The organism is Mycobacterium sp. WUMAC-067 (assembly GCF_020217485.1).
GTDB lineage: Bacteria > Actinomycetota > Actinomycetes > Mycobacteriales > Mycobacteriaceae > Mycobacterium.
In genome coordinates this window covers 56716-114386 of the sequence record NZ_JAEKMI010000003.1, presented here as the reverse complement: position 1 = coordinate 114386, position 57671 = coordinate 56716, and the positions used below count along the sequence as shown (strand labels likewise).

The following is a 57671-nucleotide window of genomic DNA, read 5'->3' as shown; positions in this document are numbered from 1 at the left end:
TTCCGGTTCGAGCCGCCCGCCACCACCACCGCGTCGCCGGTCGCCGTGCCCGAGGCGGGAACCCGATGACGGAGCTCGACGGCGCCGATCGACTCGACCCGGCGCTGCGCGCGATCGCGACCGAGCGCACCGACTTCTCGCCTGCCGCAATCCAATTGACCCGTGAACCGTTCAACGAACGCCGCCGCGTCAGCGCCCAGCAGACCGACGCCCGCGACGTCCGCATCGTCGAGGACAACGCGGGCGGTGTCCCGGTGCGCATCTACCGCGGCGGACCCACCCCGGCACCCGTCGTCGTCTATTGCCACGCCGGCGGATTCGCGCTGGGCAACCTGGACACCGATCACCGCCAGTGTGTGGAACTCGCCCGGCGCGGCCGCTGCACGGTGGTGTCGGTGGACTACCGGCTGGCACCGGAGCACCCCTATCCGGCCGCGCTCGAGGACGCGAGCGCCGTGCTGCGCTGGGTGGTCGGCGACGCGGCCGCGCTCGGAGTGGATCCGGCACGGCTGGCCGTCGCGGGCAGCAGCGCCGGCGCCGCCCTGGCCGCCTGCCTGGCGCACGCCGCCGCCGACGGGGCGTTGCCGCCGGTGGTGTTCCAGCTCCTGCACCAGCCGGTACTCGACGACCGGGCCACCCCGTCCAAGGCGGAATTCCGCACCAGCCCGGCGTTCGACGGCGAGGGCGCCGACCTGATGTGGCGCTACTACCTGGGCCCCGAAACCGCGTCGGGGGCCGCGGTGCCCGCGCGGAGGACCGAATTTGCCCGTCTGCCACCGGCTTTGATCAGCTGCGCCGAGATCGACCCGTTCCGGGACGAGGCCATCGACTGCGCGCTGCGGCTCCTGCGCGCCGGAGTCTCGGCCGAGCTGCACGTGTTCGGGCGCGCCTGCCACGGATTCGATTCACTGCTGCCGGAATGGTCGGGCTCGCAACACTTGTTCGCGCTGCAAGGCAGCGCCGTGTCCAGCGCGCTGCACGGCGACTAACCGTCGAATCGGATGAGCTGGCGCACCGCGGTGCCGTCGGCCAAATGGTCCATCGCCTCGTTGATGTCGTCCAGCCCGATCGTCGACGACACCAGCGATTGCACCGGCAGCCGGCCCGAGCGCCACAGCTCGACGAACCGGGGAATGTCCCGGCTGGGCACCGCCGAGCCCAGATAGCTGCCGATCAGCGAGCGGCCCTCGGCCACAAAACCCAACGGGGACACCGTGATCCGGGCGGTCGGTGGCGGCAGGCCGACGGTGATGGTGCGCCCGCCCGGCGCGGTCAAGGCGATCGCGGTCTCCAGCGCGGCGGGATGGCCGACCGCCTCGACGACCACGGCGGCCTTCACCCGCGCGTCGGCGGCCTGCTGCGGCGTGTACGCCTCGTGCGCGCCCAGGCCGCGGGCGGCGGTCAACTTGTCGGGCAACTGGTCGACGGCGACGACGCGCACGTCGTCATAGGTCAGCGCGGTGAGCAGCGCCGCCATCCCGACGCCGCCCAGCCCGACCACGGCGACCGTCTGCCCCGGCCGCGGATGCCCCACGTTGAGCACCGCCCCGCCGCCGGTCAGCACCGCGCACCCCAAAAGAGCGGCGACATCGGCCGGCACGTCGGGCGGCACCGCGACCGCGCTCGCCCGATTGACGACCGCATGCGTCGCGAAACCCGAGACCCCGAGGTGGTGATACACCGGCCGGCCGGCGCGGCTGAGCCGAATGTCACCGCCCAGCAGGGTGCCGGCGCCGTTGGCGGCGCTGCCCGGTTCACACGGCGTCAGCCCCTCGGTCGCGCACGCCGCGCAATGGCCGCAGCGTGGCAGGAACACCAGCACCACCCGCTGGCCGACGGCCACATCGCCGACGCCGTCGCCGACCCGCTCGACGATGCCGGCAGCCTCGTGCCCGAGCAGCATCGGCACCGGGCGCACCCGGTTGCCGTCGACCACCGACAGGTCGGAGTGGCAGATGCCGGCCGCCTCGACGCGGACCAGGACCTCGTCGCGCCCCGGGGGCGCGAGGTCGACGTCGGTGACGCTGATGGGCCGCGACTGGGCGTAGGGCCGGGCCGCCCCGATGTGCTCCAGTACCGCGCCCCGAATTCCGGACATGCTGGAATACAACCATGGCGTCGGCTCCAGTAGTTCCCCCCGCCCCGGACGGGTTGACCAGCAACGACTTCCCGGTGCTGTGGCCCGTCGGGACGCGGTGGGCCGACAACGACATGTTCGGCCACCTCAACAACGCCGTCTACTACCAGTTGTTCGACACCGCGATCAACGCCTGGATCAACACCAGCACCGGGCTGGACCCGATCACCACACCGGCGCTGGGCATCGTCGCCGAGTCGGGCTGCCGCTACTTCGCCGAACTGCATTTCCCCCAGAACCTCGCGGTGGGTCTGGCCGTGACCCGGCTGGGCCGCAGCAGCGTCACCTACCGGCTGGGCGTGTTCGAGACGGGGGAAGGTGAAACGCGGCCGATCACCGCGCTGGGACACTGGGTGCACGTCTACGTCGACCGCGTCACCCGCAAGTCCGTCCCGATTCCCGACCCCATCCGGACCCTGCTGTCGACGGCCAGCCTCGGCGAATCGGCCTAGCCCCCGGCCCAGATACCGCCCTGCGCTGGGGTTTTCGCTCACCCCGATATGCTGCGCGCATGCCAGTGTTGAGCAAGACCGTCGAAATCGGTGCCGACGCCGCGTTGATCATGAAGATCGTCGGCGACTTCGAGGCCTACCCGCAGTGGAACGAGGAGATCAAGGGTCTCTGGGTGCTGGCCCGCTATGACGACGGGCGGCCCAGCCAGCTGCGGCTCGACACCGATTACCAAGGCATGCAGAGCATGTTCATCCAGGCCGTGTACTACCCGGGGGAGAACCAGATCCAGACCGTCCTGCAGCAGGGCGACCTGTTCACCAAGCAGGAGCAGCTGTTCTCCGTGGTGGCGATGGGCGCCTCCAGCCTGCTGACCGTGGACCTCGACGTCGAGACGTCGATGCCGGTCCCGGCGCCGATGGTCAAGCAACTGCTCAACAACGTCCTCGACCACCTCGCCGAGAGCCTCAAGCAGCGCGCCGAGCAGCTGGCCGCGACCTAGCGTCAGAAGATTCCCGTGCGGTCGCGCATCTCGGTCAGCCGGGCCGCCGCGTCGGTGAACTGCCACACGGTGTGCTCGATCACCGCGGCGGTGTCACGGTGGCGCAGCGCGGCGATCAGCTTCCGGTGGTTGTCGACGGCGGCCTTGCCCCAGTGCGGATCGGCGGCGTACACCAGCACCGGCATGTAGCGGGCGGCGTTGAGCAGGAACCACGCCAGCTTGATGCGGCCGCTGGCCTGGTTGAAGACCCGGTGAAACGCGAACTCGATCCCCGCGATGGTCTCGGCGTCGCCGGACCCGACCGCCGCGGCGAGCGAATCGTTGATGCGATCCAGCTCGTCGATCTCGGCGTCGGTGATGTGGTCGGTGGCCGCGGCCGCCAGCTCCTTGGCGATCGAGGCCTGCAGCCAGAAGATGTCCTCGATGTCTTGGCGGGTGAGTGGCAGCACGACGTGACCGCGGTGCGGCTCCAGCTGCACCATGCCCTCACCGCGCAACTTCAGCAGGGCTTCCCGCACCGGGGTGACGCTGACGCCGAGCTGGGCCGCGGTCTCGTCCAGGCGGATGAACGTCCCCGGCCGCAGCGCGCCGGACATGATCGACGCCCGTAGATGGCCCGCGACCTCGTCGGACAGCTGAGCCCGCCGCAGCGGCCGCCGGCTCCTCGGCTGCATGGACATCGGTGCGTTCACGGGGTCTGCCAGGACTTTCAGTGACGTGGCGGGACGGGGTTCGAGTTGTAAATGCGGCTTGTCGAGGACTTGTCAGTGGACCGTCAAAGCCATAGTGTGACCCACACAACACTATGTTTTATCAAATATCAACCTGGCGCAAGCGGTGCGCGAGTGAAGGGAAGTGTGGAGTTTGACCGCGCAATTGGCAGACCATCTGACACAGCAGCCGTACCTGTCCCGGCGGCAGAACTGGGTCAATCAACTGGAGCGGCACGCGCTGATGCAGCCGGAGGCGACGGCGCTGCGGTTCCTGGGCAAGACCCTGACGTGGGGCGAACTGCGCGGCCGGGTGGCCGCGCTGGCCGACGCGCTGAGCCGCCGGGGTGTCGGCTTCGGCGACCGGGTCATGATCCTGATGCTCAACCGCACCGAGTTCGTCGAGTCGGTGCTGGCCATCAACATGCTCGGTGCCATCGCCGTGCCGCTGAACTTCCGCCTGACCGCGGCCGAAATCGCTTTCCTGGTCGAGGATTGCGAAGCGCGCGTGATCATCACCGAATCGGTGCTCGCCCCGGTGGCCACCGGCGTGCGCGACATCGAGTCGCTGCTCGGCACCATCGTGGTTGCGGGCGGCGCGACCGACGACAACGTGCTGGGTTACGAAGACCTCGTCAACGAGACCGGGGAGTCGCACCAACCCGTCGACATCCCGAACGACTCGCCGGCGCTGATCATGTACACCTCGGGCACCACCGGCCGCCCCAAGGGCGCCGTGCTCACCCACACCAACCTGACCGGCCAGACGATGACCGGGTTGTACACCAACGGCGCCGACATCAACAGCGATGTCGGGTTCATCGGGGTGCCCTTCTTCCACATCGCCGGCATCGGCAACATGCTGACCGGGGTGCTGCTCGGCATCCCCACGGTCATCTACCCGCTCGGCGCGTTCGAGCCCGGGCAACTCCTCGACGTGCTTGCCGCAGAAAAGGTCACCGGGATTTTTCTGGTCCCCGCGCAGTGGCAGGCGGTCTGCGCCGAGCAAAAGGCGCGCCCGCGCGACCTGAAACTGCGGGTGATCTCGTGGGGCGCCGCGCCGGCGCCCGACGCCCTGCTGCGCGAGATGTCGGCGACGTTCCCCGGCGCCCAGATCCTGGCCGCGTTCGGCCAGACGGAGATGTCGCCGGTCACCTGCATGCTGCTCGGCGAGGACGCCATCCGTAAGCGCGGCTCGGTGGGCAAGGTGATCCCGACGGTGGCCGCCCGGGTCGTCGACGAGAACATGAACGACGTGCCCATCGGCGAGGTCGGTGAAATCGTTTATCGCGCACCAACTTTGATGAGCGGCTACTGGAACAACCCGGAGGCGACGGCGGAGGCGTTCGCCGGCGGCTGGTTCCACTCCGGCGACCTGGTCCGGATGGATTCCGACGGCTACGTGTGGGTGGTCGACCGCAAGAAGGACATGATCATCTCCGGCGGCGAGAACATCTACTGCGCCGAGGTGGAGAACGTCCTGGCCAGCCACCCCGCCATCGTCGAAGTCGCCGTCATCGGCCGCGCCCACGACAAATGGGGCGAGGTGCCGATCGCGGTCGCCGCGGTGGCGGGGGACAGGCTAGGGCTCGACGAGCTGGACGAGTTCCTGACCGAGCGGCTCGCGCGCTACAAGCACCCGAAGGCCCTCGAGATCGTCGACGCGCTACCGCGCAACCCAGCCGGCAAGGTGCTCAAAACTGAGCTACGGATCCGTTACGGAGCCGCAAAAATCGACTAAATCCATTCTAGGGCAAGAGGTTTTAGGACCAGAGAGGAAATGTGGCAGGAGCTGTAACGTTTGCCAGTCGTTGGCGAAGGGTTAATTGTGCAGATGCGGTTCACACGTGCTTGGCCATCGGGTACATTCCTGTGGTCTCCGTTACTACTTGCCAGTAGGGAGCCGATGGTCACAGACGTTGAGTCGGGGCGAGGAGGGGGCGTGCTATATGTTCCGCCGCGGCGTCGGACGGCGCGCGGTGACGGCCAGAGGGGGCAGCGGTGACTTCGACGTCGACTAGTCGACGGGGCCCCTACTTGGTCGGCTATGTGCGCGATCAACTGCAAACCCCGCTGGAGCTTGTCGGCGGGTTCTTCCGGATGTGCGTGCTCACCGGGAAAGCCCTGTTCCGCTGGCCCTTCCAGTGGCGCGAATTCATCCTGCAGTGCTGGTTCATCATGCGGGTGGCGTTCTTGCCGACCATCATGGTCTCGATCCCGCTGACCGTGCTGCTGATCTTCACCCTCAACGTCTTGCTGGCGCAGTTCGGCGCCGCCGACCTGTCCGGTGCCGGCGCGGCCATCGGCGCGGTCACCCAGCTCGGCCCGCTGACCACGGTGCTGGTGGTCGCCGGCGCCGGCTCGACCGCGATCTGCGCCGACCTGGGCGCGCGCACCATCCGCGAAGAGATCGACGCCATGGAGGTGCTCGGCATCGACCCGATCCACCGGCTGGTGGTGCCCCGGGTGATCGCCGCGACCCTGGTCGCCACCCTGCTCAACGGCCTGGTGATCACCGTCGGCCTGGTCGGCGGCTATCTGTTCGGCGTCTATTTGCAGAACGTGTCGGGCGGCGCGTACCTGGCCACCCTGACCACCATCACCGGCCTGCCGGAGGTCGTCATCGCGACGGTCAAGGCCGCGGTCTTCGGCCTGATCGCCGGACTGGTCGGCTGCTTCCGCGGGCTGACGGTGCGCGGCGGATCCAAGGGCCTGGGCACCGCCGTCAACGAGACCGTCGTGCTCTGCGTCGTCGCGCTCTACGCGGTCAACGTCGTGCTGACCACGATCGGCGTGCGATTCGGGACGGGGCACTGACATGTCAACGACCACCGTCTTTCGCTCCCGCTTCCCGCGGGCGGCAGAGAATCTCAACCGCTACGGCCTCGCCGCGGCGCGCGGGCTCGACGACATCGGCCAGATGGCGTGGTTCGGTGGGGTCGCCCTGGCGCACATCCCGCACGCGCTGCGCAACTACCGCAAGGAAACCCTGCGGCTGATCGCCCAGATCGGCATGGGCACCGGCGCGATGGCCGTCATCGGCGGCACCGTCGCCATCGTCGGCTTCGTGACCTTGTCCGGTAGCTCCCTGGTCGCGATCCAGGGGTTCGCCTCGTTGGGCAACATCGGCGTCGAGGCGTTCACCGGGTTCTTCGCCGCGCTGATCAACGTGCGCATCGCCGCGCCCGTCGTCACCGGCATCGCCATGGCGGCCACGGTCGGCGCCGGCGCGACGGCCGAGCTGGGCGCGATGCGCATCAGCGAGGAGATCGACGCGCTGGAAGTGATGGGCATCAAGTCGATTTCGTTCCTGGCGACCACCCGGATCATGGCCGGGCTGGTGGTGATCATCCCGCTCTACGCGCTGGCGATGATCATGTCGTTCCTGTCGCCGCAGATCACCACGACCGTGCTCTACGGACAATCCAACGGCACCTACGAGCACTACTTCCGGACGTTCCTGCGCCCCGACGACGTCTTCTGGTCGTTCTTGGAAGCCATCATCATCACCGCGGTCGTCATGATCACCCACTGCTTCTACGGCTACAACGCCGGCGGCGGGCCGGTCGGCGTGGGTGAGGCCGTCGGCCGATCGATGCGCTTCTCGCTGGTGTCGGTGCAGGTTGTCGTGTTGGCCGCCGCGTTGGCGCTCTATGGCGTCAACCCCAACTTCGCGCTCACGGTGTAACCGCCATGTCAGCGCCGATCCAGACCAACGCCCAGCGGACCCCGCCCTACAAGTGGGTCGGGTTGGCGGCGCTGGTGATCGCAGCGCTGGTCCTCGGGTTCGTCTACGGGCAGTTCCGCGGCGACTTCACCCCCAAGACCAACCTGACGATGCTGGCCGCCCGGGCCGGCCTGGTGATGGATCCGGGGTCGAAGGTCACCTACAACGGGGTGGAGATCGGCCGGGTCGGCAGCATCGCGGAGACCGTGCGCGACGGGAAGCCGGCGGCGAAGTTCACCCTGGAGGTCTATCCGCGGTACCTCAAGCTGATCCCGTCGAATGTGAATGCCGATATCAAGGCGACGACGGTCTTCGGGGGCAAGTACGTGTCGCTGACGACCCCGGCCAACCCGTCGCCGCAGAAGATCTCGTCGCACACCGTGCTCGACGCGCGTTCGGTGACCACCGAGATCAACACGCTGTTTCAGACGATCACCTCGATCGCGCAGAAGGTCGATCCGGTCAAGCTGAATTTGACGTTGAGCGCGGCGGCGCAGTCATTGGCCGGGCTGGGGGACAAGTTCGGCCAGTCGGTGGTGAACGCCAACGCGCTGCTCGACGATGTGAACCCGCGGATGCCGCAGGCGCGCAAGGATATTCAGCAGTTGGCGGCGTTGGGGGACACGTATGCGGACGCGTCGCCGGATCTGTTCGACTTCTTGAACAACGCGGTCGTCACCTCGCGCACATTCAACGCGCAGCAAAAGGATTTGGATCAGGCGTTGTTGTCGGCGGCCGGGTTCGGCAACACCGGGGCGGACCTGTTCACCAAGGGCGGACCGTACCTCGCCCGCGGCGCCGCCGATCTGGTGCCGACGGCCCAGCTGCTCGACACCTACAGCCCCGAGCTGTTCTGCACGCTTCGCAACTACCACGACATCGAGCCCAAGGCCGCCTCGTTCCTGGGCGGCAACGGCTACTCGCTCAACAGCCACACCCAGGCGCTGTCCGGGCTGGGGCTGATCGCCAACCCGCTCTCGTTGGTCGCCGTCGCCGCGCTGACGCTGGGACTCGGCGCCACGGCCGGTTTGGTCGGCGGCGCACCCAACCCCTACGTCTGGCCCGAGAACCTGCCGCGCGTGAACGCCCGCGGCGGCCCCGGCGGCGCCCCCGGTTGCTGGCAGCCGCTCACTCACGATCTGTGGCCCGCACCGGAGCTGGTCATGGACTCCGGCAACAGCCTCGCGCCGTACAACCACCTGGACACCGGATCGCCGTACGCGATCGAGTACGTCTGGGGCCGCCAGGTAGGGGATAACACGATCAACCCATGAAAATCTCCGGAACCATTACCAGGCTCAGCATCTTCTCGGTGGTGCTGTTGATCTTCACCGCGATGATCTTCGTGGTGTTCGGTCAGATGCGCTTCGACCGCACCAGCGGGTATTCGGCGGAGTTCGCCAACGTCAGCGGCCTGCGCGCGGGCCAGTTCGTCCGCGCCTCGGGCGTCGAGGTCGGCAAGGTCGACAAGGTGGAGCTGGTCGACGGCGGCAAGCGCGCCCGGGTGAAATTCAACGTCGACCGCTCCATCCCGCTGTACCAGTCGACGACCGCCCAGATCCGCTACCTCGACCTGATCGGGAACCGCTACCTGGAGATCAAGCGCGGTCAGGGCGAGGGCGCGGACAAGGTCCTGCCGCCCGGCGGGTTCATCCCCCTGTCGCGGACCACGCCGGCGCTCGACCTCGACGCCCTGATCGGCGGTTTCAAACCGCTGTTCCGGGCGCTCGACCCGCACAAGGTCAACACCATCGCGACCGCGCTGGTCACCGTGTTCCAGGGCCAGGGCGGCACCATCAACGACATCCTCGACCAAACCGCGCAGCTGACCAGCCAGCTCGGGGAGCGCGACCAGGCGATCGGCGACGTCATCAAGAACCTGAACATCGTCTTGGACACGACGGTCCGGCACCGGCAACAGTTCGACCAGACCGTCGACAAGCTTGAGGTGTTGATCACCGGCCTCAAGAACCACGGCGACCAGCTGGCGGGCGGGACCGCGCACATCAGCAACGCCGCCGGCACCGTCGCCGACCTGCTCGCCGAGGACCGTGGCCTGCTGCACAAGACCCTGAACTACCTCGACGCCGTCCAGCAGCCGCTGATCGACCAGCAAGACCAACTGCAGGACTACCTGAAGAAGGTGCCGGGCGCGTTGAACATGATCGGACGCGCCATCGGCTCCTACGGGGACTTCGTGAACTTCTACGCCTGCGACATCACCCTCAAGATCAACGGTCTGCAGGCCGGCGGCCCGGTCCGCACGGTCCGGTTGTTCCAGCAGCCGACGGGTAGGTGCACGCCGCAATGAGAACACTGGAACCCCCCAACAGGGTCCGCATCGGGCTGATGGGCATCGTCGTGACGGTGCTGGTGATCGGCGTCGGCCAAAGCTTCACCAGCGTCCCGATGCTGTTCGCCCGGCCCAGCTACTACGGCCAGTTCACCGACTCCGGCGGCATCAACACCGGCGACAAAGTCCGCATCGCCGGCCTGGACGTCGGCAAGGTGGAGGGCCTCAAGATCGACGGCGACCACATCCGGCTGAAGTTCTCCGTCGGCACCAACACCATCGGCACCGAGAGCCGGCTGGCGATCAAGACCGACACCATCCTGGGCAAGAAGATCCTCGACGTCGAGACCCGCGGAAACCAGTCGTTGCGCCCCGGCCAGTCCCTGCCGCTGGGCCAAAGCACCACGCCGTATCAGATCTACGACGCCTTCTTCGACGTCACCAAGGCCGCCCAGGGCTGGGACATCGACACCGTCAAGCAGTCGCTGCACGTGCTGTCGGAAACCATCGACCAGACCTACCCGCACCTGAGCCCGGCGCTCGACGGCGTGGCCAAGTTCTCCGAGACGATCGGCAAGCGCGACGAGCAGGTCAAGCATCTGCTCGCCCAGGCCAACCAGGTGGCCGGCGTCCTGGGTGATCGCAGCGACCAGGTCGACCGCGCGTTGGTCAACGCGAAAACCCTGCTGGCCGCCTTCAACGAGCGCGGCCGCGCCATCAACGCCCTGCTGGCCAACGTCGCGGCGTTCTCCGAACAGGTCAAGGGCCTGATCAACGACAACCCGAACCTGAACCACGTGCTCGAGCAGCTGCGCACGGTCAGCGACATCCTCGTGCAGCGCAAGGACGACCTGGCCAACGGGCTCACCGAGGTCGGTAAGTTCCTGCCGTCCCTGAACGAGGCCATCGCGTCGGGACCGTTCTTCAAGGTCGTCCTGCACAACCTGGCCCTCTACCAGATTTCCCAGCCGTGGGTCGATGCGGCGTTCAAGAAGCGCGGCATCGATCCGGAGGACTTCTGGCGCAGCGCCGGTCTGCCGGCCTACCGGTTCCCCGACCCCAACGGCACCCGGTTCCCCAACGGCGCGCCGCCGCCGGCGCCCCCGGTGCTCGAGGGAACGCCCGATCACCCGGGCCCGGCCGTCCCACCGGGATCGCCGTGCTCGTACACGCCGGCGGCCGACGGGCTGCCCCGGCCCGACAACCCGCTGCCCTGTGCGGGTGCGGTGTCCGGGCCGTTCGGTGGGCCGGGCTTCCCGGCTCCGGTCGACGTGATGACGTCGCCGCCGAACCCCGCCGGTCTGCCACCCACGCCGGGCATCAATATCGCGGGACGGCCGGGCGACCCGCCGCCGGACGTGCCGGGAACGCCCGTCCCGTTGCCGACGCAGGCGCCCCCAGGCGCGCGCACCGAGAACCTCGCGCCGGCCGGACCGGTGCCGCCGCCGTCGACGTTCGCGCCGGGACTGCCGCCGGGTCCCCCGGCACCGCCCGGGCCGGGCAACCAGTTGCCGGCACCGTTCATCAACCCCGGCGGAGCCGGAGGCAGTGGCGCAGCGGGGGGAGGTAGCCAGAATTGAGCACCATCTTTGACATCCGCAACATTCGGCTCCCGAAGCTGTCCCGGGCGTCCATCATCATCGGGTCCCTGGTGATCGTGCTCGCCCTCGTCGTCGGCTACGTCGGCTGGCGGCTGTACGAGAAGCTCACCAACAACACCGTGGTCGCCTACTTCCCGGCGGCCAACGCCCTGTACCCCGGGGACAAGGTCCAGATCATGGGCCTGCGGGTCGGCGCGATCGACAAGATCGAGCCCACCGGCGACAAGATGAAGGTCACGTTCCACTACGAGAACAAGTACCGGGTGCCGGCCAACGCGTCCGCGGTGATCCTCAACCCCACCCTGGTGGCCTCGCGCGCCATCCAGCTGGAGCCGCCGTACAAGGGTGGTCCGGTGCTGGCCGACAACGCGGTCATCCCCGAAGAGCGCACCCAGGTCCCGGTCGAATGGGACCAGCTGCGCAACAGCATCACCAACATCATCTCGAAACTGGGACCCACCCCCGAGCAGCCCAAGGGACCGTTCGGTGAGGTCATCGAGTCGTTCGCCAACGGGCTGGCCGGCAAGGGCAAGCAGTTCAACACCACGCTGAGCAACCTGTCGCAGGCGTTGACCGCCCTGAACGAGGGCCGCGGCGACTTCTTCGCGGTGGTGCGCAGCCTGGCGCTGTTCGTCAACGCGCTGCACCAAGACGACGCGCAGTTCGTCGCCCTCAACCAGAACCTGGCCGATTTCACCACCCGGCTCGCGCACAACGACACCGACCTGTCCAACGCGATCCAGCAGTTCGACAGCCTGCTCACCGAAGTGCGCCCGTGGCTCGACAAGAACGCCGGGGTGCTGACCTACGACGTCAACAACCTGGCGACCGTGACGAACACGCTGCTGCAACCGGACCCGCTGAACGGTTTGGAGACCGCGCTGCACGTGCTGCCGACGGCCGCGGCGAACATCAACCAGATCTATCACCCGTCGCACGGATCGGTGGTCGCCATCCCGTCGATCACCAACTTCGCGAACCCGATGCAGTTCATCTGCAGCGCGATCCAGGCCGGCAGCCGGCTGGGTTATCAGGAGTCGGCCGAACTGTGCGCGCAATACCTGGCGCCGATCCTCGACGCGATCAAGTTCAACTACCCGCCCTTCGGCCTGAACCTGTTCAGCACGGCCGAGACGCTGCCCAAACAGGTGGCCTACTCCGAGCCGCGGCTGCAGCCGCCCAACGGATACAAGGACACGACCGTCCCGGGCATCTGGGTGCCGGACACCCCGACCTCGCACCGCAACACCCAGCCCGGCTGGATCGTCGCCCCGGGCATGCAGGGCCAGCAGGTCGGGCCCATCACCGCGGGCCTGATGACCCCGGAGTCGCTGGAAGAGCTGATGGGTGGCCCCAACATCGAACCCGTCCAATCGAACCTGCAGACCCCGCCGGGTCCGCCGAACGCCTACGACGAAAATCCGATCGCGCCAGTGATCGGCCAAAACCCGCCGCAGGTTCCGATACCGCCGCCACCTCCCGGGCCGGGCGTCGCCCCGGGCCCCGTGGCGCCGACACCGGCACCGGTGGCCGCCCCCGCACCGAACGCGGGCGGCCCGGCGTCGCCGGCTGACTTCGGAGGTGGCCAGTGAGGGCTGCGACGAACCGTCTGCCAGTGATTGGGCAGCGGATCCGCCACCGGGGATGGCAGACCCTGGTGCTGCTGGTGGCCGCGATGGTGCTGAGCTCGTGCGGCTGGAAGGGCATCTCCAACGTCTCGATTCCGGGCGGCCCCGGCAGCGGGGCGGGATCCATGACCATCTATGTGCAGGTGCCCGACACCCTGGCGATCAACGGCAACAGCAAGGTGATGGTGGCCGACGTGTTCGTCGGCTCGATCAAGGCCATCAACCTGAAGAACTGGGTGGCCACCCTGACGCTGGGCCTGGACAAGCACACCAAGCTGCCCAAGAACGCCACCGCCAAGATCGGCCAGACCTCGCTGCTGGGTTCGCAGCACGTCGAGCTCGCCTCGCCGCCGAACCCGTCGCCCGAACTGCTCAAGGACGGCGACACCATCCCGCTGAAGAACTCGTCGTCGTATCCCACCACCGAGCAGACGCTGGCCAGCCTGTCGCTGATCCTGCGCGGCGGCGGCATCCCCAACCTGGAGGTGCTGCAGAACGAGATCTACAACATCTTCAACGGCCGCGGCGAGGCGATCCGGGCCCTGCTCGGCAAGCTGGACACCTTCACCACCCAGCTCAACGCGCAGCGCGACGACATCACCCACGCCATCGACTCCACCAACCGGCTGCTGACCTACGTCGGCGGGCGGGCGGACGTCCTGGACCGGGTGCTCACCGACATCCCGCCGCTGATCAAGCACTTCTCCGACACCCAAAACCTGCTGATCAACGCCGTCGATTCGGTGGGACGGCTCAGCCAGGCCGCCGACCAGTACCTGTCGGAGGCGCGGGGGCCGCTGCACACCGACCTGCAGGCGCTGCAATGCCCGCTCAAGGAGCTGGGCAAGGCCTCGCCGTACCTGATCGGCGCGCTGAAGCTGATCCTCACCCAGCCGTTCGACATCGACACGGTGCCGAAGATCTTCCGCGGCGACTACATCAACATCTCGCTGACGCTGGATCTGACCTACAGCGCCGTCGACAACGCGTTCCTGACCGGGACCGGATTGTCGGGAGCCCTGCGGGCACTCGAGCAGTCGTTCGGGCGTGACCCCGAGACGATGATCCCCGACGTGCGTTACACGCCGAACCCGAACGACGCGCCGGGCGGACCTCTGGTGGAAAGGGGGGACAGGAATTGCTGACTCCCTTCATCCGACGCCAGCTGATCGCCTTCGGGATCCTGACCGTCATCTCGCTGCTCGTGCTCGGGGTGTACTACCTGCAGATCCCGAGCCTGATGGGCATCGGCCGCTACACGCTCAAGGCCGACCTGCCCGCGTCGGGCGGGCTGTATCCGACGGCCAATGTCACCTACCGCGGCATCACCATCGGCAAGGTCACCGACGTCGAGCCGACCGAGCACGGCGCCCAGGCGACCATGAGCATAGACAGCCACTACAAGATCCCGATCGACGCGACCGCCAACGTGCACTCGGTCTCGGCCGTCGGTGAGCAATACCTGGACCTCACCTCGACCGGAAACCCCGGCAAGTACCTGTCGTCGGGGCAGACCATCACCAAGGGCACGGTGCCCGCCGAGATCGGGCCGGCGCTGGACACGGCGAACCGCGGCCTGTCGGTGCTGCCCAAGGAGAAGATCGGGCAACTGCTCGACGAGACCGCGCAATCCGTCGGCGGGCTGGGGCCCGCCCTGCAGCGCTTGGTCGACTCCACCCAGGCGATCGTCGGCGACTTCAAAACCCAGATCACCGACGTCAACGACATCATCGAGAACTCCGGCCCGGTGCTGGACAGCCAGGTCAAATCGCGCGACAACATCGAGCGCTGGGCACGCAACCTGAACAGGTTGGGCGCCCAGTCCGCGCAGCAGGACCAGCACCTGAAAAGCCTGCTGCGCCAGGCCGCGCCGACGGCCGATCAGGTCAACGAGGTCTTCAGCGGCGTGCGGGATTCGCTGCCGCAGACGCTGGCCAATCTCGAGGTCGTCATCGACCTGCTCAAGCGCTACCACACCGGCGTCGAGCAGGTCCTGGTGTTCCTTCCGCAGGGCGCGTCGATCGCCCAGACCGTGGCCGCGCCGTTCCCGAACATGGCCGCGCTCGACCTGGCGCTGTCGATCAACCAGCCGCCGCCGTGCCTGACCGGCTTCATCCCGGCCTCGGAGTGGCGGTCCCCGGCGGACACCAGCATCCAGCCGCTGCCGACGGGCACCTACTGCAAGATCCCGATGGAGACCCCGGCCAACAGCGTGCGCGGGTCGCGCAACATCCCCTGCACCGACATCCCGGGCAAACGGGCGGCGACCCCGCGCGAATGCCGCGACCCCAAACCGTACGTCCCGGCGGGCACCAACCCCTGGTACGGCGACCCCAACCAGACCCTGACCTGCCCGGCGCCGTCCGCGCGCTGTGACCAGCCCGTCAAGCCCGGCATGGTGATCCCGGCGCCCTCGATCAACAACGGGCTGAACCCCGCGCCCTCGGACCGGGTGGCGGGAACGCCCCCGCCGACCAGCGATCCATTGTCGCGGCCGGGGTCGGGTACGGTGCAGTGCAACGGCCAGCAACCCAACCCCTGTGTCTACACCCCCGGTGGGCCTCCCACGGCGGTCTACAGTCCCCAAAGCGGTGAACTGGTGGGGCCAGACGGGGTTAAATACTCCGTCGAGAACTCGAGCCGAACAGGAGACGATGGATGGAAGGAGATGCTGGCACCAGCCGGCTGAACCCCATCGACACGGACGACGATTCGTTGAGCCCCGAAGACAAGGACGAGGATTCGACGGCACCCGAGAGCGGAGCCGAGCAAGCCGATCCGCAGGGTGACACCGAGGATCCGGTGGAATCCGGGGAACCCAGTGCGCCCGGTGCGGCCGTGCCGCGCGGCCCGTCGCGGGTGGGGCGTGGGTGGCTGGCCGCCATCGCCGTGGTGCTGGTGCTGTGCGCCGGTGCGATCGGTGCGGGGGGTTACCTTGCGCTGCGTTATCACCACGACAGCCAGGTGATCGCCCGCAACGATGCCACCGCGCTCAAGGCGGCGGTGGAATGCGTCACGGCGACGCAGGCGCCGGACACCAACGCGATGACCGCGGCTGAGCAGAAGATCATCGACTGTGGCACAGACGCTTTCCGCACGCAGGCGCTGCTGTACACCACCATGCTCATCCAGGCGTACCAGGCCGCGAACATCCACGTCCAGGTGTCGGATGTGCGCGCGGCGGTCGAACGCAACAACCCCGACGGTTCGATCGACATCCTCGTCGCGCTTCGCGTCAAGGTGGCCAGCGATCAGAATCAGAACGAGGCCGGCTACCGCCTGCGGGTGAAGATGGCCTTCGCCGAGGGGCAATACAAGATCTCCAAACTCGACCAGGTGACGAAGTGACGGTGGTGGTCGAACAGACTGCACCCACGGACGTCCCCGAGCCACCGCGGGAAGCCTTGGCGCCCTGGCATTCTCGCGTCGGCGCCTTCGCTGTCGACGTGCTGCCCGGCGTGGCGGCGGTGGCGACGCTGGTGTTGGTGTCGTTCACGGTGCCGGCGCGCGGCGTGTGGTGGTGGACATGTGTTTCCGTGCTCGCGGCCGTCGTGTTGCTGGTTCTGGTCAACCGTCTCCTGCTGCCGACCATCACCGGGTGGAGCCTGGGCCGCGCCGTGGCCGGCATCGCCGTGACGCGTCGCGGCGGTGCGGCCCCGGGTCCGTGGACGCTGCTGCTTCGTGACGTCGCCCACCTGCTCGACACCGCATCGGTGGTGGGATGGCTGTGGCCGCTGTGGGATTCGCGCCGCCGCACGTTCGCCGACATGGTGGCCCGCACCGAGGTGCGCCGCCTGCACCCGGACCGGACGCCGCCCGACATCCGGCGCTGGGCCGCGGCCGCGGTGTTGGGCGCGACGGTGGTATGCCTGGGCGGTGCCGCGACGAGCTACGGCGTGGTGTACGCCCAGGAGCGGGCGAGCGATCAAACCCGCGCCCAGATCGCCACGCAGGGGCCAAAAATCGTGGCCCAGATGCTGACCTATGACCCCAAGTCGCTGCAGGACGACTTCACCCGGGCGCAGTCGCTGGCCACCGACAAATACCGCGGCCAGCTGGCGGCCCAGCAGGACCTGGTGCGCAAGGGCACCCCGGTCATCAACGAGTACTGGGTGACCAACAGTTCGATCGAATCGGCCGCCGCGAACCGCGCGACGATGCTGCTGTTCATGCAGGGTCGGCGCGGCGCGGCACCCGAGGTGCGCTACATCAGCGCAACCGTGCGGGTGAGCTTCGCCAAGGATGGCGGAAACGCTTGGCGCGTCGACGATCTCACCGTGCTGTCCAAGCCGAAACCGCCCGGGAACGGCAAATGAGCCCGCGCCGCAAGTTCGCGCCGGGTGAGCGTCCCTTGCTGGTCGAGCGCCCGGTGCCGCCCCAGCGAGGATGGTTGGTGCCGCTGGCCAGCACGGTCGCGGCGGTGCTGATGGTGGCGGCGATCGGTGTCTGCGCGCTGGTGTGGGTTTCGCACGAATCCCGGGTGCGCGCCGCGTCCCGGGACCGCGAGGTGCTCACCTACGTGACCGGCTTCATGACCCAGTTCACCTCCATCGATCCGTTTCACGCCAACGACTACGTGAACCGGGTACTCGCCCAGGCGACCGGCGATTTCGCCAAGCAGTACGAGAAGAACGCCAACGAGATCCTGCTCCAGGTCGCCCGGGCCGAACCGGCCACGGGCAGCGTGCTCGGTGCCGGCCTGGAGCGATGGAATGACGATGGCAGCGCCAATGTCATGGTGGCCACGGCCATCACCACGAAATCACCGGATGAGAAACAGGTATTGGAAAATGCCAATCGTTGGGCGGCAACCGCGACGCAGGAAGGTAACCAGTGGAAGATCAGCAACCTGCAGCAGGTGATCTGACTGCCGCGCAGGCCCCGGAGGCCCCCGACGACGAGGCGACCGAGGCGACCGTTGCGGCACCGGAGGACGCCGACGCCGAGGCCACCGAGGCCACCGAGGCCACCGACGAAGCCGCCGAGGCCACCGACACCCCGCCGGCCACCAAGCGCAAGCGACGGCTGGCGGGCAAGGCGTGGGCGATCGTCGCGCTGGTCACCGCCGTGCTGTTCGTCGGCTCCGCCGGATTCGCCGGCGCGATGGTGCAGCCGTACCTGGCCGACCGGGCCGTCGCCGAAACGAAACTCAACGTCGCGCGGACCGCGGCCAACGCGATCACCACCCTGTGGACCTACACCCCGGAAAACATGGACACCCTCGCCGACCGCGCATCCGCTTATCTCAGTGGTGATTTCGCGGCGCAGTACCGCAAATTCGTCGACGCCATCGTGGCGCCGAACAAGCAGGCCAAGATCACCAACCACACCGACGTCACCGGCGCGGCGGTCGAATCGCTCGATGACAGCAACGCCGTGGTGATCATCTACACCAACACGACGTCCACCAGCCCGCTGACCAAGAACGTGCCGTCGTTGAAATACCTGTCCTACCGGCTGTTCATGAAGCGATCGAAGAGCCACTGGCTGGTGACCAGGATGACGACGATCACCTCGCTGGATCTCACACCGAAAACGTAACGCTGCACCGGGCCGCACCGAAATAGACTGCACCCCATGGCGGTTACCTCACCGGTATCACCACGATCGACAGTGGCGGCGCTGCTGTTGCTGACGTTTGCGACGGGATTGGCCGACTCGATCAGTATCCTGGTGCTCGGCCACGTGTTCGTCGCCAACATGACCGGCAACGTGATCTTCCTCGGTTTCTGGCTGGCGCCGAGGACCAGCATCGACCTGACCGCCGTCGTGGTCGCCCTGCCGACGTTCGTGTGCACCACCGTGCTCAGCGGGCGGCTGGTCCGGCATTTCGGTGAACGGACGCGGACGTGGATCACCACGGTGCTGGCCACCGAAATCGTCCTGCTGGTGGCGTTGTCGATCCTGGCCGGCACGGGAGTGCTGCGCTACCAACGCAATTCGACGCTCATCATGATCGGCATCCTCGCCGTGACGTTCGGGTTGCAACACTCGAGCGCGCGCCAGTTCGGCATCCAGGAACTCTCCACCACCGTGCTGACGTCGACGATCGTCAGCCTCGGCCTGGACAGCCGGCTGGCCGGCGGTACGGGCGAGCGCCAACGGCTGCGCATCGGCGTCGTCGCCACCATGTGCGCCGGAGCGTTCGTCGGCGCGACGATGTCGAGGTTCACGGTTGCTCCGGTGTTCGTGCTGGCAGCGGCGGTGATCGCGGCGAGCCTGCTGATCTTCAGGTTCGGTCCCGCTGCAACGAAAAACGCTGCGGCGGTAGCTAGTTGAAGGCCATCCAGCTCGGCAGCGCCCGCTCGTGGGAGTCGCAGAGCACCTGTCGGGTGTCGCACGATCCCCTCGGTGAGCCGGCGCCGGCCCACATGCCGCCGGTGTCACGGCGCAGCACGATCGCCGAGGAGCCGCCGCCGTCGAGCAGCACCGCGTTGTCGCTGCCCAGCCCGCGGAACAGGTCCTGCATGTTGTCCGGGGTGTAGCTGCCGCCCTCGAAGATGTACATCTCGTCCTTTTGCCTCGCGTAGGCCAGCGCCGTTCGCGCCGCGCTGGGCCCGCCGTCGTTCAGCTGTCCGGTGTTGCCGGGCGCCAACAGCCCGATTCCCGACACCGCCACGAACCTCTCGTTCTTGCTGAGCAGGTCCTGGACGACGGGGGTGGCGGCGTCGTAGTCCTTTTTCGTCCTGGGCCACACCACATACGGCGCGCCGCCGGACGGCAGGATCATCGTCGTCAGCGCGCTCCAGTTCTCGCCGCCGCCGGACAGACCCTGCTTGCCGGGATAGGCGAGTGTGCCGGTGACGGCCTGGTTGGCGCGGCCCCGGCCATTGGTGTTGTCCACGAAGGCGCCCAACGGTGAACTGCAGCCGGTCTGGCGCCACGAGCCGGCCTTTTGCCCGCGCACGTCGAAGAAGTTGGCGTTGATCGCGATCGTCGGCTGGCCCATGCGTTGCCATGCCTGCAGCGGGGTGTAGAGCTCCGAGGCCTGCCACAGGCCCTCGCCGGTGCGGGCGCCCGGATTGTTTTCGCAGCGGGCCTGGTCGCCCTGGTGCGTGTCGACGAGCAGATGCGGTGAGAGCCGCCCGGCCGCGTTCTTGATGATCATCAGATGGCCGCCGTTGTTCATCTCATACCAGCTGCCGCCCGCGTTGAGCATCGGCGCGGGGTGACCGGCGCCGAAGTTGTAGACCAGGTAGGAACCGCGGGTGCTGCCGATCGCGTTGGCGAGCAGATCGCGGCCGTCAGCGGCTCGCGCCAGCGGCTGCCCGGAGGTGACCGCCAGCGTGAAGCAGGCGACGAGGGCGGTGCAGCACGCCGCCAGCCGGCGGAAGCTGGCGCGTCGGGTCAGCACGATAGCCCTTTCGGCCATGATCTGGATGCAACAGAGACATCATCAGCCTCATAAGTCACACTGTCAACAAAGATCACGGGCCGATGACGCTTGGGCCACGCGCGAATTACGTTTGCTCGCTGGAACTTTCGGGTTGGGGCGGGTCGGCTGGGTCGGCCGGCGTGGCTGAGTCGACGGCCGGCTCGGTGACGGCCGGCTCGGCAGCCGCCGGCCCCGCCGGCTTGCCGCGGCGGGCCTTGTGTTGAGCCTGGTGCTCCTGGGCGACCGCGAACGCGGCCGCACCCTGAATCCGGTGAAAGCCCTTGCGGTCGTACAGGTGCGTGACGATGCCGCCGAGCAGCAGCCCGATGACGAGGCCCACCGACGTCATGGTCAGCGCCTGGGACAGGCCCGCGTCCCCGCGGCCACCGAAGTACAGCAGCGACCGAGCGCCCAGGAAAACCTGGTGCATCGGCTCGAATTCGGCCAGCCAGCGGAAGAAGGACGGCGTCGCCTCCAGCGGCACCGTGGCTCCGGCCGACGGCAAGCCGAGGATCACGAAGATGAGCATGCTGACCAGCATCCCCGCCGTGCCGAGCACCGAGAGCAGGGAACTGGACGTGATGCCCACCGCGGCGATCGCGAACACGCCGAACGCCCAGAGTTGCCAACTGAGATCTATGGGCATGCCCAGCGCGTCGGCGATCCACAGGTACACCGCCGAGGTGAGCAGCCCGAGCAACACCATCATCGCCCACTTGAGCAGCAGCGTCTGGAATCTGGAGATCCTGACCTGCTCGGCGAACCGATACACCGGGCCGAATTCGGCCGGCACATAGCCGAGTAGCGCGTCCACCAGCGTGCTGACCACGATGCTGCCGGTGAATCCGGCCAGCAGTAGCAGCAGCGCGTAATAGAAGGCGGACAAACCGTTGCCGGTGCCGTTGGGCAGCGGGTTGTAGACAACCGACTGGATCTCGATGGGGGCGGCCAGCCCCACCTGGGCCGCGCCGGGAAGGGGCGCGCCGCCGGTCTGCGCGGCCACCTCCGCCATAACCCGTTGTCCCGCTATGCCGTTGGCCATGCCCATGGCCGTGCTGAGGGTTTGGCCGGCGATGCTCGCGCCCAGTGTGCCGGCCCGCGGGTTGGTGGAGACGGTGATCGACGGCCGTTCGGCGCGGGCGGGCACCACCGCGCTGGTCGCGAAGTCCCGCAGCCTGGACGAGAAGCTGGGCGGTATCACCACCGAGCCGTACACCAGGCCGGTGTCCAGTTGATCTTTAGCCTCGCCGCGGGAGAGCACCCGGACATCGAACTTGTTCTTGTCCAACCCATTGACCAGCCGGTCGGTAATCTGCGCGCCGCCGGGGCCCGCGTCCTCGTTCGCCACCGCGATGGGGAAATGGTGCAGGTTGGTGCTCGGGTTCAAGATGCCGCCGAGGTAGAGCGCGCACAGCGCCGACATCAGCGCCAACGTGATGACCAGGGGCGCCCCCCAGAATCGCACGGTGCGGATCGCCTTGATGTTTCGGTTGGGGTTGGGTGCCGCGTGCTGCGCGTGCGAGTGAGGCATGCCGACTCCTGTCTGTCGTGCCCACTCTATGGGCTGCGTCGCCGGCCCTCTATGGGCTCAGTCGCCCAGCTTCCCGTGCATCTCCCAGATCAGCAGTTCGGAGGGCTCGCTCGCCGCCGCGCGCCGGCCGTCGGCGTCGGCCAAACGCACGGCGTCGCCCACGCCCAACTCCCCGATCCCTTCGATGCTGACCCGGCCGCGGGCCAGGAAAAAATGCAGGTAAGGCGCCATTGGGAGGTGCACCGCCGCCCCGGCCCGCAGCCGGGCGGCGTGCAGCGCGGCGTTGCGGTTGTGCAGGGTGATCGCCGCGTCGTGGGCGCGCATGCCTGAGGCGATCGTCACAAGGTTGTCGTCCAACATTTTCGGGTCGATCTCGTGCTGTTGGTAGCTCGGGTCGATGCCGGATTCGTCGGGCACCACCCACATCTGCACGAAATGCACCGGCTCGCTGGCGGAGTCGTTGCGCTCGGAGTGCAGGATGCCGCTGCCGGCCGACATGCGTTGCGCCAGACCGGGATAGATGACTCCGCGGTTTCCGGTGGAGTCATGATGGGATAGTTCGCCCCGCAGCACCCAGGTCACGATTTCCATGTCCCGGTGCGGGTGTGTGTCGAATCCCGTTCCCGGGGCGACGATGTCGTCGTTGTTGACGAGCAGCAGCCCGTAATGGGTGTTGTCGGGATCGTAGTGGTCGCCGAAGGAGAACGAGTGCCGGGAGGTCAACCAGGGTGTGGTGGTGACGGCCCGATCGGCCGCACGCCGGATCTCCGCGGTGGCAGACATGACCCCAGCGTAATCCCGGTCGGGTCAGCCGACCGCGGCGGTGAGCAGCCCCTGGGCATGCCGGAGCGCGGCGTCGAGTTCGGGCAAAGTCAACCCGGTGGCGTGGCCGAGGTGAATCTCGATCTGATACTCCGGCTGGCCATCGGGGGCGAAGATCGGCAGTACGACGAATTCTGCAGTGGCCAAGTCTGTTTCGAGGATGTCGGTGACCGACTGCAGGGTCACCATCGTCATCAGCGTGGTGAGCTGACGGGTGACGTGCGCCGTCGGCTCCAGCGAGGCCAACAGCTCGGCCAGCCGACTGTGCAGCGACTGGTGGGTGTCGTCGAAGCGCCAGGCGCCATAGCCGCGGGCGCGGATATCGGCCAGTACCCGTTGGTGCTGCGCGATTTCGGCACGGGTGAGGCGGGGCGTCACGCGATGCAGCCAGGCCCGGATGAAATCGTCGTCGCGCCAGGCCATGGCGACCAGACCGAATGGCGGGTCGATGGGGAAGCGCTGCCCTACAGCGTGTTCGCCGTCGGTGCCGTGGCCGACCGTGTCGACGGTGGTCAGGTGCCGAGCGCCGATCTTCGACATGGAGCAGCCCGCGCCGAGCGTGTCGTGCAGGAAGCGCAGCGCGTCACGTCCGCGGTCCAGCAGGGGAAACTGCTCGCGCAGCCCGTGCACCAGCCCGAACAGCCCGCTGCCCAGGACGTAGCGCCGATCCCCGCGCCGCGCCACCCAGGCGCGCCGTTCCAACTCGGCCAGCACGAGGGCGCACGTCGAGGTGCTGATCGCGCACCTCTTCGCCAGCTCGGCCGATGTCAGTCCGTTCGGTGACTTCGCCAGGGCCGCAAGGACATCCATCACCCGCGCGGTGGGCGGCGATTTGGCGCGCGCTTCGCCGCGCGTCTCCGCCATTGACGTATCCACCGCCGCCTCCCTACGATCCGTCCAAAATGCAAGATTATACATCCTAATATTAGGAGATCGTCGTGCTGAAGGTGGGAGTGTGGGGACCCGGTTCCATGGGCGTGGTCGCCCTGCGGGGGGTGATCGACCATCCGGAGCTCCAACTGGTCGACGTCGTGGTGCACAGCGACGCCAAGGCCGGCCGCGATGCCGGGGAGCTGTGTGGCATCGCGCCCGTGGGCGTGGTGGCCACCCAGGATCCGGCGGACATGCTCGCCGGCGACGCCGACGCGGTGGTGTACGCCGCCGGCGCGAACCTACGGCCGCTGGAGGCGGTCGAGGACATGGTGTCGATCCTGCGGGCGGGAAAGAACGTGGTGTCGTGTTCGGTGGTGCCACTCGTCTTTCCCGACGCGGTCGACTCCGCGTTCACCGAGCCGCTGCGCCAGGCCGCGATCGACGGTGGGGTGTCGTTCTTCACCACCGGCATCGACTCCGGGTTCGCCAATGACGTTCTGCCGCTGGTGCTTACCGGTGTCTCCCGGGTGATCGAATCGGTGCGGGTGACGGAGATGTTCAACTACGCGACCTACCCGGACCGCTCCGCCGTGTACGAGATCCTCGGGTTCGGCCAACCGCCGGAGTATCCGGCGTTCGCGGCGACGCCCGGGGTGTTCACGTTCGGCTGGGGCCCCGTGTTGCACCAGCTCGCCGCCGGGCTGGGGGTCAAGATCGACAACATCGAGGAGGCCAACGAGCGGATCCCCGCCGACGAATCGTTCGACACGCCGACGGGGCACATCGCGGCCGGAACGATCGCGGCCATGCGCTCGACGCTGACCGGTTTCGTCGGCGGGAAACCGACTTTCGTCCTCGACCACGTGACGCGCATGCGCGACGACATCGCCCCGGACTGGCCCCAGCCGCACATCTGCATCCCGCCCAAGGACCTCGGTTACGGCATGGCGTCCGGTCGGGGGTTGTACCGCGTGGAGATCGAGGGTTCCCCGAGCATGCGGTGCGAATTCGAGATGGCCGAAGACCGCGACCACGACCTGGGGGCGCGCATCGCCGGCTCCTCGCGGATGGTCAATGCCATCCCCGCGGTGTGCGCGGCCCCGCCCGGGTTGCTCTGCGCGCTGGACCTGCCGCTGATCACCGGCGCCGGCCTGGTGCGTCCGGTGCCGGGCCCGCCGCCGGACAGCCGGCTGTTCTAGCCCGGCAATCGGGCCTCGCCTAAGACCGGTCGCCGGGATACGTCGCGGCGGCGAGTTCCAGGATCTCGGCGCGGTCTGCCGGCAGGATGAATCCAGAGCGGATCGCCGCGTCGAGCGCGGCGGTGAAGCGTTCCAGGTATTCCGTGCTTCCGCCGGGATAGAGCCGGCGCAGCGTAGTGGCGTCGAAAAGCTCGCCGGAGCCGAAAATCATCGACATGATGCTCTCGTCGCCGCCCAGGCCCGACGTCCGGGCGACCGGCACGTCCACCCAGGGGGTCCGAAGGCCGCCCCGGGTGAGGCCATTGCCGTCCAGAACCGGTTGTGGCCCTTCGGTTTCGCGAACCTCGAGGGGCTCGGCGCTGGGCGGCGGCCCGCCGCCGGCGACCCAGGTGTTGAGCGCGGCGAGCGCGGCCTGCACCACATAGTGGTGTTGCGGACCGAAGTTGATGCAGTGCGCCAACTGCTGGCCCATCAGCATGTTGGTCGGCGCGTAGGCGGCGGCGATGGCCTCGAGCGGCGCCGAGCCGCTGTCGATGAACGCGGCCTGGATGGTGTAGTTGTCGGCATGGGCGGCGCCGGCGATCTCCCAGACCCGCAGGTATTGGTTGTCGGGCTGCCGCGCGAAGTAGTAGCCCTGCCGGGCTCCGCCGAAGACGTCGGTTTCGGTGATGACCGTCAGCAGCGGGACGCGCAGTTCCGGCCGGAACCCAACCCCTTGCGGCTCCTCGGCTTCCGCGAAGATCGAGGTACCGTCGAGCGGGGCGGCCGGGCCGAAACGGGAATGGACAAGGAACCCGTCGTAGCTGCGGGCCAACGGGTCGATCGCATTGATGTAGGTCGTCAGGAACATCGCCGACTGCGATTCGCCCAGCGCAATGACGCGCCGCACGGGCAGATCCCGCACGAGCGCATGGCGTTCGGCGCTTTTGAGCAGGCAACCGATTTGCGAGAAGATGTCGTAGGAGAAGGCGTCGCCCGGGTGGTGCAGGGGCGCATACCGTTGCGGATCCTGGCTTTTCAGCGACATGTCGGCGCCGAGCAGGCTGTCGCCGCCCTCGACCCCCACCCGCTGAGCCGAGACCCCGACATAGGCGTAACCGGCGCGGACGATTTCGCGATGCGCCATCATCCATACCGCGGGAGCGTCGATGCCGCCGCTGACGTTGAGCCATTCGACCAGTACTGTTCCGTTAAACCGAGTCGGATCCGACGGGGTCAACACCACGATGCGCGTCGTGTAATCGGCTGAGCCCGAGGGTGTGACGTCCCAGCGGCCGTCCGGTCCCAGCTCGGTCACCGCGGTATAGGACGAGGCCGTCGCGGAAACGAAGAACTCCTCGACGCGATAGCCCACGTCGGCGAGGTCATAGGCGCTCAGCAGCAGCAGCGGCTTGCCGGGCGCGGCCGTGACCTGGGCGGTGGAACTCGTCATCGCAACCTTCTTACCTGTGACCCGCGGACAGCGAACTGGGTAGCCCGAACTTCGTGAACAACGTGTCATCGAGGAACGCCACCACGTGAGACACCTTCTCGCCGTGCACATCCAGCACGTGCAACTGGAAGCGGACATGTTCGTCGCCGGCGCGCATGTACATCGCCGCGGCGAGCTGACCGTTGGCGACCAGCGGTAGCAGTCGCATGTCTCCGCTCGCCTCGGCCGGGCATTGCTGACGGATGAGCGTGACGATGTCCGCCGCGCCCCGATACCAGCCCGCGTACGGCGGCATTTCCCAGATCGCCTCCGCGGTGAACATCTCCACCAGGCGGTCGATGTCGTAGGTTTCGAATGCGGCGATGTAGCGGGCCAGCAGGTCTTGGGCCTCCGGCGAATCCGGCGGCGCCAGTTGATCATTGGCGCTGGGTCCGACGGCGTCCAGCTGCGACCGGGCCCGCTGCAGCAGGCTGTTGACGGCGGTCGTGGTGGTACCGACCGCCTCGGCGACCTCGGCGGAGCGCCACTGCAGCACGTCGCGCAGGAGCAGCACGGCCCGTTGTCGCGGCGGAAGGTATTGCAGCGCAGCCACAAACGCCAGCCGCACCGACTCCCGCGACCCGACGACCACCGACGGGTCCGCCGGGTCATCGGTCAACGTCGGTAGTGGCTCCAGCCACGGCACTTCACGGCGCTCCACCAGCTCGGCGGTCGGGTCCGAGCTGGGGGCGCCCAGGCCCACCGGCAACGCCCTGCGCCCTTTGCCCTCCAGCGCGCTCAGGCAGGTGTTGGTGGCGATGCGGTGCAGCCACGTCCGCAGCGAGGACTTTCCCTCGAAACGGTCGTAGGACTTCCAGGCCCGCAGCAACGTCTCCTGCACCAGATCCTCGGCGTCGTGCAAGGACCCGGTCATCCGATAGCAGTGGGCGAGCAGCTCGCGGCGATACGGCTCGGCCTGCGCCGAGAAATCGGTCCCCAGCACCGAGTCGCCTTCGGAGTTTTGCGCGAGAAGGCTCACGCGGATGAGCCTACGCAGTGTCCGCAACCCCGGCCCGCATCCCAGCCACTACGCTGCACCTCAATGACTAGGACCACCCGATGAACCGCACCGAACACAGTTTCGACGGATTCGGCGGTGTGCGCATCGTCTACGACGTCTGGACCCCCGACACGGCACCGCGGGCGGTCCTGGTGCTGTCGCACGGCCTCGGCGAGTACGCCCGCCGCTACGACCACGTCGCCCGGCGCTTCGACGAGGCGGGCCTGGTCACCTACGCGCTGGATCATCGCGGACACGGCCGCTCCGGCGGCAAACGGGCGGTGGTGCGCGACATTCACGAGTACACCACCGACTTCGACACCCTGGTCGGGATCGCCACCCGGGAACACCACGGCCTCAAGCGCGTCGTGCTGGGCCACAGCATGGGCGGGGGCATCGTCTTCGCCTACGGCGTCGAACGCCCGGACAACTACGACCTGATGGTGCTGTCGGGACCCGCGGTGGCGGCCCAGGACCAGGTATCGCCGCTGCTGGCCCTGGCCGCCAAGGTGCTCGGCGCCATCGTGCCCGGGCTGCCCGCGCAGGACCTCGACGTCGACGCCATCTCGCGCGATCCCGCGGTGGTGGCCGCCTACAAGAGCGACCCGCTGGTATACCACGGCAAGGTGACGGCTGGCATCGGCCGCGCGTTGCTGCAGGTCGGCGAGACGATGCCGCAGCGGGCGCCGGCCCTGACCGCGCCGTTGCTGGTGGTGCACGGCTCCGAGGACCGGTTGATTCCCGTCGCCGGCAGCCACCGCCTGGTGGAATGCGTGGGGTCCACGGACGTCGAGCTCAAGGTGTATCCCGGCCTGTATCACGAGGTCTTCAACGAGCCCGAGCGCGAGCAGGTGCTCGACGATGTCGTCTCCTGGATCACCGCTCGGCTGTGAGGCAAGAATGTCGGAGCGCTCCCGTAGCTTGGCGGCAATGACCCGCGCCGGTGACGATGCAGAGCGTAGCGATGAGGAGGAGCGGCGGCAATGACTCGCGCCGGTGACGATGCAGAGCGAGGCGATGAGGAGGAGCGGCGCCAATGACTCGCGCCGGTGACGATGCAGAGCGAGGCGATGGGGAGGAGCGGCGCCAATGACTGACGACAAGATGCTGGCGCGCATCGCCGCACTGCTGCGTCAGGCCGAAGGCACCGATAACACCCACGAGGCCGACGCGTTCATGTCGGCCGCGCAGCGGCTCGCGACGGCCGCGTCCATCGACCTTGCGGTGGCGCGCTCCCATTCGGCCCAGCGTTCGGCCGCGCAGGCCCCGACGCAGCGCACCATCACGATCGGCGCGGCGGGCGCCAAGGGGTTACGGACGTATGTTCAGCTCTTCGTGCTGATCGCCGCCGCCAACGACGTTCGATGCGACGTCGCATCGAATTCGACGTTCGTCTACGCCTACGGGTTCGCCGAGGACATCGACGCCAGCCACGCGCTGTATGCCAGCCTGGTCGTGCAAATGGTGCGCGCGTCGGACGCCTACCTGTCCTCGGGTGCGCATCGTCCCACGCCGACGATCACCGCCCGGCTCAACTTTCAGCTGGCCTTCGGGGCGCGCGTCGGGCAGCGGCTGGCCGAGGCCCGCGACGAGGCCCGGCGGGAAGCCACCAGGGACCGGCGGCGTGCGCCGGGAACCGCAATCGCCTTGCGGGACAAGGAGGTTGAGCTCGTGGACTACTACCGCGGCGCGTCGAAGGCGCGCGGCACCTGGCAGGCCAGCCGGGCGTCGGCCGGGTATTCCTCGGCGGCGCGGCGCGCCGGCGATCGGGCCGGGAAGCGAGCGCGGCTCGGCAACAGCCCCGAACTCCCGGGGGCGCGGAGCGCGCTGAGCGGATGACTGCCGGGAATTCCCCGCGACGGGATTCTCAACGGTCCAGGGTGTATGCGGCCGAGGAGTTCGTCCGCACGCTGTTTGACCGTGCGGCCCAGCACGGCTCACCCGCGGTGGACTTCTTCGGCACGCAGTTGACGCTGCCGCCCGAAGGCCGGTTCGGCTCGGTGGCCTCCGCCCAGCGCTACGTGGACGACGTGCTGGCGCTGCCGGCGGTGCGGCAGCGATGGCCGGGGGTGGCGCCGTTGCGGGTCCGGCCGCGGCGGGCCGCCACCGCTGCGCACTACGAAAACCACGACGGCGCAGGCATTATCGCGGTCCCCGACCGTGACACCGCCGACTGGGCGCTGCGTGAGCTGGTGATCCTGCACGAAGTGGCGCATCATTTGTGCCAGGCCGAGCCGCCGCACGGCCTCGAGTTCGTTGCGACGATCTGTGAGTTGACGGAGCTGGTGATGGGACCCGAACTGGGGCATGTGCTGCGCGTCGTCTACGCCAAAGAGGGTGTGCGGTGAGAGATCCCGACGATCGGGCGCGCGAGATCGAAGCCCAGATGACCGACGACGAGCGGTTCTCGCTGCTGGTCTCGGTGATGGGGGCCGGTGACATGTGGCCGGTGCGCGACGAGCGCATCCCGGCGGACACGCCGATGAGCGCGGGGTACGTGCCCGGGGTCCCCCGCCTCGGGGTGCCGCCGCTGCGGATGAGCGATGCCGGCCTGGGCATCACCAACCCCGGCTACCGTCCGGGCGACACGGCCACCGCGCTGCCCGCCGGGCTGGCGCTGGCCGCCAGCTTCGATCCGGCGCTGGCCCGGTCCGCCGGCGACGTGATCGGCCGGGAGGCGCGCAGCCGCGGAATCAACGTGCAGCTCGCCGGGGCGATGAACCTCGCGCGCGATCCGCGCAACGGCCGCAACTTCGAATACCTTTCCGAGGACCCGCTTTTGACCGCCGCGATGATCGCGGAGTCGATCGACGGCATCCAGCGCCACGGCGTCATCTCGACCGTGAAGCACTACTCGCTGAACTGCAACGAGACCAACCGGCACTTCCTGGACGCGGTCATCGATCCCGACGCGCACCGCGAATCCGACCTGCTGGCCTTCGAGATCGCGATCGAGCGGGCGCAACCCGGCGCCGTGATGACCGCATACAACAAGATCAACGGCGTCTACGCCGCGGCAAACGATGTTTTGATCAACGAGGTGCTCAAGGGCGCCTGGGCCTATCGCGGCTGGGTCATGTCCGATTGGGGCGCCACGCCGAGCTGGGAATGCGCGCTAAGCGGCCTCGACCAGGAGTGCGGGGCCCAGATCGACGCGCTGCTGTGGCAGGCCGAGGCCTTCGGTGTGCCGCTGCGCGACGCGTACACCGGCGGCAGGCTGCCCACGGGGCGCCTGTCGGACATGGTCCGACGGATCCTGAGGTCCATGTTCGCCGTCGGCATCGACCGCGCCGAACCGGGTCCGGCCCCGGATATGGCCGCGCACAACGAGATTGCGCTGCGCATAGCGCGGCAGGGGACCGTGCTGCTGGCCAACCGGGGGGCGCTCCCGGTGGCGCCCGAGTCGGGCCTGCGCATCGCCGTCATCGGCGGTTACGCGCACCTGGGTGTGCCGGCCGGTTACGGTTCGAGCACCGTCGTTCCCCAGGGCGGCTACGCGGGCGTGGTCCCGATCGGCGGCTCGGGACTGGAGGCCGGGCTGCGCAACCTGTACCTGCTGCCGTCGTCGCCGTTGCAGGAGTTGCGAAAACAGCTGCCGCAGGCCCAGATTGAGTTCGATCCCGGCATCAGCCCGGCCGAGGCGGCGCGGGCGGCGCAGCAAGCCGACACCGCGATCGTGTTCGCGGTGCGCGCCGAAGGGGAGGGCTACGACCTCGCCGACCTGTCGCTGCCGTGGGGCCAGGACGAGATGATCGCGGCCGTGGCGGCGGCCAATCCCAATACCGTGGTCGTGCTCGAGACCGGCAACCCGGTGAGCATGCCGTGGTGCGACGCGGTGAATGCCGTTGTGCAGGCGTGGTATCCGGGTCAGGCCGGCGCCCGGGCGATCGCCGAGATCCTCACCGGGCGGGTGAACCCGTCGGGCCGGTTACCGATCACCTTCCCGGTCGATCTGGACCAGACGCCTCGCCCGCGGCTGCCCGGTGCCGGCGAACCGTGGGGAACGGCGAGCACGATCGAGTACTTCGAGGGCGCCGATGTCGGCTACCGCTGGTACGCGGGCAACGGCCGCCAGCCGATGTTCGCCTTCGGTCATGGCCTGTCCTACACCAGGTTTGACTACCGCGACCTGGTAGTCACCGGCGGGCAGACCATCACCGCCACGTTCAGCGTCGTCAATGCCGGCGATCGCGCTGGGGCGGACGTGCCGCAGCTGTATGTGACGGCCGTCCCCGGCGGACCGTGCCTGCGGCTGCTGGGATTCGAGCGGGTCGAGCTCGACCCGGGCGACACCTGCCGGGTGCGGATCGAGACCGATCCGCGCCTGCTCGCCCGCTACGACGGCAGCGTCGGAAGCTGGCGGATCGAGCCGGGCGATTACACGGCGGGGGTGGGCATTTCGGCGTCGGCCATGCGTCTGTCGGCCGCGGTGGCGCTGACCGGCCGTACGTTCGGGCGATGACTCACGCGGGCTGACACCCGAACGCACGGCCGTGCCGGCGCGTTACTCGACGGGGGTCAGCGCGTCGCCGCACGTGCAGCGGTACCCCTCGCCCGCACCCGAGCAGTGGCAGGGGACCTCGATGCGGACACGGCAGCCGCAGCCTTCGTGACCGCACGTCAGCAGGGTCCCGGCTTCGTAAGTTGCCATCTGATTCACCCTTTTCTCCTGGTGTGACTTGTGCGGCGCGGTTCGGCCGCACCCTCACCATATACCCCCCATGGGTATATGTAAACGGCGGCGACGGGCCCGGCCGTCGTGCAAGGGCCGGGTGGGCGCCCGCTAGCGTTGACGCCATGAGCGAGAAACCGACCCCCCACGACGTCGACGCATTCCTGGACAGCACGGTGGTTGGCGACGACCCGTCCTTGACCGCGGCGCTCGAGGCCAGCAACGCGGCCGGGTTACCGCCGATCGCGGTATCGGTGCAGCAGGGAAAGTTCTTGAGCCTGCTCGCCGGCGCCATCGGCGCGCGGCGCATCCTCGAGATCGGCACCCTGGGTGGCTTCAGCACCATCTGGCTGGCGCGCGGCGCCGGGCCGCAGGGCCGGGTGGTGACGCTGGAATACGAGCCGAAGCACGCCGAGGTGGCGCGGGGCAACCTGGAGCGCGCCGGCGTCGCCGATCGGGTGGAGGTGCTCGTCGGCGCGGCGCTGGACACGCTGCCGACGGTGACCGGACCCTTCGATCTGATCTTCATCGACGCCGACAAGGAGAACAACCTTGCGTACCTTCAGTGGGCCGTCCGATTGGCCCGTCCCGGCGCAGTCGTGGTGGTGGACAACGTGATTCGCGACGGTCAGATTCTGCGGCCGGATTGCGACGACGCCCGGGTGCGGGCGACCCGCGAGACGCTACAGGCGATGGGAGAGCACCCGCGGCTGGACACCGCGGTGATCCAGACGGTGGGGGCCAAGCACTGGGACGGCTTCGCCTTGGCGCTGGTGCAGTAGCCTCAGCGCGGGCACAGGTCGGCGACCGCTTGCCCGGCGGAGGTGAGTTCGCCTATCCGCAGGGCGGTTTCACCGGCGTACAGGGCCGCGCTGTCCAGCCACGAATCGGGCACACCGGCCACCGGTGCCAGCGGCGTGAAGAACGGAAGGGCCGGCGACTGCAGGCGCATCAGTGCGCCCGCATCGAAATAGCCCAGCGCCGACAGGGGACGGCTGGCCGCGTTGAGGGCCGCCGGCACAGCCTTGGCCCGCCCGTCGGGCCGACACCACCGGTGGGTGGCCGCGTTGGGCACCACGCGGTGCCGTAGCGGCCAGCTCAGCCCGAACAGGTTTGTCTCGATCGTCCTGTCCGCCCGAAGGATTCGCCGCTGATACTCGCGGCTCGCATTGGCCTCGTGCGTCAACAGGAATCGCGTGCCTGCGATCACGCCGTCGGCGCCGCCGTCCAGCGCGGCGCGAGTGTCGGCGGCCGTGGCGATGCCGCCGGCCAAAAACACCGGTCGGCCCCCGGCCGCGCGCAGGGCGTGCGGCAAAAAATCCAGGGCGGGCACGGTCCCGACGAGGTGCCCGCCGGCCTCGCGCCCCTGCGCGATCAAACCGTCGGCGCCCGAGGCGATTGCGGCGCGCGCCTGCGCCTCGGTGCCGACCATCACAAAGACGAAGATCCCGGCGTCCCGCAGGTGCTCGACGAGGCCGCGTTTCTCTCCGAACGCCAACACGACGACGTCCACGCGGGCATCGACGCACACCGCGACGTGGTGGCGATGCACAAAGGGCAGCAACAGGTTTACCGCGACGGCGCGACCCGGCGCCTGCTCGCGCACCCGGTCGATCGAGGCCCGCAGCCGGCGCGGGGTGTCGATGCCCAGGGTGCCGAGCCCGCCCGCGTTGGCGACCGCGGCCGCCAGGCTCGCCCCCGCCAGCCCGCCGCCCATGCCGGCCTGCCCCACCGGGCAATCGAGCCGCAGTCGGTCCGCGATGTCCATGCCTGAAGACGCTACGCGGTTCCTCGAATTGGACAGCGATCGAGCGTAATCTTGACGTCAGATGGATGGGTGCAGCCCAGCTCAAAAGGCTTGCTGCATAACAGAAAGGTCACAAAATGAGTACAGTCCATTCATCAATCGATCACCACCCCGATTTGTTGGCGCTGCGCGCCCGCTATGAGCGCGTCGCCGAGTCGATGAGTGCGCATTTCACCTTCGGCCTGGCTCTGCTGACGGGTCTGTACGTGGCCGCGTCACCGTGGATCGTGGGATTCAGCGCGACGAGGACGCTTGCCACGTCTGACCTGATCGCAGGGATCGCGGTGGCGTTCCTGGCGTACGGGTGCGCGACGGCGCTGGATCGCGCGCACGGCATGACGTGGACGCTGCCGGTGCTCGGCGTGTGGGTCATCGTGTCAACGTGGATCGTGCCGGACGTCGTGCTGACCACCGGCATGACCTGGTCGAATGTCGTCGCGGGTGCGTTGTTGACCTTCTTGGGCCTCAACGCCACCTACTTCGGCATGCGCACGCGCGCCACGGGCACCCACGCCTAGTCCCGAACTCGGTTAGGCCACAAGTCGATTCGCCGCCTGGCCGGACGATCCGGTCAGGCGGAGATCAACCGCAGACTGCGCCGATCGCGGCCGAGCTGACCAGCTTGACGTACTTGGCCAGCACCCCGGTCTTGTAGCGCGGCGGCGGCGGCGTGAAACCCGTTCGCCGAGAATCGAATTCGGCGGGATCGGTGAGCACGTCGAGGACACGGTTGGCGACGTCCAGGCGGATGCGGTCGCCGTCGCGCAGAAACGCGATCGGCCCGGCGTCCACCGCCTCGGGGGCGATGTGGCCGACGCACAGGCCGGTCGTCCCGCCGGAGAACCGGCCGTCGGTCAGCAACAGCACGTCCTTGCCGAGACCGGCGCCCTTGATCGCGCCGGTGATGGCGAGCATTTCCCGCATGCCGGGGCCGCCCTTCGGGCCTTCGTAGCGGATCACCACCGCGTCGCCCTTGGTGATGGTGCCGTCCTCCAGGGCGTCCAGCGCGGCCCGCTCGCCGTCGAAAACCCTTGCGGTGCCTTCGAACACGTCGGAATCGAAGCCGGCCGACTTGACCACCGCGCCCTCGGGCGCCAGTGAGCCGCGCAGGATGGTGATTCCCCCGGTGGGGTGAATGGGATTGCTCAGGGCCCGCAGCACCTTGCCGTCCGGGTCGGGCGGGGCGATCTCGGCCAGATTCTCGGCCAGGGTCGCACCGGTCACCGTCAAGCAATCGCCGTGCAGCAGGCCGGCATCCAGCAACGCCTTCATCATCACCGGCACACCGCCGATGTGGTCGACGTGGGACATGACGTGGCGGCCGAACGGCTTGACGTCGGCCAGGTGTGGAACCTTCGACCCGATCCGGCTGAAATCGTCGAGCGTCAGCGCGACGTCGGCCTCGTGGGCGATGGCCAGCAGGTGCAGCACCGCGTTGGTGGAGCCGCCGAACGCCATCACCACCGCGATCGCGTTCTCGAACGCCTCCTTGGTGAGGATGTCGCGGGCGGTGATCCCGCGCCGCAGCAGTTCGACAACGGCCGCACCGCTGCGCCGGGCGAACCCGTCGCGGCGGCGATCGGTCGCCGGCGGCGCCGCGCTTCCGGGCAACGACATCCCGAGCGCCTCGGCCGCGCTGGCCATCGTGTTGGCGGTGTACATGCCGCCGCAGGCGCCCTCGCCGGGACAGATCGCACGCTCGATGGCGTCGACGTCCTCGCGCGGCATCAGCCCGCGGGCGCAGGCCCCCACCGCCTCGAACGCGTCGATGATGGTGACCTCGCGCTCGCTGCCGTCGGAAAGCTTGGCGACCCCGGGCAGGATCGAACCGGCGTAGAGGAACACCGAGGCCAGATCCAGCCGCGCGGCGGCCATCAGCATCCCGGGCAGCGACTTGTCGCAGCCGGCCAGCAGCACCGAGCCGTCGAGGCGTTCGGCCTGCATCACCGTCTCGACGCTGTCGGCGATCACCTCGCGCGACACCAGCGAGAAGTGCATCCCCTCGTGGCCCATCGAGATGCCGTCGGACACCGAGATGGTGCCGAACTCGAGGGGGTAGCCGCCGGCGGAGAACACCCCCTCCTTGACGGCCTTGGCGAGCCGGTCGAGCGAGAGGTTGCACGGCGTGATCTCGTTCCAGGACGACGCGACGCCGATTTGCGGCTTGGCGAAGTCCTCGTCTCCCATGCCTACGGCCCGCAGCATGCCACGGGCGGCGGCCTTCTCCAGGCCGTCGGTGACGTCACGACTACGCGGCTTGATGTCGGCGGTCCGAGCCGAATCGGTGGTGGGCATTGTTCAAGTATGCGCTGGCCAGTCGCGATGCCCGTCCCCGGGGTAATACCCCGCCGGGGTATAAGGTGGACGTGGCGGCACGGCAGGCGTAGCGGCAGGGGTGAAACGAACATGACCGACGAACACGGGTACTCGCAGCAGAAGGACAATTACGCCAAGCGGCTGCGGCGCATCGAGGGCCAGGTGCGGGGGATCGCCCGCATGATCGAGGAAGACAAGTACTGCATCGACGTCCTGACCCAGATCAGCGCCGTCAACAGCGCGCTGCGTTCGGTCGCGCTGAATTTGCTCGACGAGCACCTGAGCCACTGCGTCACCCGCGCGGTGGCCGAGGGCGGCGACGAGGCCGACACCAAGCTCACCGAGGCCTCCGCCGCGATCGCCCGCCTGGTGCGCTCCTGATCGCAGGGCGTGTTGCCACGCCAAGTTGGAGGAACCGGCAGTCGGTGTGCGTACGGTAGGGGAGCGCGACCTCGGCGACGTTGCTCAGCCGATTGCGCACACCCAACCGATGACTGTGATGACTGCCGAAACCGCCAACACAGCCGCGCGAACGTGGACGCCACGGATCGCGGCTCAGCTCGCCATCCTCGCGGCCGCGGCCTTCACCTATGTCACCGCCGAGATCCTGCCGGTGGGCGCGCTGCCGGCGATCGCCCGCAACCTCAACGTCAGCTTGGTCCTGGTGGGCACCCTGCTGTCCTGGTACGCCCTGGTGGCGGCCCTGACTACGATCCCGCTGGTGCGCTGGACCGCGCACCTGCCCCGCCGCCGCGTGCTGGTCGCGAGCCTGACCTGCCTGACCGCCTCGCAGCTGATCTCGGCGCTGGCGCCCAACTTCGCGGTGCTGGCCGCCGGGCGGGTGCTCTGCGCGGTCACGCACGGCCTGCTGTGGTCGGTCATCGCGCCGATCGCGATCCGGCTGGTGCCGCCCAGCCACGCCGGGCGCGCCACCATGTCGATCTACGTCGGCACCAGCCTGGCGCTGGTCGTGGGCAGCCCGCTGACCGCGGCCCTGAGCCTGATGTGGGGCTGGCGCCTGGCCGTCGTGTGCGTCACCGTCGCGGCCGCGCTCGTCACGATCGCCGCCCGGGTGATGCTGCCGGAGATGGTGCTCACCGACGACCAGCTCGCCCACGTCGGGCCCCGGTCCCGCCACCACCGCAACGGACGGCTGATCACCGTGAGCGTGCTGGCGATGATCGCGGTCACCGGCCATTTCGTGTCCTACACGTTCATCGTCGAGCTCATCCGCAACGTCCTGGGCGTGCGCGGGCCGAACCTGGCGTGGGTGCTGGCCGCCTACGGGCTGGCCGGCCTGCTGTCGGTGCCGCTGGTGGCGCGGCCGCTGGACCACCGGCCCAAGTCCGCCGTCATCCTGTGCATGACGGGCCTGACGGCCGCCTTCGTGGTGCTGACCGCGCTGGCGTTCGGCGGCCGGTCCGGCGCGACGACCGCGCTGATCGGCACCGCCGCCATCGTGCTGTGGGGGGCCATGGCCACCGCCGTATCGCCGATGATGCAATCCGCCGCCATGCGCAACGGGGCCGACGACCCCGACGGCGCGTCGGGGCTCTACGTGACGGCGTTTCAGGTCGGCATCATGGCCGGCTCGCTGGCGGGTGGGCTGCTCTACGAGCACAGCGTCACGATGATGCTGATCGCTTCGGCGATCCTGATGGCGGTCGCGCTGGTCGGCATCGCGGCCAACCGGCGGATGCTGGACGTCCCGCAGCCGCGGCCGACAAGCTCACGCGATTCATAACCGCCCAGGTCAGAGGCGTGTTCCGGGAGCCATCGGGGCCGCCGGCGGCCGCCGGCGACGGTCGACGGCGCGCGCCCTATGCCAGACTGTGTCGAGTACACGAGTGGAGGTATGCATATGTCGGGCTGGACGAGGGCCTGGACTTTCAAGGGTCTCTTCGCCGCTCTGAACGTCACCGGCTGGGGCGCTGTCATGACCCTGGCACTGGTGCTGAGCGCGGCCCCGGCGCTGGCCGACCCGGACCCGGCTCCCGCTGACCCGGGCGCCGTCGCCGCCCCGCCCGGCCCGCCCGCGCCGCCGGATCCCTTCGCGCCGCCACCCCCGCCCGACCCGCTGGCGCCCCCGCCCCCGCCCGACCCGGCGGCGGCGCCGCCCTGGGTTCCCCCGATGGCGGAACCCGCCGCGGCCTCGGCCGCCGGCCAGAACCCCACCCCGTTCACCGGGACGGCGCCGTTCGGGCCGCCGAAGATCCTTCCCGCGGGCGGGTCGACCGTGGGCGTCGCCCAGCCGATCATCATCAACTTTCCGGGACGCGTCGACGACGCCGGGGCCGCGGAAGGCGCGGTCCACGTCTCGTCGGTGCCCGCGGTCCCGGGCAAGTTCTACTGGATGACCCCCACGCAGCTGCGCTGGCGGCCATTGAGCTTCTGGCCCGCCCACACCGCGGTGACCGTCGACGCCGGGGGCACCGTGTCGAGCTTCCGAACCGGGGACACGCTGGTGGCCACGGCCGACGACGCCACCCATCAGTTGACCGTCACCCGCAACGGCACGGTGGAGAAGACGATCCCGATGTCGATGGGCATGACGTCCGGCAACCACCAGACCCCCAATGGCACCTACTACGTGCAGGACAAGAAGCCGTCGGTGGTGATGGATTCGTCCACCTATGGGGTCCCGGTCAACTCGACGTACGGCTACAAGGTGACGGTGGAGGACGCGGTCCGCTTCGACAATGTCGGCGACTACGTGCACAGCGCCCCGTGGTCGGTGGACGACCAGGGCAAGCGCGACGTCAGCCACGGCTGCATCAACATCAGCCCCTCCAACGCGAAGTGGTTTTTCGACAACTTCGGCGCGGGAGACCCGATCATCGTGAAGAACTCCACCGGCGGCAGCTACAAGAAGAACGACGGCTCCGCCGACTGGATGAACTAGCTCTCCGCGAGCAGACGCAGAATCGCCCATTTCCACGCGAAATCGGGCGATTCTGCGTCTTCTCGCCATCACCTCGCCGCGGGGGGTTTCGCGGGCGCGGCGATTATGTATAGCATCATATATAACTCGGCCTGAGGAGCGGCGATGCGCGGACCACGCGAACGGATGGTGACGTCGGCCGCGCTGCTGATCAGGGAGCGCGGCGCGCACGCCACCGCCATCTCCGACGTCCTCGAGCACAGCGGGGCGCCGCGCGGATCGGCCTATCACTACTTCCCGGGCGGCCGCACGCAACTGCTCTGCGAGGCGGTGGACTACGCCGGCGACCACGTCGCCGCGATCATCGCCGAGGCCGAGAGCGGCCCCGAGCTGATCGACACCCTGATCGACAAGTACCGCCGGCAGCTGCTCGACAGCGACTTCCGCGCCGGCTGCCCCATCGTGGCCGTGTCCGTGGAGGCGGGCGAGCCGGAGGACGCCGAGCGCATGGCGCCGGTGGTCGAGCGCGCGGCGGCGGTGTTCGACCGCTGGACCGACCTGATCGCGCAGCGCTTCATCGCCGACGGGATAACCCGCGAGCGCGCAGGCGAATTGGCGGTCCTGGCCACCACCGCGCTCGAGGGCGCGATCGTGCTGGCACGGGTGCGCCGCGACCTGATGCCCCTGGACGTCGTCCGCCGCCAGGTGCGCGAGCTGCTGTCGGCCACGTCGTCGTAATCAGGTGACCGGAGAGGATGTCCCGCAGTGACCACAAACGAGACCGGTGAATGGCAATCCAGCGCGTGCATCCTGTGTGAATGCAACTGCGGCATCGTCGTTCAGGTCGACGATCGCCGGCTGGCCCGCATCCGCGGGGACAAGGCGCACCCGGCGTCGCAGGGCTACACCTGCAACAAGGCGTTGCGGCTGGACCACTATCAGAACAGCCGCACCCGGCTGACCTCTCCGCTGCGCCGCCGCGCCGACGGCAGCTACGAGGAGATCGACTGGGACACCGCGATCGTGGAGATCGCCGAGGGGTTCAAGCACATTCGCGATGCCTACGGCGGGGACAAGATCTTCTACTACGGCGGCGGCGGGCAGGGCAACCATCTGGGCGGGGCGTACAGCGGCGCCTTCCTGAAGGCGCTGGGCTCCCGCTACCGTTCAAATGCGTTGGCGCAGGAGAAGACCGGCGAGGCCTGGGTCGACGGGCAGTTGTACGGCGGCCACACCCGGGGCGAGTTCGAGCACGCCGAGGTGGCGGTGTTCGTCGGCAAGAACCCGTGGATGTCGCAGAGCTTTCCGCGCGCCCGGGTGGTGCTGAACGAGATCGCCAAGGATCCGGCCCGGTCGATGATCGTCATCGACCCCGTCGTCACCGACACCGCCAAGATGTCCGACTTCCATCTGCGGGTGCGCCCCGGCACCGACGCGTGGTGCCTGGCGGCGCTGGCCGCCGTCCTCGTCCAGGAAAACCTGTGCGACGAAACGTTTCTCGCCGGGCACGTGCGCGGGGCCGACACCGTCCGCGACGCGTTGCGCGAGGTTGCGGTGGCCGACTACGCGCAACATTGCGGGGTCGACGAGGAACTGCTGCGCGCGGCGGCCCGACGCATCGGCGCCGCCGCGAGCGTGTCGGTCTTCGAGGACCTCGGCGTGCAGCAGGCGCCCAACAGCACGCTGTGCTCCTACCTGAACAAGCTGCTGTGGGTGCTCACCGGCAACTTCGCGAAAAGGGGCGGCCAGCACCTGCATTCGTCGTTCGCGCCGCTGTTCGGCCAGTTCTCCGGCCGCACACCGGTCACCGGCGCCCCGATCATCTCCGGGTTGGTGCCCAGCAACGTGATTCCCGAGGAAATCCTGACCGACCACCCGGACCGCTTCCGGGCCATGATCGTGGAAAGCAGCAATCCCGCTCACTCGCTGGCCGATTCGACCGCCTGCCGCGAGGCCTTCGAGGCGCTGGAACTGATGGTGGTCATCGACGTCGCGATGACCGAGACCGCCAGGCTCGCCCATTACGTGCTGCCGGCCGCGTCCCAATTCGAGAAACCGGAAGCCACCTTCTTCAACCTGGAGTTTCCGCACAACACGTTCCAATTGCGCCGTCCGCTGCTGGCGCCGTTGCCGGGAACGCTGCCCGAGCCCGAGATCTGGGCCCGGCTGGTGCGGGCGCTCGGCGTGGTCGACGACGCGGACCTGCGGCCCCTGCGCGACGCCGCTCAGCGGGGTCGGCCGGCGTACGCCGAGGCCTTCCTCACCACGGCGGCCACCAATCCGACTGTGGCCCAGCTGCTTCCGTATGTGCTCTACGAGACGCTCGGACCCACGCTGCCGGAGGGTCTGCGCGGCGCGGCCGCGCTCTGGGGCCTGGCCCAGAAGACCGCGATGAACTATCCCGACGCGGTGCGGCGCGCCGGCCATGCCGACGGCAACGCGCTGTTCGACGCGATCCTGGACCACCCCTCGGGGGTGACGTTCACCGCCCACAACTACGAGGACGACTTCGCGTTGATCAGCCACCCCGACCACAAGATCGCGCTGGAAATCCCGCCGCTGCTCGACGAATTGAGGGCGCTGGCCCGCACCCCGGCCGAGCTGACCACCCCGGATTTCCCGATCGTGCTGTCGGTGGGGGAGCGGCGCGCCTACACCGCCAACGACATCTTCCGCGACCCGTCCTGGCGCAAACGCGACGCCGACGGCGCGCTGCGGGTGAGCGTCGAAGACGCCCAGGCCCTGGGGCTGGTCGACGGATGCCGGGCCCGCATCAGCACCGCGGCCGGCACCGCCGAGGCCACCGTCGAGATCACCGAGACCATGCTCGCCGGACATGCCGCCCTGCCCAACGGCTTTGGGCTCGACTACATCGACGACGACGGTCACACCGTCGTTCCCGGCGTGGCCCCGAACGCGCTCACCTCGTCCGGGTGGCGTGATCCCTACGCGGGAACGCCGTGGCACAAGCACGTGCCCGCCCGCATCGAGGCGCTGACGCCGGTCAGTTCCAGATCTTGACCCGGCGCTCCGGCTCCAGGAACAGTGCGCCCGTGTCGGCGCCGTCGAAGGCGTCGTAGAAGGCGTCCATGTTGCGCAGCACGCCGTTGCAGCGGAATTCCGGCGGCGAATGCGGATCTACCGCCAGGCGCCGGATCACTTCGGCGTCACGGGATTTGGTGCGCCACACCTGCGCCCAGCCGTAGAACACGCGCTGCACGCCGGTCAGGCCGTCGATCACGGGAGCGGGCCGGCCGTTCAGCGACAACTGGTAGGCCAGCAGCGCGATCGACAGCCCGCCCAGGTCTCCGATGTTCTCTCCGACGGTGAACGCGCCGTTCACGTGGTGGCCGCTCGCCAACTCGCGCGGGGTGTACGTGTCGTACTGCTCGATGAGGGCCTTTGTGCGGGAGCCGAATTCGGTGCGGTCGGCGTCGGTCCACCAGTCGATCAGGTTTCCGTCGCCGTCGTACTTGGCGCCCTGGTCGTCGAAGCCGTGGCCGATCTCGTGCCCGATCACCGCGCCGATGCCTCCGTAGTTGGCGGCGTCGTCGGCCTCGGCGTCGAAGAACGGGGGCTGCAAAATGGCTGCCGGGAAGACGATTTCGTTCATGCCCGGGTTGTAGTACGCGTTGACCGTCTGCGGGGTCATGAACCACTCGTCCTTGTCCACCGGCCCGCCGAGCTTGGCCAGCTCGCGGTCGTGGTTGACGGCGTACCCGCGCTGATAGTTGCCGTAGAGGTCGCTGCGGTCGATCACCAGGGTGGAGTAGTCCCGCCACTTCGCCGGGTAGCCGACCTTGGCGGTGAACTTGTCCAGCTTGGCCAGCGCCCGCTCCCGGGTCTGCGGCGTCATCCACTCCAGGTCGTTGATGCTGATCCGGTAGGCCGCCTGCAGGTTGGCCACCAGCTCGTCGATGCGGGCCTTGGCGCCGGGCGGGAAATGCCGCTGCACGTAAAGCTTTCCGACGGCATCACCCATCAGGCTCTCGACCAGCGAGACCGCCCGCTTCCACCGGTCCCGGATCTGCTCGGTGCCGGTCAGCCGGCGGCCGTAGAAGTCGAAGTCCGCCGCCACCAGCTCGTCGGTCAGCCAGGGGGCCCGGGCGCGGATCACCCGCCACCGCGCCCAGCTCTTCCACACCTCGAGGTCTTCGTTGCGCCACAGCTCGGCGAATGACCGAACGTAATCGGGTTGGCGCACAACGATTTCCGCGAGTGACTCGACCTTGGTGCCGAGCGCGGCGGCCCACGTAACCCAGTCGAAGCCGACCGACTCGTCGCGCAACTCCGCGAACGTGCGCAGGTTGTAGGTGAGGTCGGCATCGCGGCGCTTGACCACATCCCAGTGCGCCTCGGCCAGCCGGGTCTCCAACGCGACGATGCGCTCGGCGGTCCGGATGTGGCCTTCCGGGTCCCCGCCGAACACCAGGCCGAACATCCGCGCGATGTGCCCGGGGTAGGCCTCGAGCAGGTCGGCGTGCTGCTCCTCGCGGTAGTAGGACTCGTCGGGCAACCCGAGCCCGGATTGGGTGAAGTGCACCAGGTACCGGGCCGAGTTCTTGGCGTCGGTGTCCACATAGAGCGCGACACCGCCGCCCACCCCGGTGCGCTGCAGGGCGCCGAGGGCGGCGGCCAGCGCGTCGGCGTCGGCGGCGTCGTCGATCACCGCCAGTTCGTCGAGCAGCGGCCGCACGCCGCGGCGCTCGACGGTCTCCTCGTCGAGGAAGCTCGCATACAGGTCGCCGATGCGTTGCGCGTCGGCGTCGCCGGCCGAACGCTGCTCGCTGGCCTCGACGATCAGGTCCCGCACCTGTTCCTCGGCGCGGTCGTACAGCTGCCGGAAGGCCCCGTCGGTGGCCCGGTCCGCCGGGATCTCGTATTCGGCCAGCCAGCGGCCGTTGACGTGACCGAACAGGTCGTCTTGGGGGCGGATGCTGTCGTCTACATAGCTCAGGTCGATGCCCGAGCGGAGCGCCGTATTCGTCACCCCGCCATCCTTCCATCTTTGCCGGGTGCAACGATCGGGCCATGTCCGAGGGCGAGCGCACCGAGCCACCTGCCGAAGAAGACTCCGTTGACGTCGACGCCGAATCCGGTGGCGGGGCGGTCTTCTCCCACTACGGTGTCGCGTCAACGGTTCTCGGCGTGCTGTCGGTGGCCGCGGTCGTGCTCGGCGTCCTCATCTGGGCGGGCCACCGCGACCAGGTCGCCGAACGCGGCTACCTGAGCCGCGTCATGCAGACCGCCGCCGGGTGGACGAACGTGCTGATCAACATGAACAGCGGCAACGTCGACGCCAGCCTGCAGCGGCTGCACGACGGCACGGTCGGGGAACTCAACACCTACTTCGACGCCGCCGTGCAGCCCTACCGGGCCGTGGTAGAGAAGCTGCAGTCCAAGAGCGCCGGGCGGATCGAGGCGGTGGCGATCGAAACCGTGCACCATGAACTGGACGCTCAGCCCGGCGCCGGCAGGCCCCCGGGATCGGAATCAGTCACGACCAAGTTGCCGCCGTTCGCGAGCCGTAGCGACTCGGTGATGCTGGTGGCCACGTCGGTCAGCGAAAACGTCGGCGCCAAGCCGCAGACCGTGCACTGGAACCTGCGGCTGCAGGTCTCCGACGTGGACGGCAAGCTGATGATCTCCGGACTGAGTTCGATCCGATGAGAAACATCTGGCGACTCTTCGCATTCGACATCCTGGCCCCGCTGGCCGCGATCGCCGCGTTGCTGGCCATCGGGGTGGTGCTCGGCTGGCCGCTGTGGTGGGTCTCGGCCTGCTCGGTGCTGGCCCTGCTGATCGTCGAGGGGGTGCTGATCAATTTCTGGCTGCTGCGCCGCGATTCGGTCAGCCTCGGCACCGACGACGACGCACCGGGGCTGCGGTTGGCGGTGGTCCTGCTGTGCACGGCCGCCCTGGCGGCGGCCGTCGCGACCGGCTACACGCACTGGACGAAGGCGGACCGCGACTTCACCGACGACTCCCGCAAGGTCGTGCGGATCGCCACCGACATGGCCGAGGCCATGGCGTCGTACAGCCCGACGGCGCCGACCGGTTCCATCGACCGGGCCACGGCCATGGTCGTCCCCGAGCACGCCGCCGCGTTCAAGGAGCAGTACACCAAGTCCAGCGCCGAGCTGGGCCGGCACAACGTCACCGCCCAAGCCGCCACGGTCTCGGCGGGCGTCGAGGCCCTCGGGCCGTCGGCCGCCAGCGTGGCGGTGGTCCTGCGGGTGACCCAGAATGTTCCGGGCCAGCCGCCCAGTCAGGCGGCGCCGGCCCTGCGGGTGACGCTGACCAAGCGCGGCAGCGACTGGCTGGTCGCCGACGTGCTGCCGATCCGGTAGCTCAGTTGGATTCGGCCGAGCGGCCGGACTTCACCTTGACGAACCGATCCGACAATCGGCGGATCCGGATCATCAGCGCGGCCGTCGGGCTGGTGCTGCCGTCGAGATAGCCGCCCAGTTCCTCGGCGCTGACGCCGATGCGGGAGGCGAATTCCCGCTGCGCGAGCCCCGAGCGGTCGACCAGCAGCCGCACGTGGCGCGCCACCTCGGCGCGCTCGTTGGCGTCCAGGTGGGCGCGGGCGCGCTCGAGCACCTCCCACAGCGCCTTGGCGATGCCGTAGGGGCGGGTGCCGTCGACGACCTCCTCGACCTGGCGGGCGGTGCGCCCGTACGGGTCACGCTTCAACGCGCCGGCGATGCGCTTCCAGGTGGCGATGTCACCGCCCTGCAGCGCGGAACGGATGGCGGAGGTCGGCCAGAACTCCACCGGCTGGTCGAGGTCCGGAAGGGATCCGGACGGCGCCTCGGACGGCCCATTACCGCGGTTGCGCTGTTGCGGGGCCGGCCGGCGGGGCGGCGGTGGGGTGCGTCGGTCGGGTGCCAACGTCACCTCGCCTCCTCCAGCATCGCGACCGCCACGGACAGGCAGCGCTCCCTGATCCCCTCCCAGTCCGCGTTCGCGTCGGCTTCCGACCCCTGGTCATCCGGGTAGTCGCACGGATCGGGATCGGCGAGTCGACGGACCAACTGGGTGGCGATCCATTGCCGCCTGGACGATTCACAACAGTAATACCTGTCCATTCCGGCCAGCACCACCGCGGCGGTCTCGGGTTCCAACGAATCCACCATGTCTGCAAAGTCGGCATAATCGCGGCGACTGTTACGGCACATGATGAGGTAGCCCTTGAGCCGCAGGGTCTCGGCCCCGGTCGGGACCAGCAACCGGTCGCCGGTGGGCAGTTGCACGTTGGTGGTCTCCACCGGGCTGCGCCGCGCGTATCTCGGTCGGTCGGCGGCCCCCGCCGACGCGGCGTCCGGGTCCGTCTCGAGCGCGTCGATCGCGACCGACAGCCGGCCCCGCCACAGCGTCACCGGATGAACGGGCCGGTCCGACCCGGAGATGGCTTTGGCGATCCCATTGCGCCCATTGCGTGAGGCCAGCCCCCCGACCAGCTTCTTGGCTCCCGAAGACCCGTTGGCATGCCCGTTGGTGCCGGTCTTCTTCTCGCCCGCGGCCACCCCGACGGCGACCTTCTCCTCGCCCAGCGCGACCTGGTGGGGGATCTGCCCGGGCCCCAGGCCGCGGGTCCGCTCCTCGTCGGGGCCCGACGATGGCTGACCGGCGGCGCGCCCGCAGCCGCTGAAGGCCAGCGGATCGGTCACGCAGATGGCGTCGGGCGCCAGGTGCTTGAGCTTGGCGGCGGACTTGAGCACCATCTTCAGGTCCGCGTTGGGCGCCACCAGCGCCGAGATGTCGTCGGGGATGACCACGACGTCGCCGAGGTCGACCTCCGGCAGCGGTCGGTCGAAGTCGACCGACGGAAGCACGCGGGACAGCCACGGCGGCAGCCACCAGTTCCACTGGGCGAACATCGCCATCAACGCCGGAACCATGACCAGGCGCACCACGGTGGCGTCCACGGCGATCGCCACCGCGCAGGCCACCCCGATCTCGGCCACCAGCGGCATGCCGGCGAACGCGAACCCGACGAACACCGCGATCATGATCAGCGCCGCGCTGGTGATGGTGCGGGCGCTGGTGCTCACGCCGTAGGCCACCGCGTCGCGGGTGTTACCCGAATGCAGGAACCGTTCGCGGATGCGGGTGAGGAGGAAGATCTCGTAGTCCATCGACAACCCGAAGGTCATCGCCAGCACCAGCGGGGGAACGGTGCTGTCGATCGAACTGATCTGGGCGAAGCCGAGATCCTTCAGCCACCCCCACTGGAAGACCATCACCAGGCTGCCGTAGGCGGCCGCCACCGACAGCAACGTCATCAGGACGCCCTTGAGCGCCAAGAACACCGAGTGGATGGACACCAGCAGCATCACGAACGCGATCAGCGCGACGAAGCCCAGCACCAGCGGTTCGGTCGCCGACACCTGGTCGTCGAAGTCTTTGATCAGCGCGGTCGGGCCGCCGACGTCCACGCGCGCCGTCCCCACCTCGGGGACCGTGGGGAGCTGCGCGCGCAGCCACCCCACGGTTTCGCGGGCCCGCATGTCCTCGGGGTCCACCGACAACACCGCGGACAGCAGCGCGCTGCCGTTGTCCTCGGCGTATTGGGGCGGCGACACCGAGACGATGTTGGGTGCCTGCGTCATCCGCTGGCGGACGGCGCCGATGGTGTGGCTGTGTTCGGGCGAGGCCGCCCCGCCGTCGGGAAACTCGATCAGCACCCGGATCGGGCCCAGCGCGCCCGGACCGAGCGCCTGGGCGGCCGCGCCGACCCCGGCGCGGATCTCGTGGGACGAGTCGAATTGGCGTAACAGGCTGTTGCCCAACACCATTGACGCCGCGGGCGCGGCCATCACGAGCAGCACCAGCGACGCCGCCAGCGCGGACATCCACGGCCGGCGCATCACCCATCCGATCCACCGGTTCCAGAACCGCGACTGGGTGCTCTCGGGCCGGCGCGACCAGTGCAGGAAGCCCGACCGCTTGGCGGCCGCCCGGCCGAACGTCGCCAGCGCCGCCGGCGTCAGGGTGGTCGACGTCAACATCGCGACCGCGACGGCCAGGATCGCGCCGGTGGCCATCGATTTCAGCGCCGGGGTGTTGATGACGTAGATCCCGGTGAGGGACGCGATGACGGTCGCCCCGGACAACACCACGGCCAGGCCCGAGGTGGCCATCGCGGCGTCGACGGCCTCGCGGGGCTGGCGCCCGGTCCGCAGTTCCTCCCGGAAGCGCATCAAGATAAACAGCGAATAGTCCACGGCCAGCGCGATCCCGAACATCGACACCGTCGAGGTCACGAACACCGACATGGTGGTGTACGCGGACAGCAGGTAAACGAGGCCCATCGTCACCACGACCGTGCACACGCCCAGCGCCAGCGGGATCGCGGCGGCGGCCAGCGACCCGAACACGGCGAGCAGCACGATCAGGATGACCGGGAGGTTCCACCGTTCCGCGGCGGCGATGTCGTGCTTGGTGTTGGCGGCCGCGGCCGCGCTCAGCGCGCCCTGCCCGATGACGTACAGCCGCACCCGGCCGTTGGCGGTCTGGCCGGGCTGGTCGCCCTTGATGCCGACCTTCGTGCGGAGCTTTTTGGCGACATCGCTGGTGTTGCGGGAATCCAGCCGCACCGACAGCACGTACGGCCGGTCGGGTTGCGGCGGCCGCTGGGTGGGATTGGGGATCTCCGCGGTTCCCGGGACCTCGGCGGCGAGTCGACGCAGCTGTGTGACCGCCTCGCTCATGTCCTGGTAGCTGGCGTCGGCGCGGGGCGCGGCCACCAGCGCCAGCGACGATCCGCCCTGGTCGTGGTAGAGCTCCTCGAGCTGGTCGTGGACCGCCAGCGACTGGGAACCGGCCACGTCGAAACCGCCGCCGGTGAGGTTGCCGGATTGCGTCAGCGCCAGGTAGACCGCCGGAACCAATGCCAGCAACCAGCCTGTGAAGACCAACCAGCGGTACTTACGCAGGCTGCGGCTGAGGCGCATCATTAACTGCTGGATTTTTCTCGCTCCCCGGTTCTCGCGTGACGCGTGCAGGCGAGGATACCGCAGCATGCTGTGCTATATGTGGGCTTATCTAGTTCCTGAGCTGCGATGACAGCGTCGTTGCGGAGACGCTGCGAAGTCGTTGTGAACTGGTGATCAAGCGGGACTTCGGTCACACGAGCGGTTCTCGGCTGGCAGCGCTGATATCGCGATGGCAGGATGTCGATTGGCCTGGCGGGGCCCCGGGGGATTACGGGGTGCCCAGGGATCAGTGGGGCCGTCTCTTGCAGCCGTTTGCGCGGCGCCGATCTTGGCGGGGCCGCGCAAACAATAAGGAGTTATCCATGACGACAGGCAGCGCTGGACGGCGTCGCAGAATCCTCGCGGGGCTGATCGCCGCCACCGTGCCCGGCGCCGCCGTCGCGGTGCTCGCCGGGCCGCCGGCGACCGGCGCCAACGACCCGTGCGCGGCCAGCGAGGTCGCCCGCACCATCGGCTCGGTGTCCAAGTCGGTGGGTGACTACCTGGATTCGCACCCGGAGACCAACCAGACGATGACCTCGATGCTGCAGCAGCAGGCGGGGCCGCAGTCGTTGAACGGGCTGAAGTCCTACTTCGACGCCAACCCCAAGGTCGCCGGCGACATGACGTCGATCGCGCAGCCGTTGACCAACCTGTCGCTGCAGTGCAAGCTGCCGATCTCGATCCCCCAGATGATGGGCATGATGCAGCAGGCGCAGGGCGCGGCCGGTGCGCTCCCCGCGCTGCCCGGTAACCCCGCGGGCGCTTCGCCGCTGGGCGGAACGGGCGCCCCGCCCGCCGCGCCGCAGCCCGCGTCTCCCGGTGCCACCAACCCGCTCTCGGGCCCGCCGCGCGGCAACACCGTCGGCTAGCTGTCCCGCCCCTCGGTTTCCGGACTCCGATCCGGCGGCAGCGGCCCCTGCAGGGCGGCCTGGGTCGGGTCGGCGGAAGCGGCGCTCGGCTGCTGCACGATCGGCAGCGGACCCGTGATCGCGTCGTCGTCGGAGTCGGCGACGTTCTCGGTGCGGAACACGAAGAAGAACACCACCCAGCCGACCGCGGCGATGAGTAGCCAGCTGATCAGCCGGTAGATCAGCATGGCCGAGATCGCGCTCGACAGCGACATCCCACTCGAGACCAGCCCCGGAACCAGCACCGCCTCGACGACCAGCAGCCCGCCGGGCATCAACGGGATGGTGCCGACCGCGCGGGCCGCGGCGTAGGCGACGGTCAGCCCGGCCACCGACGCGTGGTCCCCGGCGGCGTAGGCGGCGAAGCCGAGGCAGGCGACGTCGGCCACCCAGTTGAACATCGACCACCCGAACGCCACGCCCAGGTCGCGCCGGCCCAGGCTCACCGATTCGAGCTGCATCAGCGTCTCGCGCCACTTGTCCAGGCCGGTGTCGGCCGGCTTGCCGCGCACCGAGTTGACCCAGGCCAGGACCCGGCTGCCGATGCCTTCGATCAGCTCCGGCCGCGACGCGACGGCCTGCGCCAGCAGCAGCAGGGCGACGAAACCGCCGAGCGTGAACAGCAACGAGAACGGGTTGTTCTTCGCGCCCAGCAGGAAGGCGCCGCCCAACCCGAGCAACGCCAATCCCACCGCCTGCAGCACGCCCGACATCACCAGCTGCCACGACGCCACCACGGTCGAGGCGCCCCAGAGCCGCTGCTGCCGGAACAGGAACGTCGCCGACAGCACGGGCCCGCCGGGCAGCGTGGTGCTCAGCGAGTTGGCGGCATAGAACGCGGCCTCCGAGCGCAGCTGCTTGACGTGCACGCCGGCCGACTTGAGCAGGGTGCGCTGGATCTGAGCAAAGCTGTGCATCGACGCGGCCGCCGCGACAACGGAGGCGAGCAACCACCACCAGTTCGCCTCGTACAGGCTCATCCAGGCTTTGGCCAGCTGATCCCAGCCCAGGGAAACCTCGACGGCAAGCACGATGGCAACCATCCCGAGGATGACCCAGCGCACCCACCAGTACTTCCCGCGCGGGGTTTGTTCGCGCGGGAAGTCGAGATTGCGGGCGGGTGCGTCGTACGGCACGTGATTTAGGGTAACGGTGCAGGTGGCGCGGCGATCGCTGCGCGCCGCCGACTGTGTCGCCGTCGTAACCGGATCGTGCCGGCTCCGACGGTTGCGGCCGACGGGCGGGACCTTCCGAACGGGTTCGGGTCGGCGCCGCGACCGATAGGCTGGCCAAATGTCAGCAAACGTCGACGATGCGTCGGTTGAACCCCTAGTACGCAAGACCGCAGCCTGGGCGTGGCGTTTGCTCGTCATCCTGGCCGCCGCGGTCGCTCTGTTGTGGGTGGTCAAGAAGCTCGAAATCATCGTCGTCCCGGTGCTGGTGGCGCTGCTGCTGAGCGCGTTGCTGGTGCCGGTCGTCGACTGGCTGGATCGGCGGGGCCTGCCCCGCGGCGGCGCGGTGGCGCTGGTCCTGCTGGGCGGCTTCGCGATCCTGGGCGGCATCCTGGCGTTCGTCATCCTGCAGTTCATCGACGGCCTGCCCGGCCTGACCGAACAGGTGACGCAGAGCATCGAGTCGACCCGCCGATGGCTGATCAACGGGCCGGCGCATTTGCGCAGCGAACAGATCGACAGCGCGGGCAACGCCGCCATCGAGGCGCTGCACAACAATCAGGCCAAGCTGACCAGCGGCGCGCTGTCCACCGCGGCCACCGTCACGGAGCTGGTCACCGCCGCGGTGCTGGTGCTGTTCACGCTGATCTTCTTTCTCTACGGTGGGCGCAACATTTGGCGCTACGTGGTGCAGATCATCCCGTCCGACGTCCGCGACCGGGTGCACGAGGCCGGCAACGCCGGGTACGGGTCGCTGATCGGGTACGTGCGGGCCACCTTTCTGGTGGCTCTGACCGACGCGGCCGGGGTGGGCACGGGCTTGGCGATCATGGGGATCCCGCTCGCGCTGCCGCTGGCCTCGCTGGTGTTCCTGGGCGCCTTCATCCCGCTGATCGGTGCGCTGGTTTCGGGCCTGCTGGCCGTGGTGGTCGCCCTGTTGGCCAAGGGCATTGTGTACGCGCTCATCACGCTGGGGGTGCTGATCGCGGTCAACCAGATGGAGGCCCACCTGCTGCAGCCGCTGGTGATGGGCCGCGCGGTCTCGATTCACCCGCTCGCCGTGGTGCTGGCCATCTCCACCGGCGGCGTCCTCGCCGGGATCGTCGGCGCCCTGCTGGCCGTCCCGACGGTCGCGTTCCTCAACAACGCGTTCCAGGTGTTGCTGGCGCCCAACCCCGAGGCGGAAGCCGAAAAGCAGACCGAGGAGGCGGACGAGAAGAACGCCATCCTGCAGGCCGAACCGGACAAACCCGGCTGATACCGACCGTCAGGATATGTCGGGGGGCTTTCCTATAACCGTCCCTCGCGGCGCAGCAGATCCGCGGCGGACAGCCCGCCGCCGGAGCGGCGCCGCTGCCGCGCGGGGTCGCCGTTCTCGCCCTGGCCGCGGGGGTTCGCGGCCTCGCCGGCGGCGGTGCCGTCGGGGTCGTCGGAATGGTGGCCGGGCACGGGGATGGCCCGGGTCTGATCGCCGGACGGCGGCGCCGCCGACGACGGGGGGCGCTGCGGCGCGTGCGGGCCCTGCGGTGCGGGCTGGGTCGCGGGGCGCGGGTCGGCCGGCCGCTCCCTGGCGGGGCCGCTCTGCGCGGAGAAGCGGGTGGTCTTGGCCTCGGTCGGCTGGCTCGGCCGGGCCGGGATGCGGGTGGTATCCACGCTGTCGTCCGCCCGCGAGGACGGGTCCTGGGCGGGCCTGGGCTCCGGCGGACCGGCCGCCGCGGGGCGCGCCGGTCGCGACGGCTCCAGCGGGGCGGGGTGGGTGGGGTCGTGCGGCGGGCGCGGCGTCGCGGCGACCAGGCTGGCCGCCACCGGCGGCCGCGCGGGCCGACCGTTGAGCGTCGGCCGCTTGCGCTCATCGGGCAGATCGATCTCGCCCAGCCCGATCTTGTTCTGCAGGCGCCGGGCCCAGCGCGGCGCCCACCAGCAGTCGTCGCCGAGCAACTTCATCACCGACGGCACCAGGAACATCCGGACGACGGTCGCGTCCAGCAGCAGCGCCGCCATCAGACCGAAGGCCAGATACTTCATCAACACCAGGTCGGAGAACACGAACGAACCGGCGACCACGGCCAGCACCAGCGCGGCGGCCGTGATCAGCCGCCCGGTGGTCGCGGTGCCGATCCGGATGGCCTCGGCGGTCGACATGCCCCGTTCGCGCGCCTCGACCATGCGCGATACCAGGAACACCTCGTAGTCGGTGGCCAGGCCGAAACCGACGGCGACAACCAGCGCGATGAGCACCACCATCAGCGGAGTGGGGGTGAAATTCAGCACGCCCGACAGGTGCCCGTCGACGAAGATCCACGTCAGGATCCCCAGCGTGGATCCCAGGGTGAGCGCGCTCATCAGCACCGCCTTGATCGGCAACACCACCGATCCGAACGCCAGGAACATCAGCAGCAGCGTGGCGCTGAGCAGCAACACCAGCATCAACGGGCCGTTCTCGGCCAGGCTGTGGATGCTGTCCTGTTCCAGCGCCGGGGTGCCGCCGACGTACAGGTTCAGCCCCTTCGGGGGGTTCACCGAGCGCAGTTCGGTGATCTTCTTGGCGGCGTCATTGCGGTTGGCCAAGCCGTTCTGGATCACCCGCACCGAGCCGTCCTTGGGCACCGTCGTCCCGTTCGGACCGGCGACGCAGGGATTGCCGGCGATGGTCGGGCAGGCCCGTTCCTCCCACGTCTTGTCGGTGAACCCGCCGATCGAGGAGATCCTGTTGCGGATGTCGGCGACCTGCTGATCGGTGACCTTGCTGTGGTTGTCGCTCTGGATCACCACCGTCAGCTGCTCGGTGCGGTACCCCGGGAAGAGCTTGTCGAAATGCTCCTGCGCCTGGCGCACGGGGTTGTCCGGCGGCAGGTACTTCTCGCTCATGCCGCCGAACGACAGGTTGCTCAGCGGGATGACCAACAAGATCATGCCGACGGCGATCGGGATGGCGAACGCCAACGGCCGCTTCATCACCCAGTTCACCAGCTTGCCCCAGAAGCCGGCCTCGACCTCTTCGCGGGTCTTCGTCTTCTGCAGCCGGTCGGCCAGCCAGTTCAGGTAGGCGCGCGAATACTTCCAGTTGCGCAGGAACGGCACTCGGAACGCGGTCCGCACCCCCAGCGCGTCGACGTGCCGGCCGAGGATGCCCAGGCACGCGGGCAGGAACGTGATCGACAGCAGCGCCGCGAGCCCCACCGCCGCGAAGATCGCGTAGGTCAGCGAATGCACGAAGCCCTGCGGCAGCACCAGCAGGCTGGCGCTCGACGCGATGATCAGCACCGCCGAGAACGTCACGGTGCGACCGGCCGTCATCACCGTGCGCCGCACCGCGGCCTCGGTGTCGTAGCCCTCGGCTATCTCCTCCCGGAACCTGCTCACCACGAACAGCCCGTAGTCGATGGCGATACCCAGGCCGATCAGCGAGACCACCGGCTGGGCGAAGAAGTGCACCGGCCCGAACACGGCGACGAGGCGCAGGATGCCCAACGAGCCCGCGATGCTCAGCCCGCCGACGATGGCCGGCAGGCCGGCGGCGACCGCGCCCCCGAACACCAGGAACAGCACGACCGTCACCAACGGCAGCGCCAGCACCTCCATGCGGCGCTGGTCGGTGGCGATGGTGCCGGTCAAGGCGTTGGCGATCGGCTCGAGGCCGGCCAGCTGCACCGTGCCGCCGTCGAGCTTCTGCAGATCCGGCGCGATGTCCTTGTAATTGTTGAGGATGGTGTCGTCGTCGTCGCCCTTGAGCGGGATGGACACGAAGGTGTGCTTCTTGTCCTCGCTCACCATCCCCTTGATGACCGGGTTGGTGCTCTCGGGTGCCGCCAGCCAGCCGGCCCAGCCGACGACCTGGTCGGGATGGTCGGTCTTGAACTTGTTGAGGCCGGCGACGATCTTGTCCCGCCACGCCTGGTCGTCGACCGTCTTCCCGCTGGGGGCGGTGAACGTGGCCACCACGTGGCTGGTGCGGTCCCGGCCGTAGGTCTGGTCGCCCAGCACCGACGCCTTGACGGATTGACTGCCGTCGTCGTAGAAGCCGCTCTGTGTAACATGCTTGCCCAGGCTGATTCCGAAAACGCCGCCGAGCAGACACAGAGCTACCGTGACCCCGATCACGATGTACCGATATCGGTACACAGTTCGACCCCACCAGGCGAACACGCAAGCTCCTTACTGGATCGACTTAGTCTGCAGCGACCCGCGCACTGGTTTTTCAGTGTCACACACGCGCGGTCAACAGCGCTGACAGCGGCCGGAACGGCTGCAGCCACGCACCCTGGTCAGGCAGCGAATCTAGGCCGATCCGCGGCAATGGTTCCCGGAAGACGCCGGCGATGTCCTCCAGGTCAACGAAGTCCAAGGTATCCGACGCTAGCGCCCAACTCGCATGTTCGCGAAATCCGATCACTTGGACGCTGATGCCGGTTCGGGCGATCTCCTCGAGCGGTTCGCGAAACGCTTGGCCGTCGGCCGAAGCCACCACCACGGCCGCCAGCCCCTCGCTGCGCCGCAGTTCGATGTGGGCCAGCATGTCGCGGTCGACGTCGCTGTCCTCGTCGATCTTCGGCTTGGCGAACACCGCGAACCCCACGTTACGAAGGGCGTCCACCCAGGGCCGGACGACGTCGGCGCTGCCCGGCGCGATGTTGGTGAACACGGTGGCCTCGGGTTCGACGACCACGCCCGGGCGTTCGGCGCTGACCTCGGCCGTCCGCGCCAGCAGCCAGCGTCCCAGGGCGTCGAACCGCGGGCGTTCCAACGCCGTCGGGCGCCGACCCAGGATCGAGCCCAGGCCCATGTCGAGGTTGGGGGCGTCCCAGACCAGCAAGACGCGCCCGCCCGAAGGCGAAAAGCCGCCCAGGGTCCCCACGTCATCGGCGGACAGCACCGCCGGCGGCGCGACGGGTTCTGCTCCGGCGGTGGAGGTTTCAGTCAGGCTCATAGCTCATCGCCTATTCATCGTCTAAGCCAAACGAACTCGGTGACGGCGCTGCCCGCTTCTTGGGCTTTCGTCTCGTACTTGGTGGTCGGGCGAACGGTCGAGATCGGCAGCCGGCTGTCGGGGTCGGCCCGGCGCAGCCGGGACTCGCCCGCGCCGACTTCGGCGATGTGTTCGGCATAGCCGGCGTGGTCCGTCGCAACGTGCAGGACACCACCAGGGAGTAGCCGGTCGGCTATCAAGCCAATCGTGCCGGGCTGCAGGAACCGGCGCTTGTGGTGGCGCGCCTTGGGCCACGGATCGGGGAAGAAGACGCGCACCCCGGTCAGCGACGCCGGGGTGATGAGCCGCTGCAGCACGTCGAGCGCGTTGCCGCGGATCAGCCGGATGTTGGTCACCGCGTCGCGGTCGATCGCGCACAGCAACTGCGCCAGCCCCCGCCGGTAGATCTCCACCGCGACCACATCGACGCCGGGCTCGTCCTTGGCCATCGCCAGCGTCGATGTGCCGCTGCCGCAACCGATTTCGAGCACCAGGGGCGCCTGGCGTCCGAACCACGAGCGGGTGTCCAGCGGCGGCTCTTCGCCGCCGGTTCCGTCCGCGGGGGCGCCCACCGACAGGCCGAGTTCGGGCCAGCGCCGCTCCCACGTCTGGCGCTGGGCGTCGGACAGGGCGGACCGTCGCGACCGGAACGCCGTCGCGGGGAGGTAGCGCTGGTCGGGGCGGGCCGATTCCCCGATCGGCGTGTCGGCAGACATCGCCACCCCGCGCTGCGCATGCATTTGTCCATGGTGGCCTATAAACCTTGGATGTAGCCGCCCCTGGTCCGGATTGATACCCAACAGTTGCCTTCAACTGGTAACTGATTAACGGTGGCTCGCTTCTTGGCGACGTGGATGCCACCATTCGGTGGGGCCGCCCGGCGCCGGCGCTGCACGCGGTAGCGGCGACGCCGACGGGGCGATCGGGTCATTCGGACCGAACAGGCGGGATATGAGGGGACAGGGACACCAGATTTTCGTCGATGAGCTGGCGCGGTTTGCCGACGGGCTCGTCGACCCGCGGGTGACGGCGATCGCCCGGCGAACCGCCGCACCGCTGCGGGTGGTGGTCCGCGGCCGCCGGGGGGTCGGCCGCCGCACGGTGGCCCGCGCGCTGGACCGGGCGGGAGGCGCGTCGGGGATCGCGACGGACCTCCAGGTGAGCGCGGCGGCGCCCGACCGCGGCGCCGACGTGGTCGTCTACGTGGTCGCGGAGGTGGTCAAGCCCGAGGACGCCCATGCCATCGCGGCCGCCGGGCACCCGGTGGTGGCGGTGCTGAACAAGGCCGATCTGTCGGGCCGGCGCGGTGACGGGCCGATCGCGGCCGCCCGGGCGCGGTCCGCCGACCTGTCGGCGCTGATCGGCGTGCCCATGGAGCCGATGATCGGCCTGCTCGGGGACGCGCTCGACGCGCTGGACGACGCCGAGGACAACCCGCTGTGGGCGGCGCTACACGCGCTCGCCACGCACCCCGGGGCCGCCGCGTGCCTGGACGGCTCGTTCGCCGACTTCCTGGCGGCGGACGGCCCGGTGCCCACCGGCGTGCGTCAGCGCCTGCTGGACACCCTCGACCTGTTCGGCACCGCGCTGGCGGTCGCCGCGCTCCGCCAGGGCAGGTCCCGGGCGCAGGTCCGCGCCTTGCTGCGC

The 57671-nt window shown here is 68.9% G+C and carries 53 protein-coding genes (2 of these 53 only partly in view); 35 read left to right on the top strand and 18 right to left on the bottom strand.

Going from position 1 to position 57671, the window contains the following annotated elements:
* On the top strand, positions 1-69 hold the 3' end of the coding sequence (locus tag JF781_RS03120) for an NAD(P)/FAD-dependent oxidoreductase (RefSeq protein ID WP_225327206.1). Its footprint begins 1452 nt before the window's first position; 69 of the gene's 1521 nt are visible here — the last part of the coding sequence; the start codon falls outside the window, past its left edge; the stop codon is at positions 67-69.
* A complete protein-coding gene (locus JF781_RS03115; protein WP_225327205.1) occupies positions 66-989 on the top strand; it encodes an alpha/beta hydrolase in 924 nt (307 codons plus the stop codon). The genes JF781_RS03120 and JF781_RS03115 overlap by 4 nt, the downstream gene beginning before the upstream one ends.
* Here the strand turns inward: JF781_RS03115 and JF781_RS03110 are convergent.
* The gene (locus JF781_RS03110) at positions 986-2098 is read right to left on the bottom strand and encodes an alcohol dehydrogenase catalytic domain-containing protein (protein WP_225327204.1); all 1113 of its coding nucleotides are present in this window, start codon (positions 2096-2098) and stop codon (positions 986-988) included. The two genes, JF781_RS03115 and JF781_RS03110, sit on opposite strands and share 4 nt — an antisense overlap.
* A gap of 14 nt (positions 2099-2112) precedes the next feature.
* Between JF781_RS03110 and JF781_RS03105 the strand changes: the two genes are divergently transcribed.
* Both JF781_RS03105 and JF781_RS03100 read left to right on the top strand, forming a co-directional pair.
* Positions 2113-2589, top strand: a complete 477-nt coding sequence (locus JF781_RS03105) for a thioesterase family protein (protein WP_225327203.1) — start codon at positions 2113-2115, stop codon at positions 2587-2589.
* A 59-nt stretch (positions 2590-2648) separates the two neighbouring features.
* Positions 2649-3089 (top strand): SRPBCC family protein, encoded by a 441-nt coding sequence (locus tag JF781_RS03100; protein WP_225327202.1) that lies wholly within the window; start codon positions 2649-2651, stop codon positions 3087-3089.
* Positions 3090-3091: 2 nt separating this feature from the next.
* Here JF781_RS03100 and JF781_RS03095 read toward each other — a convergent pair whose 3' ends face one another.
* Positions 3092-3769, bottom strand: a complete 678-nt coding sequence (locus JF781_RS03095; RefSeq protein WP_225327308.1) for a GntR family transcriptional regulator — start codon at positions 3767-3769, stop codon at positions 3092-3094.
* A 184-nt stretch (positions 3770-3953) separates the two neighbouring features.
* Here JF781_RS03095 and fadD5 point away from each other — a divergent pair, with 184 nt between their 5' ends.
* The 14 genes from fadD5 (at position 3954) to JF781_RS03025 (ending at position 19327) form a co-directional block, all read left to right on the top strand.
* Positions 3954-5540 carry a fatty-acid--CoA ligase FadD5 gene (gene fadD5 / locus JF781_RS03090; RefSeq protein ID WP_225327201.1) on the top strand — a complete coding sequence of 529 codons (1587 nt, stop codon included), beginning with the start codon at positions 3954-3956 and terminating at the stop codon, positions 5538-5540.
* 260 nt (positions 5541-5800) lie between these two features.
* Entirely contained in the window at positions 5801-6616 is an 816-nt protein-coding gene (locus JF781_RS03085) for an ABC transporter permease (protein ID WP_225327200.1), read from the top strand.
* Between the two features lies 1 nt (position 6617).
* Positions 6618-7487, top strand: coding sequence for an ABC transporter permease (locus tag JF781_RS03080; protein WP_064938742.1), 870 nt, complete (start codon positions 6618-6620; stop codon positions 7485-7487).
* A gap of 5 nt (positions 7488-7492) precedes the next feature.
* Positions 7493-8800: an MCE family protein gene (locus JF781_RS03075; protein ID WP_225327199.1), complete on the top strand. Its 1308-nt coding sequence runs from the start codon at positions 7493-7495 to the stop codon at positions 8798-8800.
* Positions 8797-9837: a virulence factor Mce family protein gene (locus JF781_RS03070; RefSeq protein WP_225327198.1), complete on the top strand. Its 1041-nt coding sequence runs from the start codon at positions 8797-8799 to the stop codon at positions 9835-9837. The genes JF781_RS03075 and JF781_RS03070 overlap by 4 nt, the downstream gene beginning before the upstream one ends.
* A complete protein-coding gene (locus JF781_RS03065; RefSeq protein WP_225327197.1) occupies positions 9834-11399 on the top strand; it encodes a virulence factor Mce family protein in 1566 nt (521 codons plus the stop codon). Before JF781_RS03070 ends, JF781_RS03065 begins: the two co-directional genes overlap by 4 nt.
* Positions 11396-13012, top strand: a complete 1617-nt coding sequence (locus JF781_RS03060; protein WP_225327196.1) for a virulence factor Mce family protein — start codon at positions 11396-11398, stop codon at positions 13010-13012. Before JF781_RS03065 ends, JF781_RS03060 begins: the two co-directional genes overlap by 4 nt.
* Positions 13013-13029: 17 nt before the next feature.
* Positions 13030-14193 carry a virulence factor Mce family protein gene (locus tag JF781_RS03055; RefSeq protein WP_255640915.1) on the top strand — a complete coding sequence of 388 codons (1164 nt, stop codon included), beginning with the start codon at positions 13030-13032 and terminating at the stop codon, positions 14191-14193.
* Positions 14187-15737 (top strand): virulence factor Mce family protein, encoded by a 1551-nt coding sequence (locus tag JF781_RS03050; RefSeq protein WP_225327195.1) that lies wholly within the window; start codon positions 14187-14189, stop codon positions 15735-15737. The genes JF781_RS03055 and JF781_RS03050 overlap by 7 nt, the downstream gene beginning before the upstream one ends.
* Positions 15707-16396, top strand: a complete 690-nt coding sequence (locus JF781_RS03045) for an Mce protein (protein ID WP_225327194.1) — start codon at positions 15707-15709, stop codon at positions 16394-16396. The genes JF781_RS03050 and JF781_RS03045 overlap by 31 nt, the downstream gene beginning before the upstream one ends.
* Positions 16393-17364, top strand: a complete 972-nt coding sequence (locus JF781_RS03040; protein ID WP_225327193.1) for an RDD family protein — start codon at positions 16393-16395, stop codon at positions 17362-17364. Before JF781_RS03045 ends, JF781_RS03040 begins: the two co-directional genes overlap by 4 nt.
* Positions 17361-17915: a mammalian cell entry protein gene (locus JF781_RS03035; protein ID WP_225327192.1), complete on the top strand. Its 555-nt coding sequence runs from the start codon at positions 17361-17363 to the stop codon at positions 17913-17915. Before JF781_RS03040 ends, JF781_RS03035 begins: the two co-directional genes overlap by 4 nt.
* Positions 17882-18589: a mammalian cell entry protein gene (locus JF781_RS03030; protein WP_225327191.1), complete on the top strand. Its 708-nt coding sequence runs from the start codon at positions 17882-17884 to the stop codon at positions 18587-18589. The genes JF781_RS03035 and JF781_RS03030 overlap by 34 nt, the downstream gene beginning before the upstream one ends.
* Before the next feature lie 72 nt (positions 18590-18661).
* Positions 18662-19327, top strand: a complete 666-nt coding sequence (locus JF781_RS03025; protein WP_225327306.1) for a YoaK family protein — start codon at positions 18662-18664, stop codon at positions 19325-19327.
* Here the strand turns inward: JF781_RS03025 and JF781_RS03020 are convergent.
* The 4 genes from JF781_RS03020 to JF781_RS03005 all read right to left on the bottom strand — a co-directional run bounded on the left by JF781_RS03020 (position 19320) and on the right by JF781_RS03005 (position 23640).
* A complete protein-coding gene (locus tag JF781_RS03020) occupies positions 19320-20429 on the bottom strand; it encodes a phosphodiester glycosidase family protein (protein WP_225327305.1) in 1110 nt (369 codons plus the stop codon). The genes JF781_RS03025 and JF781_RS03020 overlap by 8 nt on opposite strands.
* 79 nt (positions 20430-20508) lie before the next feature.
* Positions 20509-21954 (bottom strand): YhgE/Pip domain-containing protein, encoded by a 1446-nt coding sequence (locus JF781_RS03015; protein ID WP_225327190.1) that lies wholly within the window; start codon positions 21952-21954, stop codon positions 20509-20511.
* Between the two features lie 57 nt (positions 21955-22011).
* Positions 22012-22737, bottom strand: coding sequence for a pirin family protein (locus tag JF781_RS03010; RefSeq protein ID WP_225327189.1), 726 nt, complete (start codon positions 22735-22737; stop codon positions 22012-22014).
* 24 nt (positions 22738-22761) lie between these two features.
* Positions 22762-23640, bottom strand: a complete 879-nt coding sequence (locus JF781_RS03005) for a MarR family transcriptional regulator (protein WP_225327188.1) — start codon at positions 23638-23640, stop codon at positions 22762-22764.
* Positions 23641-23714: 74 nt separating this feature from the next.
* Here JF781_RS03005 and JF781_RS03000 point away from each other — a divergent pair, with 74 nt between their 5' ends.
* The gene (locus JF781_RS03000) at positions 23715-24848 is read left to right on the top strand and encodes a dihydrodipicolinate reductase (protein ID WP_225327187.1); all 1134 of its coding nucleotides are present in this window, start codon (positions 23715-23717) and stop codon (positions 24846-24848) included.
* A gap of 19 nt (positions 24849-24867) precedes the next feature.
* On the opposite strand, the gene JF781_RS02995 is transcribed toward JF781_RS03000, so the two are convergent.
* Both JF781_RS02995 and JF781_RS02990 read right to left on the bottom strand, forming a co-directional pair.
* Complete coding sequence (locus JF781_RS02995) at positions 24868-26280, bottom strand: alpha/beta hydrolase domain-containing protein (protein WP_225327186.1); 1413 nt, start codon at positions 26278-26280, stop codon at positions 24868-24870.
* 10 nt (positions 26281-26290) lie between these two features.
* A complete protein-coding gene (locus JF781_RS02990) occupies positions 26291-27343 on the bottom strand; it encodes a sigma-70 family RNA polymerase sigma factor (RefSeq protein ID WP_374109662.1) in 1053 nt (350 codons plus the stop codon).
* A 35-nt stretch (positions 27344-27378) separates the two neighbouring features.
* Here JF781_RS02990 and JF781_RS02985 point away from each other — a divergent pair, with 35 nt between their 5' ends.
* The 4 genes from JF781_RS02985 to JF781_RS02970 all read left to right on the top strand — a co-directional run bounded on the left by JF781_RS02985 (position 27379) and on the right by JF781_RS02970 (position 31781).
* Positions 27379-28212: an alpha/beta hydrolase gene (locus JF781_RS02985; protein WP_225327185.1), complete on the top strand. Its 834-nt coding sequence runs from the start codon at positions 27379-27381 to the stop codon at positions 28210-28212.
* Between the two features lie 196 nt (positions 28213-28408).
* Positions 28409-29158 (top strand): DUF2786 domain-containing protein, encoded by a 750-nt coding sequence (locus JF781_RS02980; RefSeq protein WP_225327184.1) that lies wholly within the window; start codon positions 28409-28411, stop codon positions 29156-29158.
* Positions 29155-29667 carry a TIGR04338 family metallohydrolase gene (locus JF781_RS02975; RefSeq protein WP_225327183.1) on the top strand — a complete coding sequence of 171 codons (513 nt, stop codon included), beginning with the start codon at positions 29155-29157 and terminating at the stop codon, positions 29665-29667. The genes JF781_RS02980 and JF781_RS02975 overlap by 4 nt, the downstream gene beginning before the upstream one ends.
* A complete protein-coding gene (locus JF781_RS02970) occupies positions 29664-31781 on the top strand; it encodes a glycoside hydrolase family 3 protein (protein WP_225327182.1) in 2118 nt (705 codons plus the stop codon). Before JF781_RS02975 ends, JF781_RS02970 begins: the two co-directional genes overlap by 4 nt.
* A gap of 42 nt (positions 31782-31823) precedes the next feature.
* Here JF781_RS02970 and mymT read toward each other — a convergent pair whose 3' ends face one another.
* Positions 31824-31970 (bottom strand): metallothionein MymT, encoded by a 147-nt coding sequence (gene mymT / locus JF781_RS02965; RefSeq protein WP_008261926.1) that lies wholly within the window; start codon positions 31968-31970, stop codon positions 31824-31826.
* Between the two features lie 146 nt (positions 31971-32116).
* Between mymT and JF781_RS02960 the strand changes: the two genes are divergently transcribed.
* Positions 32117-32773: an O-methyltransferase gene (locus JF781_RS02960; RefSeq protein ID WP_225327181.1), complete on the top strand. Its 657-nt coding sequence runs from the start codon at positions 32117-32119 to the stop codon at positions 32771-32773.
* Between the two features lie 2 nt (positions 32774-32775).
* On the opposite strand, the gene JF781_RS02955 is transcribed toward JF781_RS02960, so the two are convergent.
* The gene (locus JF781_RS02955; RefSeq protein ID WP_225327180.1) at positions 32776-33759 is read right to left on the bottom strand and encodes a nitronate monooxygenase; all 984 of its coding nucleotides are present in this window, start codon (positions 33757-33759) and stop codon (positions 32776-32778) included.
* 116 nt (positions 33760-33875) lie between these two features.
* On the opposite strand from JF781_RS02955, the gene JF781_RS02950 reads away from it, so the two are divergent.
* On the top strand, positions 33876-34316 hold the full coding sequence (locus tag JF781_RS02950) for an SPW repeat protein (protein ID WP_225327179.1): 441 nt from the start codon (positions 33876-33878) through the stop codon (positions 34314-34316).
* Positions 34317-34380: 64 nt separating this feature from the next.
* Here the strand turns inward: JF781_RS02950 and ilvD are convergent, their stop codons facing one another.
* A complete protein-coding gene (gene ilvD / locus JF781_RS02945) occupies positions 34381-36093 on the bottom strand; it encodes a dihydroxy-acid dehydratase (protein ID WP_225327178.1) in 1713 nt (570 codons plus the stop codon).
* A gap of 111 nt (positions 36094-36204) precedes the next feature.
* On the opposite strand from ilvD, the gene JF781_RS02940 reads away from it, so the two are divergent.
* The 5 genes from JF781_RS02940 to JF781_RS02920 all read left to right on the top strand — a co-directional run bounded on the left by JF781_RS02940 (position 36205) and on the right by JF781_RS02920 (position 42016).
* Positions 36205-36495, top strand: coding sequence for a metal-sensitive transcriptional regulator (locus tag JF781_RS02940; RefSeq protein WP_225327177.1), 291 nt, complete (start codon positions 36205-36207; stop codon positions 36493-36495).
* Between the two features lie 118 nt (positions 36496-36613).
* On the top strand, positions 36614-37858 hold the full coding sequence (locus JF781_RS02935; protein ID WP_225327304.1) for an MFS transporter: 1245 nt from the start codon (positions 36614-36616) through the stop codon (positions 37856-37858).
* A 117-nt stretch (positions 37859-37975) separates the two neighbouring features.
* Positions 37976-39016: a L,D-transpeptidase family protein gene (locus tag JF781_RS02930; protein ID WP_225341140.1), complete on the top strand. Its 1041-nt coding sequence runs from the start codon at positions 37976-37978 to the stop codon at positions 39014-39016.
* A gap of 144 nt (positions 39017-39160) precedes the next feature.
* Positions 39161-39733: a TetR/AcrR family transcriptional regulator gene (locus JF781_RS02925; RefSeq protein WP_225330395.1), complete on the top strand. Its 573-nt coding sequence runs from the start codon at positions 39161-39163 to the stop codon at positions 39731-39733.
* Between the two features lie 27 nt (positions 39734-39760).
* A complete protein-coding gene (locus JF781_RS02920) occupies positions 39761-42016 on the top strand; it encodes a molybdopterin-dependent oxidoreductase (protein ID WP_225330396.1) in 2256 nt (751 codons plus the stop codon).
* Here JF781_RS02920 and JF781_RS02915 read toward each other — a convergent pair.
* Positions 42000-43985: a M13 family metallopeptidase gene (locus JF781_RS02915; RefSeq protein WP_225330397.1), complete on the bottom strand. Its 1986-nt coding sequence runs from the start codon at positions 43983-43985 to the stop codon at positions 42000-42002. The two genes, JF781_RS02920 and JF781_RS02915, sit on opposite strands and share 17 nt — an antisense overlap.
* 41 nt (positions 43986-44026) lie before the next feature.
* Here JF781_RS02915 and JF781_RS02910 point away from each other — a divergent pair, with 41 nt between their 5' ends.
* Together JF781_RS02910 and JF781_RS02905 are read left to right on the top strand one after the other, a co-directional pair.
* A complete protein-coding gene (locus tag JF781_RS02910; RefSeq protein WP_225330398.1) occupies positions 44027-44665 on the top strand; it encodes a hypothetical protein in 639 nt (212 codons plus the stop codon).
* Positions 44662-45345: a hypothetical protein gene (locus JF781_RS02905; RefSeq protein ID WP_225330399.1), complete on the top strand. Its 684-nt coding sequence runs from the start codon at positions 44662-44664 to the stop codon at positions 45343-45345. The genes JF781_RS02910 and JF781_RS02905 overlap by 4 nt, the downstream gene beginning before the upstream one ends.
* Before the next feature lies 1 nt (position 45346).
* Here JF781_RS02905 and JF781_RS02900 read toward each other — a convergent pair whose 3' ends face one another.
* Together JF781_RS02900 and JF781_RS02895 are read right to left on the bottom strand one after the other, a co-directional pair.
* On the bottom strand, positions 45347-45895 hold the full coding sequence (locus JF781_RS02900; RefSeq protein WP_225330400.1) for a helix-turn-helix transcriptional regulator: 549 nt from the start codon (positions 45893-45895) through the stop codon (positions 45347-45349).
* Complete coding sequence (locus tag JF781_RS02895; protein WP_225330401.1) at positions 45892-48957, bottom strand: efflux RND transporter permease subunit; 3066 nt, start codon at positions 48955-48957, stop codon at positions 45892-45894. Before JF781_RS02895 ends, JF781_RS02900 begins: the two co-directional genes overlap by 4 nt.
* A gap of 341 nt (positions 48958-49298) precedes the next feature.
* On the opposite strand from JF781_RS02895, the gene JF781_RS02890 reads away from it, so the two are divergent.
* Entirely contained in the window at positions 49299-49847 is a 549-nt protein-coding gene (locus JF781_RS02890) for a hemophore (RefSeq protein ID WP_225330402.1), read from the top strand.
* Here JF781_RS02890 and JF781_RS02885 read toward each other — a convergent pair.
* A complete protein-coding gene (locus JF781_RS02885; protein WP_225330403.1) occupies positions 49844-51022 on the bottom strand; it encodes a YbhN family protein in 1179 nt (392 codons plus the stop codon). The genes JF781_RS02890 and JF781_RS02885 overlap by 4 nt on opposite strands.
* Positions 51023-51179: 157 nt before the next feature.
* Here JF781_RS02885 and JF781_RS02880 point away from each other — a divergent pair, with 157 nt between their 5' ends.
* Positions 51180-52316, top strand: coding sequence for an AI-2E family transporter (locus tag JF781_RS02880; RefSeq protein ID WP_225330404.1), 1137 nt, complete (start codon positions 51180-51182; stop codon positions 52314-52316).
* A 32-nt stretch (positions 52317-52348) separates the two neighbouring features.
* Here the strand turns inward: JF781_RS02880 and JF781_RS02875 are convergent, their stop codons facing one another.
* Genes JF781_RS02875 through trmB form a run of 3 tightly spaced genes read right to left on the bottom strand, consistent with a single transcriptional unit; the run spans position 52349 to position 56782 of the window.
* Complete coding sequence (locus JF781_RS02875) at positions 52349-55204, bottom strand: MMPL family transporter (protein ID WP_225341139.1); 2856 nt, start codon at positions 55202-55204, stop codon at positions 52349-52351.
* Positions 55205-55262: 58 nt separating this feature from the next.
* A complete protein-coding gene (locus JF781_RS02870) occupies positions 55263-55985 on the bottom strand; it encodes an NYN domain-containing protein (protein ID WP_225330350.1) in 723 nt (240 codons plus the stop codon).
* 14 nt (positions 55986-55999) lie between these two features.
* Complete coding sequence (gene trmB / locus JF781_RS02865) at positions 56000-56782, bottom strand: tRNA (guanosine(46)-N7)-methyltransferase TrmB (RefSeq protein WP_225330353.1); 783 nt, start codon at positions 56780-56782, stop codon at positions 56000-56002.
* Between the two features lie 193 nt (positions 56783-56975).
* Between trmB and JF781_RS02860 the strand changes: the two genes are divergently transcribed.
* A protein-coding gene (locus JF781_RS02860; RefSeq protein WP_225330349.1) for a hypothetical protein crosses the window boundary here: on the top strand, positions 56976-57671 show its 5' portion. The gene runs 405 nt beyond the window's last position; the window shows 696 of its 1101 coding nt (coding positions 1-696); its start codon is at positions 56976-56978; its stop codon lies beyond the right edge, outside the window.

Coding starts and splice junctions, on each gene's coding strand:
- JF781_RS02980 (WP_225327184.1), top strand. CDS start 28,409: ATGACTGACGACAAGATGCTGGCGCGCATCGCCGCACTGCTGCGTCAG.
- JF781_RS03095 (WP_225327308.1), bottom strand. CDS start 3,769: ATGTCCATGCAGCCGAGGAGCCGGCGGCCGCTGCGGCGGGCTCAGCTG.
- JF781_RS03110 (WP_225327204.1), bottom strand. CDS start 2,098: ATGTCCGGAATTCGGGGCGCGGTACTGGAGCACATCGGGGCGGCCCGG.
- JF781_RS03115 (WP_225327205.1), top strand. CDS start 66: ATGACGGAGCTCGACGGCGCCGATCGACTCGACCCGGCGCTGCGCGCG.
- JF781_RS02930 (WP_225341140.1), top strand. CDS start 37,976: ATGTCGGGCTGGACGAGGGCCTGGACTTTCAAGGGTCTCTTCGCCGCT.
- JF781_RS03105 (WP_225327203.1), top strand. CDS start 2,113: ATGGCGTCGGCTCCAGTAGTTCCCCCCGCCCCGGACGGGTTGACCAGC.
- JF781_RS02935 (WP_225327304.1), top strand. CDS start 36,614: ATGACTGCCGAAACCGCCAACACAGCCGCGCGAACGTGGACGCCACGG.
- JF781_RS02955 (WP_225327180.1), bottom strand. CDS start 33,759: ATGGACATCGCGGACCGACTGCGGCTCGATTGCCCGGTGGGGCAGGCC.
- JF781_RS02950 (WP_225327179.1), top strand. CDS start 33,876: ATGAGTACAGTCCATTCATCAATCGATCACCACCCCGATTTGTTGGCG.
- JF781_RS03070 (WP_225327198.1), top strand. CDS start 8,797: ATGAAAATCTCCGGAACCATTACCAGGCTCAGCATCTTCTCGGTGGTG.
- ilvD (WP_225327178.1), bottom strand. CDS start 36,093: ATGCCCACCACCGATTCGGCTCGGACCGCCGACATCAAGCCGCGTAGT.
- JF781_RS02905 (WP_225330399.1), top strand. CDS start 44,662: ATGAGAAACATCTGGCGACTCTTCGCATTCGACATCCTGGCCCCGCTG.
- JF781_RS02895 (WP_225330401.1), bottom strand. CDS start 48,957: ATGATGCGCCTCAGCCGCAGCCTGCGTAAGTACCGCTGGTTGGTCTTC.
- JF781_RS03100 (WP_225327202.1), top strand. CDS start 2,649: ATGCCAGTGTTGAGCAAGACCGTCGAAATCGGTGCCGACGCCGCGTTG.
- mymT (WP_008261926.1), bottom strand. CDS start 31,970: ATGGCAACTTACGAAGCCGGGACCCTGCTGACGTGCGGTCACGAAGGC.
- JF781_RS02975 (WP_225327183.1), top strand. CDS start 29,155: ATGACTGCCGGGAATTCCCCGCGACGGGATTCTCAACGGTCCAGGGTG.
- JF781_RS02890 (WP_225330402.1), top strand. CDS start 49,299: ATGACGACAGGCAGCGCTGGACGGCGTCGCAGAATCCTCGCGGGGCTG.
- JF781_RS02960 (WP_225327181.1), top strand. CDS start 32,117: ATGAGCGAGAAACCGACCCCCCACGACGTCGACGCATTCCTGGACAGC.
- JF781_RS03035 (WP_225327192.1), top strand. CDS start 17,361: ATGAGCCCGCGCCGCAAGTTCGCGCCGGGTGAGCGTCCCTTGCTGGTC.
- JF781_RS03080 (WP_064938742.1), top strand. CDS start 6,618: ATGTCAACGACCACCGTCTTTCGCTCCCGCTTCCCGCGGGCGGCAGAG.
- JF781_RS03065 (WP_225327197.1), top strand. CDS start 9,834: ATGAGAACACTGGAACCCCCCAACAGGGTCCGCATCGGGCTGATGGGC.
- JF781_RS02940 (WP_225327177.1), top strand. CDS start 36,205: ATGACCGACGAACACGGGTACTCGCAGCAGAAGGACAATTACGCCAAG.
- JF781_RS03015 (WP_225327190.1), bottom strand. CDS start 21,954: ATGCCTCACTCGCACGCGCAGCACGCGGCACCCAACCCCAACCGAAAC.
- JF781_RS02925 (WP_225330395.1), top strand. CDS start 39,161: ATGCGCGGACCACGCGAACGGATGGTGACGTCGGCCGCGCTGCTGATC.
- JF781_RS02985 (WP_225327185.1), top strand. CDS start 27,379: ATGAACCGCACCGAACACAGTTTCGACGGATTCGGCGGTGTGCGCATC.
- JF781_RS03010 (WP_225327189.1), bottom strand. CDS start 22,737: ATGTCTGCCACCGCGGAGATCCGGCGTGCGGCCGATCGGGCCGTCACC.
- JF781_RS02870 (WP_225330350.1), bottom strand. CDS start 55,985: ATGAGCCTGACTGAAACCTCCACCGCCGGAGCAGAACCCGTCGCGCCG.
- JF781_RS02995 (WP_225327186.1), bottom strand. CDS start 26,280: ATGACGAGTTCCACCGCCCAGGTCACGGCCGCGCCCGGCAAGCCGCTG.
- JF781_RS03045 (WP_225327194.1), top strand. CDS start 15,707: ATGGAAGGAGATGCTGGCACCAGCCGGCTGAACCCCATCGACACGGAC.
- JF781_RS02910 (WP_225330398.1), top strand. CDS start 44,027: ATGTCCGAGGGCGAGCGCACCGAGCCACCTGCCGAAGAAGACTCCGTT.
- JF781_RS03075 (WP_225327199.1), top strand. CDS start 7,493: ATGTCAGCGCCGATCCAGACCAACGCCCAGCGGACCCCGCCCTACAAG.
- JF781_RS02880 (WP_225330404.1), top strand. CDS start 51,180: ATGTCAGCAAACGTCGACGATGCGTCGGTTGAACCCCTAGTACGCAAG.
- JF781_RS03005 (WP_225327188.1), bottom strand. CDS start 23,640: ATGGCGGAGACGCGCGGCGAAGCGCGCGCCAAATCGCCGCCCACCGCG.